This window comes from Shewanella atlantica, assembly GCF_003966265.1.
GTDB classification, from domain to species: Bacteria; Pseudomonadota; Gammaproteobacteria; order Enterobacterales; family Shewanellaceae; genus Shewanella; species Shewanella atlantica.
The window spans coordinates 57672-115342 of record NZ_RXNV01000011.1 but is presented as its reverse complement, the minus strand read 5'-3'; the positions used below and the strand labels follow the sequence as shown (position 1 = coordinate 115342).

Here is a 57671-nt window from a genome sequence, read left to right as displayed (position 1 = left end):
GTACGGCATTGGCCGCGACGGTATTGTCTCCCAGACCTGCGCCTTGAAATGTCATGAAGGCAAAGGCGATTTGCAGGCATAAACTTCGGATGAAAATATCGGCATTAAGGCTGAGCAGCTGATGGTAGCTGGTGAGGCTAAGCTCTTTTCTGAGCCTGACAAGGTCGAATCCCCCAGTTTTTTGAACTTGTTTATAGACCATCATTAAGGCGACTGAAAAGCCTGAAATATCAGCAAATACCGAGGCTAGGGCTGCACCTTTTACTCCCCAATCTAAGCCGAGAACAAAGAGCAGATCCAAGATGATATTGGCGGTGTTTGCTACGATCAGTTGCCACATCGCGGCTTTAGGTTGTTGCCGTCCAAGCAGCCAGCCTAATAGCACCAGGTTGAGTAAGGCGAAGGGCGTTGACCAGATCCGTATTTGAAAATACTCACGACAATATCGTTCGACTTCTGCCGTTGCGTCCGTGAGCATTAAGGCCCCATTTAAGATGGGGAGTTGCAGTACTATGGCACTTAACCCTAAAATGAGCGCTAGACTACCCGCTTGAAGTAAGAGTTTGTATTGTGCTTGTGTATCGCCGGCACCATAAGATTGAGCGACTAAGCCTGTTGTCGCCATTCGAAGAAAACCGAGCATCCAAAGGATGAGGGTGATGATTGTAGAACCAACAGCCACTCCTCCTAAATAATAGGCGTTACTTAAATGACCCACCACAGCAGTATCTACCAACCCCAGTAAGGGGACAGTGATATTTGACAATATCATAGGTAGAGCAAGTGCTAATAACTGTCTGTTTTTCTGACTGTTACGGAGTAATTCGACTGGCGTCATATAATCTCAGAGGTTCAAATTTTATGTTTAAAGGCGCTGTAATAAGGCTGCTAATGCTACTTGGCTGCTCAGTGTTTGGCTTTTCGGCTCATTCTGCTGTGATTTTGCAGTATCACCATGTATCTGAAGATACGCCTGCGATCACCAGTGTGACCCCCGCTCAATTTAGCGAGCAGATGCAATACCTGGCCGATAATGACTTTGTTGTGACACCGCTATCTCAAGTAGTCGATGCCATTAAAACTGATCAGGCATTACCCGCCAAAACGGTGGTGATAACTTTCGATGATGGTTATCAAAGTATTGCTAAAATGGCTCATCCTATTTTAAAGGAATATGGATTCCCCTACACGGTATTTGTCTCGGTTGAACCGATTAAAGCAAAGTATCGTCAAATGATGAGCTGGGATGATCTTATCCAGCTCTCTCGTGAGGGGGCTGAGATTGCTAACCATAGTTGGGGGCACGAGCATCTGATACGTAAGCTGGAAGATGAGTCAGATGTTCAGTGGTTGGCGCGTATTGAAGAGAATATTCTTAAAACAGAAGATGAGATAAACAGGGCTACGGGTCAAAGCCATAAGATGTTGGCATATCCCTATGGAGAGTATAATCAAGCGATAGAGTCTATGTTGAGTGAACATGGGTTTATCGGATTAGGACAGCAGTCAGGAGCCGCTGGCTCCCACTCCCCTTTAACGGCCCTGCCGAGATTTCCGGTTGCGGGTGTCTATGCCGAGCTGTCGAGTTTAAAGGTTAAGTTGCATAGCTTGAATATGCCTGTGTTATCGCAAACCAATAGTGATCCAGAGTTGAAGAAGGGTCAGTGGCGTCCCGAGTTGAGGGTCACTTTGGATATGTCAGATATCTATCCGCATCAAATGATGTGCTTCATACAGGGTCAGGGGGCTAAAAAGCCACTATGGTTGAGTGCGAATGAGTTCAGTATCCGAGCCGAATTTGATCTGCCCGCAGGAAGATCCAGGTATAACTGCACCGCGCCGAGTAAGAGTGCATCGGGTTACTACTGGTTCTCACAACCTTGGGTGAGAGCCAAGGATGATGGAACATGGATTAAGGAGTAATCGGTGAAAGCCTGAGCATGTATAGCACTAAGCTTGCGAGGCATTTTTCATGACTGACAGGAGCTTTGCCGGGATCCTGTCTATATGTAACTCCTCACAATTGGCATCCAGTTCTACGGCTGCCCCCGGCATTCCCCAAACTACCGAGCTGGCCTCATCTTGTGCCAGAGTGTAAGCGCCGCTCTGTTTCATATTCAGCAACCCTTTGGCCCCATCTTTCCCCATACCGGTAAGGATCACGCCTAATGCCGATTTCCCGGCAGTTTCGGCGACACTATCGAATAGCACATCGACAGAGGGTTTATGCCTGTTAACCGGATCCGTATCTAAGAGTCTGGTATAACACAGTCCTCCTCTTCTCTCTATGATGAGATGAGCATTTCCCGGTGCGATATAAGCCGTTCCAGGTTTTAATAGCTCTCCGCCCTGAGCCTCTATAACTCTCATGCTGGCATGGCTGTCCAGTCGTTTGGCAAATGAAGCACTAAACGCGGCCGGGATATGCTGTGCTATGACGATGGGAGGCACATCAGAGGGAAGTTGACAGATTAAACGCTGAATAGCTTCGGTGCCACCGGTAGAGGCACCAATCGCAATAAGCTGACTCTGTGAACACCTTGTGGGTGATGTGCTTAACCTGGTAGCCGGCATAGGTGAGGTTGGACGGACTTTACTCTTGGCTGCGAAGCGTACCTTTTCAATCAGCTCATCTCGATATTCCATCAGTTTATTAGTCAGATCTGACTTAGGTTTAGAGATGAAGTCAACGGCACCTATGGACAGTGCTTCGAGTGTTACAGCCGCTCCTTTTTCTGTGAGAGTAGAGATCATGACAACTGGCATGGGTCTGAGTTTCATGAGATTGCGCAGGAATGCTATTCCATCCATCTTAGGCATCTCAATATCCAGGGTCAGCACATCAGGGTTAAACTTCTTTATCAGCTCTCTGGCTTCATAGGGATCTTCGGCGGCGCCAACGACGCTGATGTCGGAGGTGTCACTAAGCAAGTGAGTCAGTAGTTGCCTAACCAGTGGAGAGTCATCAACGATCAAAACTTTTATCATAACCTCTATCCTTGTCGCTGCACTTGGTCAATCTTTGACCTGAGGTGAAATCTATTCTAATGAGTAAAGGTGTAGCGCCGCAACAATAGCTGCTAGTTTATTCCTAGAGGTTAGCAACGGATCGCTTCGTCTGTTGCAACTTATTGTCGCCATGTCCTATCGGCCTATAAATCGTTTGTCCGATAAGATCAAAATCTTCAGAAATATGGGTCAATGTTTCCGAATGTCCGATAAATAGGTAACCTTGGGGGCTAAGCAGCTTTCTGAACCTGGCGATGATCTTTTTCTTAGTCTCATTATCAAAATAGATGAGGACATTTCTGCAAAAAATCACGTCAAATGGCCCCTTCATTGGCCACTCTCCCAATAGATTTAGTTGCTTAAAGTGGATCATCTTCTGAATGCTGGATCGCATCTGAATTTTTTGGCCATTGTCAGTTTGACATGCATATCTGTCAGCATATCGCCCGGGTAAGTTTGTCACCGAGTCACTGGCATAACTGCCAATAGAGGCCTTGCTGAGCACATTGGTGTCGAGATCCGTCGCCAACACTTTAAGATCCCACTCTATCCCGGAAAAGTGCTGTTCCAAAATCATGGCAATACTGTAAGGCTCCTCGCCGGTAGAGCAGGCCGATGACCAAACCCTGAGGCGCCTGTTCTTATTCTTTTTCCATTCGGGGATCACCTTGCTCTCCAGGTATTGGAAATGGTGCTCCTCTCTGAAAAATGCAGTCAAATTGGTTGTGAGTGCATTAACAAAGTTAATCATCTCATCCGGAGTATTTTGAATATGGGAGCAGTATTGGGAAAAATTACCAAAATTCAGATGGCGTAATCGTCGACTGAGTCTCGAGTACACCATGTGTTTCTTTCTTTCCGGTAGTACTATTCCCGTTTTTTCATAGGCAAGACTTTGAATAAAATCAAAGTCTGCCTGTGTCATAGAAAACTCCTTTTCATCTATGATTTCCAATTCCTCGTCTCCTAAAATTCGTTCCACTCTTCACTGCTGATATTTAAGTTTCCGTGAGTGTCTCCCGAAACGAGGGCTAATGGCGCCGATGCAATTCCTGAACTGGTTTGCTCCTTAGCCTGGAAGAAACTCAGCTGACTCTTCATGTTGCGGGCCTGTTCGGCCATGGCATCTCCTGCCGCAGATACCTCTTCTACCAAGGCCGCATTTTGCTGAGTCATCTCGTCCATTTGGGAAATAGCCTTATTCACCTCCTGAATGCCTGAAGATTGCTGTTCTGACGCTATGCTTATCTGGCTAATCATGTCGGCTACTTTAGTCACGGCCTGAACAATATCCTGAAGTGTGTCACCCGATTGGTTAACCAGTTGAGTGCCATCGGTGACCTTACCTACGCTGTCACGTATCAGCTCCTTAATTTCTTTGGCCGCACCGGCGCTGCGTTGAGCCAGGTTCCTGACTTCACCGGCGACGACGGCAAAACCACGCCCCTGTTCACCGGCTCGCGCCGCTTCGACGGCCGCATTGAGTGCCAGCAGGTTGGTCTGGAAGGCTATCTCATCGATAACACCTATGATGTCTGATATACGCTTGCTGGAATCATTGATTGCTTCCATTGCGGTGACGGCTTGCTCAACCACCTTACCGCCATGATCGGCTTTTGAGTTGGCTTCCTGAGCTAACTCATTAGCTATCGTTGCATTTTGAGCGCTTTGGGTGACGGTTGCCGTCATCTGTTCCATGCTTGAAGCTGTCTCCTCGAGTGAGGCGGCTTGCTCTTCGGTTCGCTGACTAAGATCTGCGTTGCCCTGTGCAATCTCTTCGGCCCCGGAGGTCACAGTGTTGGCTGACTCATTGATACCACCAATCACCTCGGTCAGACGTGTGGCTGTCGCGTTTGCATCCTGTTGTAGCTTCTCAAATTGACCCTCATATTCACCATCTATCTGGCGGGTTAGATCACCTTTGGCTAGTCCATCGAATACATTGACCACATCTGAAATTACATTATCTGCAATCCCGACTAATCGGTTGAGGCCATTGGATAGGTTAAGGAAGAAACCATCTTTTCCTTCCGTCGACACTCTATGACTCAAGTCTCCTGCAGCAGCCGATGAGATGATGGTGTCTATCTCCTGTTCTATAGCAACCTCTGCGGTGCGGTCTGTCCACTCGACAACCGTACCTATGCTCTCTCCGTTATCATCTTTGATGGGGTTAGCCACAACTTTGAATGTGCGTCCGCCGACCTTGAGTTGGCTGGAATATGTTGTCGATAAGCTGCCTAATAAATTTCGCTGGTGGCTGGGGTTTTTATGGAAACCGTCGATATTTACGCCGATAAGATTATTGGCATCGAAGTTAGGTAGGTCTTTGACTATGTCGGATTGTGCCGCTTTGAACATGTTTCCTACGGCATTATTCATATAGATGATGTTGAGATCGGTATCTGCCACCATGGTATTTGCCGATACATTATCGAGTGCTTGTTTGATACGGGCATTTTCTGAAGCGAGTCTTAGATCTTCAGCCTCTTTAGCTAATTTAGCGGTAACATCTTGCCATTCAACTACGGTTCCTGTTCGCTCTCCGTTATTGAAAACCGGGGTTGCTATCAAGGTGAAATCGAGGCCTGCGACCTTTATGCTGGTTTCATAGCTTCCGGTTAAATTATCCAGAACTTTTCTTTGGTGCGACGGGGTCTTATGGAAGATGTCTATGTTATTGCCGATAAGTTCTTTGACATTGAAGTTCGGCAGACTCTGTTGAAGTGTCTTTTCATTATCACCCAACATCTCGTTGACCGAGTCATTGAGATAGATGATGTTGTAGTCGACATCGGCCATCATGACGTTGGCTTTACAGACATCTAAAGCTTGCTTAATGCGACCCGTTTCGGAGGCCTGCCTTTGCTCTTCTGCCTCTTTAGCTAATTTTGCCGTGACATCTTGCCATTCGACGACGGTGCCGGTTCGTACTCCATTTAAGAATATAGGGCTGGCGATTAAATTGAAATTAAGGCCTGCGACTTCAATGCTAACCTCGTAGCTTGAGTTTAAGCCGTCGAGCATTCTTCTCTGATGAGAAGGGTTTTTATGAAAAATATCGATGTTTTTACCGATAAGATTTTTGGCGTCGAAGTTAGGTAAACCCGTTTTAAGAGTCTTCTCATTTTCCAAGAGCATTTCGTTGACCGAGTTATTCATATAGGTGATGTTGTAATCGGCATCGGCCATCATGACGTTGGTCTTACAAACGTCTAATGCCTTGGTAATCGTTTCGTTTTGCAGTTGTTTCTCATGCAAATTATCGATTTTATTGGTGAGCAATTCCCAATTTGGAATATCAATATCTGAAAACTTTGTCTGTTCACTGCTTCCCAAAGCTTGGCCCACCTCATAGAGTGCCTGTTCACTCAATTTTTGAGTCTGGTTATGTTTCACAAGCCCTGAGGCAATGAGCATGAGTGCAATGATTTGAGTTGCGGCAACCCAGCTCGTCGCCTGACCTGAAAATAATAATCCTAATGAAATAAGGATTAGAACCAAACCAGCAATGGGTAAGCTGTTTGCATTCGATAGGTTGGATTTTTGTGCTTCCATTCGTTTATCCTCGTTATACCTGTTTATGCATTAACAGCTTGTGGCTGCTGAGCATCAATATTGTTAATTAAGTTAGAAAGTTGAGATGCTTCAGGCAAAATTTCGCTGCCGAGCAGCATATTAATATCCAGCAAGATAACCATCTTATCTGCAGCATTGGTGAGCCCTTTTATAAAGCCCAGGTTAGTGTCGTCACCAAAATCGGGGGCATCACGCACATCGGCATCATTCACACTAAATACATCGGAAACAGCGTCGACGACAATGCCTATGACTTTGTGCTCATCAGACATGGCAACCTTAACGACTATGACTACGGTTGTGGCTCCATACTCGAGCGTTTCAATGCCAAACCTCTGTCTCAGATCTATGATAGGAACAATCGTCCCCCTGAGGTTAATAACGCCCTTTACATGACTGGGGGAGTTTGGAATGACAGTCGTCGCTTCCCAGCCTCTAATCTCTTGTACAGAAAGAATATCGACACCATATTCTTCGCTAGCCATGATGAAAGTTAAATATTGCTGACTGGCATCATCCATACTGGCCTGCTCTTGTTGGCTTAGCTCTGTCATATTTTCAAGCTCCGTCTTCCTTGTTTACCGAGAGGTTTATCTCTTCAGTGTTTAAGCTGCATGCTCATTGGTATTAGTGATGCCGGCAAGGCTAACTAATCCTGAAATATCAATAATTAAAGCAACGGTTCCATCACCCAGGATTGTGGCTCCTGATACTCCGGGGACCTTGTTATAGTTATCTTCCAGACTTTTGATAACCACCTGCTGTTGTGATAACAACTCATCCACGAGCAAACCAATTTTTTCATTATTGGAATCAACGACCATGACCAGACCATCTTTGATCTCAACGGCATCGGCTTCATGACCGAACTCTTGAAATACTTTGATCACAGGAAGGTACTCATCTCTCAGCCTGACCAGCTCGTGATTCTCACTGATACGGTTGATGCGCTGTGGTTCTACCTGTAAAGACTCATGAATAGAGACGAGTGGTACTACATAGGTGTGATGACCTATTCTTACCAGCTGCCCGTCCAGAATGGCCAGAGTAAGGGGAAGTCGTATGGTGAAGCGGCTACCTTTATCTTGAGTCGACTTAAGTTCAATTGTGCCGTTGAGTTCATTAATATTTCGGCGAACCACATCCATGCCAACGCCTCTGCCGGATAGATCCGAGACGGCATCTGCGGTAGAGAATCCAGCCTTGAAAATAAGTTGATGAATCGCTTCGGTACTAAGCTCTTCATCATCCGCGACCAAGCCTTTATCTCTGGCTTTTTGAAGTATCCTATCTGTATCCAATCCCGCCCCATCATCGATTATTTCGATAATGATATTGCCACCTTGATGGAAAGCGTTGAGCGTAATACTGCCTGTTTCAGGTTTGCCTTTACTGGCCCGTATTTCTGGAGTTTCCAGACCATGATCCAGTGAGTTTCTAACCAGATGCACCATAGGGTCGACAATTTTTTCCATTACCGTTTTATCCAGCTCGGTATCTTCTCCCTTAAGGATTAAATCGACTTTTTTGCCTAACTGCTGGCCAATGTCTCTTACCAGTCTGGGAAAACGATTGAAGGCAAAACTGATAGGTAACATTCTGATCTGCATTACGCTTTCTTGAAGATCCCGGGTGTGTGAGGCTAGTTGCTCTAATCCCTGCTTCATGGAGAGTAATGATTCCTCGTCGATCTCATCTTGCTGTCCTATCTGACCTAACATCGCCTGAGTAATGACCAGCTCTCCGACCATATTTATGAGTAGATCAATTTTCTCTATGCTGACTCGAATGGAGCCACCCTCGGGAGATTTTGCTTGTGAAACGATTTTGGGCTTAACCACCTCAGCGGGTAGGCTATCTGATGTCGAAGTTGATGCCTGAGTTGATTCAGGCTCTGGAGAAGTCTGAGCCGACTCGGAATCGCCTTGAAGCTCTCTTGTCTCCCCGGTATCTATGGCCGATGAACTGTAGTGAATGGTGCACTCATCTTCGACCCATTCAAATACCTCTTTCAGACGTTCAATTTTCTGTTCCGTGATGAGTTCAAGGTGCCAACTGAGGTAACAGGCTTCGGGATCTATATCGACAAAATCCGGGTAACTAGCCTCGTCTAACTTAACGGTGAGTTCACCCAGCTGTCTTAGTTCTGTGAACATGAGCAGGGGGTCGTTTCCGCATCGCAGAATATCTATTCCGGCCTGAAAATCTATATGCCAGAGTTGCTCGTCAGGTGTCTGCTTGGTATCGGCTTGTGTTGCATCATCCCCTGAAACGTCTTTTGAGTCTCCCTCCAGCTCCGCAGTAAATCGTTTTTCAAGTTGAGATAATAGCGGATCGTCGAAGTCTGTTTTACGCATCAAGGCATCGATCATGTTTCGCAGAAGATCCACCGAGAGAAGAAGCATGTCTTGGTGTTCACCGGTCATCTGGCGACGACCATCTCTTATCTCATCGAGCAGAGTTTCGAGCAGATGTGTGTAGTTCGCGACTTGGGTGAAACCGAATGTGGCGCTGCCACCCTTTATAGAGTGTGCAGCCCGGAAAATCGTGTTGATAGATTCATCTTCAGGTTCATTGACATCAAGCTTGAGTAACTCTGACTCCATGCTTTCTAAGCCTTCCAGGCTTTCTTCGAAAAAAACCTGGCTAAACTGACTGAGATCGATTTCCATATTTAATTGCCACCCGTTATATCCATTTGACGAATTTTATTCTGACTAACCCAGTACTTTCCGGACAGTTGCTAAAAGTTGATCCGGATTGAAGGGTTTTACAATCCAGCCAGTGGCACCGGCTGAACGACCTTCCTGTTTCTTGTCTGTTCCTGACTCTGTGGTCAGCATTAATAACGGAGTAAATTTATAGGCAGGTAGTGTACGTAGGTTCCGAATGAGGGTGAGTCCATCCATGACGGGCATGTTTACATCTGAGATGACCAGATCGTACTCTCCCTTCTGAGCGACTTTTAATGCTTCGTCGCCGTTACTCGCCTCAGTGACATCAAATCCTGCGGTTTTAAGTGTAAAGCCCACCATTTGGCGCATCGATGCTGAGTCGTCGACTGCTAATATTCTCTTCATAGCATCATCTCCTGTGTATCAGTTTGAAGTTCCGGGATGACGATACCTAAGCTTTTTAAGTTAGTTCTTAGCTCCGGCTGACCCCCTTGCCATTCAACCTTCAGGGAGCGTGCATTGCATGTTTGGGAAAATAGATAAAGGAGTTGAGCACCAGCTGTATCGACACGGGATAGTTGACTGACGTCTATATGGAGTAATTTATCGTGTGTTAATAGCTCAGAAAGTCGTGCAAATATGGGCTGAATATTTCTAATGGTTAATTCTGAATCTAATTTAATGGTTTGATCCGTCATCTGATTTTCCTTTGAATAACATTGCTCGTCCCTGCAATATCAAAAGATAGTCGTCAAATAAGGGGATTTCCTCTTTTGGTTAATGTTTTTTTATAACATTGGTGTTAGGAAATATTTCTCGTTAGTCGCAGATGAAGTTAAAGTCAAATATATGGTATCTCCATGTATTTATTATGTTTCACCCATTTTTTATTTGTATGATTTGGTGAATGTCTGAGATGAGGGCTTGTGACGTTATTTGAGGAAGTGTACCGGGAGTTAAAGACTTCGGCTTAATGATGGCAATATTCTCTCCTTCGGGGGAGATAAGTGCCATCGATGCACTATGATCGATTTGATAGTTTTCTCCATCTCCAACCATGGCATATACAAATCCTAAACCACGGGTAAGGGGGAAGAGTTGTGTGTGGTCTCCCGTTAATGCGATGAATTTGGGATTAAAAAAATCCATATAGCTTAATAACTTCTCCTGTGTGTCTCTTTGTGGATCGACGGAGAGAAAGATCACCTGTAAATCGGCGGACTCCAACAGTTCGGGGTAAGCCGCTGTGAGTTTAGCCATAGTGGTCGGGCAAACATCGGGACAAGAGGTATAGCCTATGAAAAACAGGCTCCACTTGCCCTTCAGATCGGCATTGGTGAAGGGGGTGCCATGTTGTTCCATCAGCTTAAATTGCGGCAGTCTTTTGGGGGTAGGGTAGATAAAGCTATTGGATAACTCTATCTGGTTATCCTCTGCAATCATCGATTGAAATTGAAGCGCGGTGAAGCTTCCCAGCCCCACTATGACAACAGCCAGAAGCACTGCAACAACCCGAGTTAAACGTTTATTCATCGTCTACAATTTTCCAATGCTTTAGCTTGATTAACAGGTGCTCTAACCTCTGAGTTATACCCATAGATAATGGTCAACTAAAAGAATGAGGAAGAGTAACATCAGGTGATAAATCGAGAAGCGAAAGACCTGCATTGCCAGACCCGGTTTATCATCATATTTTAGCTCCCACGCCTTATAGATAAAGCCACAACTTAGCAGGGTTGAACCGACTAAATAGACGGGGCCACACATGCCGACCAGTACGGGTAGGAGGCAGGCAATAGCCAGGAGCACTGTGTAGAGCAGGATACAGGTCTTGGTAAACTCAGTTCCGTGGGTGACCGGAAGCATAGGGATATCGACTTTCGCGTACTCAGCCTTTCTATGGATCGCCAGGGCCCAGAAATGAGGAGGTGTCCAGGCAAAAATTATAATGACCAGTAACATCGCATGGCCGTGAAATTCCCCTGTCACAGATGTCCAGCCCAGCAGCGGAGGCATTGCTCCTGCTAAACCACCCACAACAATGTTTTGCGGAGTCGCCCGCTTAAGATAGGCCGTATAAACGATGGCATATCCTATCAAACTCGCAAAGGTCAGCCAGGCGGTAAGCTCATTGACGAGCGTATAGAGTAAAACAAAGCCCAGAATAGCCAAGGTGATTGCAAAGGTGAGAGCCTTAGGGATGGATACCCGACCCTTGGGAAGCGGTCGGTTATAAGTGCGCGCCATTAATCCATCAATTTTGCGATCGATAAGATGATTAAATGCTGCGGCCGCTCCAGCCATCATTCCAATTCCCATCATGCCAATGACTAATGGTTGAAGAGGTACGCTGCCCGGGACGGCGAGACACATGCCCACTAAAACAGTAAGCAGCATAAGAGCCACGACCTTAGGTTTTGTCATTTCATAGTATGGCCGCCATGCAAGGGAGTGACTCTTGCTGCCAGATGTTGCAGATGGAATCGAAAGTTGTTTGGCCATGCTTACTCCTTGCTTAGGCTGTCAGCCTTAAATTGATTACTTTGATCATGCTCGAGTGCCTATCTGATTTGGGGTAATCAGGCTTTGCGCCATAAGCAATAGTTAATAAAAACGAGATTCATGAGCAAGAACACGGCACCTGCATTGTGGGAAACGGCGATCCCCAATGGCAGGTGCAATACAACATTACTTATCCCCAGTCCGACTTGCAGACAGACCAGTAGAAATAACAATTGGGCGGAGCGTTTTAACTGTGATGATTGAGACTGTGTATGTAATTTATAGGCTAACCACAGCAGTACCCCAGCAGTCACTACGGCGCCGAATCTATGAGTGACATGGATTGTCATTCGGGAGGCGTAATCCAGTACCCCAAATTCATAGCTGTCATGGGTTCCCTGGAAGGGAGTGAACGCCTGAATAAAACGTAATTTGTTATACCAGTCTCCCTCGCAGATAGGTAAGGAGGTGCAAGCCAGTGCGGCATAGTTAGATGAGGTCCAGCCACCGAGAATTATCTGCAGTGTCAGTACGCTTAATGCTGCAGCCGCAAGGGGAGCCAACTTTCTTGCACCATGATCTCCCCCCGGGATCCTTAAGGGTTTTGTTCTTAAATAGAGCAGGAGCAAGAGCGATATTAAGGTGAAGCCGCCGATAAGGTGAGACATGACAATCACGGGCATTAACTTCATCGTGACGGTCCACATCCCCAAAGCTGCCTGAAACAAGATAAGCAGGGCTATGAATGTTGGCAGTTTCTTGGGTGTTTCTCTGTTTTTAAGACAGATCACCAAGATCATGAGCACTAACAACCCGAGTGTGCCGGCGATATATCTGTGGATCATCTCGAGCCAAGCTTTTTCCTGTTCAACTTTATGCTCCGGAAATGAATCTAATGCCCGAGCCAACTCGTGATCCTGGCTCGGCACTTTTATCATGCCGTAACAGCCTGGCCAGTCCGGACAACCCAAACCCGCATCGGAAAGCCTTGTATAGGCTCCCATCAGAATAACGCAGAGGGTAAACACTATGGTGATCTTTAAAAAATAGGACAGATTTTTCATTACCCGACCCTCGATAACTTAAGCATTTTTCTTAAGTCAGAGACTAAGGATTTACCTTGCAGGATCTGTTTGGCTCGACCTGAGACCTTCGAGTAACGCATGACTAAACTTCCCAGAGGGTCAACAATGACCATTTGCTGGTCGTTGAGTATGTTTATCATTGCGGTGCTGGCTTTAACTGTTTCGAAAGAGTGAAGTTTTAGTGCCGAGATATCGCTGCTTTCGGTGAGTAAAATCATGGTGTGAACCCTGTTTTGTTCTCTGCCCAGTGCAACATGGCTCTGCTTGAGGATATAGAGACGATCCAGGCATAAGGCGTCGCAATCGCTGGGGAGCAGATAAAGAATCTGCCATTCACGGGGTCTGGGATTTTTCATTGCCAAGCTGGCATAACTGGTTTCGGGGGAGAGCAGCTCACCTTTATTGGTCGCACCACCATGATAGAGGTTCATGCTAAGTACAATTTTTGCGGCGACAACAGGAAGTAAAAATACTAACAATAAAATTATCAGTGGTTTGGCACCGCTCTTCTTGGGGGAGTTCATACTCTCTCCTCTGGTTAGACCCCATATCAAGCCCCCGTAATCGGGCCCATAATAAGGAATGCTAATTGTTTCCCGAGACGGCTAGGAAACGACATTGTTATTTTTATCGCTTAAATCCTAACCTACTTGTTCTCGTTTCCATTGGCAACCATCAATTGATTGATAATCATTCGAATTAAACGTGTTGTTTTTTGTCGCCATCTATTTGTTCTTTCTTCGTTTTCTGCTGTAAATAAAGAATAGGACTAATATTGCGAATGCGAAAGCCATCGAAAACCACTGTAGCGCATAGCCCCTGTGTTTTTGAGCCGACAGCGGGATCGGTTTCCAGGGATGAGGCAAGTCAATGCCCTTAATTTTTTCGGGCTGAAGTACAGCAACGGCTATGGGACGATTGACCAAATCACTCATTTCGCCGACATTAAGATTCTGAATGCGTTTTGGCCAACCCGGTTCGGCCATGAGTGCGCTGCTCATCGGGTTACTCTGTTTCTGATATAGCCGCCCGGTAAGGCTCTGACTCTTTGTTATTGGCTTTATTGCGGGTAAGCTTGCCCTGTTTGCGGTTGCGGGTATAAAACCTAACTCAACCAGCAACCAAGGTCGATCGGGAGTAACCTCCATAAGTTGCAGTGCTAAATAACCAACCTTGCCATTAAATACCTGATTATCGAGTAGAAAAACCTGCTCAGCGAGCGGCTGTGCCAATACTGTTAGTCGGTATCCCGTTAGTGACTCTGTTTCAGGTAGCGATAGTAGCTCTGCATAAGAGAGTGATTCGGCAGCTTGACGTGTCGTTAATTGGGTCTGCCATAACTCTTTTTCTTCGGCGCGGGACAGCTGCCAGAATCCTAACTTGACCAAAAAGAGAAACAGACTCAAAGTGATAATAATAAGCGAAGCTCTTGAACCCACCAGATACAGTTGAGGATAACGAGTGAATACATTATTTGTTTTCAAATTAGTCTTAGTTCTGTTACTGCTATTCATTGTTTTTAATTTAGCCAAGGCCCTATTTTTGTTAGTTAAGGGGGACTCTGAAACGCCGATGAGTCACTTTCTGGGGCGTAGGGTTATCTTCTCCCTGCTGGTGGTCGTATTAATACTCATAGCGCTGGGATCCGGGGTGATAACCCCTAACCCCAGACCCTATTAATTAATGCATTCATATCCGCTGACTGAGTGCAATGTCATGTGTCACTCATTACAGGACGTAGACGAAAATAAACAGGCACAACCAGACAACATCCACAAAGTGCCAGTACCAACTTCCGGCCTGAAATGCGAAGTGCTTCTCTGGGGTAAAGTGTCCCTTTAGCACTCTAAGAAATAGCACCATAAGAAACACTGTACCTAGGGTGACATGCATGCCATGAAAGCCGGTAAGCAAGAAAAACGTATTCCCATAGACGCCGGAAGACAGTGTCAGTCCCATCTCCTGATAAGCGTGGATATATTCTTCGGCTTGTAATACCAGAAAACCCATACCGAGCAATATTGTTATTCCCAGCCAGATAGCGATGGCAGAACGTTTTTCTTTCTCCAGACTGACGTGGGCAAAGTGGAGGGTAACCGACGAGGTGAGCAGGATAATGGTGTTGTATAGCGGCAGTCCGGTCCAGCCCATCGCTTCAGTTCGGGTTCCATCGGGTGTCATCACCAGGGGCCAAACCGCTTCAAAGCCAGGCCAGAGAACCTCATTGGTCATGGCGTTATTCGAATCACCGCCCAACCAGGGGACTGCAATCATTCGCGCATAGAGTAGTGCGCCAAAGAAGGCGGCGAAAAACATGACTTCAGAGAAGATAAACCAGCTCATTCCCTGCCTGAATGAGCGATCCATCTGCTTGGAGTAGAGGCCACTCATGGATTCGGCTATAACGGTTCTGAACCAGCCAAAAATCATAAATATGATGATGGCGATGCCCGCGAGCAAGATAAATCCACCGCTGCCGCCATCGGTTTTAAGTTGTTGTACGTAACTTCCTGCACCAAAGGCGATAAGGAATAACCCTAAGGCACCGATAATTGGCCATGCACTCTGTGCGGGAACATAATAGTGTTCGTGCTTACTTGTCATTTTGCTGCTCCTTGCTCTACAACGCTGACATATTCGCGGTCGGTGATGTTGTAGAGGGTATAAGAGAGAGTCAGTGTCGTTATGGAATCAGGAAGATCCGGATCCACGTAAAATATCAGTGGTAACTCTGCACTGGCTTTTGCGGTTAATCTCTGTTGATTAAAGCAGAAGCACTCTGTTTTATTGAAGTAGGCGGCTCCCTGTCCGGGGGATACAGAGGGGATTGCTTGTCCTACAAGCTCATTCATGGAGAGGTTTTTGGCATTAAAGTTAGTGCGAACTAACTCTCCGGGGTGAACTCGCAGGCGTTTCACCTCAGGTTTGAATTCCCAAGGCAGATCACTTTGTATCTGTGCCATAAATTCAACGGTTATGGTGCGGTTTTTATCAATAGTGACAGGCTCATAACTGCTGGCCGTGCTCTGGGTTTTGCCATTTATCCCCAGCTGTTCACAGAGAACGTCATACAAGGGAACCAGAGCGAAGCCAAAGCCGAACATGCCTACAGCTGCTGCAATGAGCCAGCTGATAAGCTTTCGATTAGCGTTCGCTTGATTCTTAGCCATGTTTACTTAATCTCCGGCGGTGTAGAGAAAGAGTGATAGGGGGCCGGGCTGGGGAGTGTCCACTCCAAACCTTCGGATCCATCCCAGGGTTTGGCCGACGCCTTTTCACCTCCGCGAATACACTTAATCACAACGGCGAGGAAGATCAGCTGTGAAAGGCCGAATGCGAATCCACCGATAGAAACTATCTGATTTACGTCCGCAAATTGAACGGCATAATCCGGAATTCGTCTGGGCATGCCCGCTAATCCTAAGAAATGCATGGGGAAGAACAACACATTAACCGAGATAACAGAACACCAGAAGTGGATCCTCCCTAGCTTCTCGTCGTACATATTCCCGGTCCACTTAGGTAACCAATAATAGGCGCCCGCCATAATAGAAAATATTGCCCCGGTGACGAGTACGTAGTGGAAGTGAGCGACCACAAAGTAAGTGTCATGGTATTGGAAATCCACCGGTGTTATGGCCAGCATTAAGCCGGAAAATCCTCCTATGGTGAACAGTATGATAAAGGCTACCGCGAATAACATAGGGGTTTCGAAGCTGATAGAACCGCGCCACATGGTAGCGACCCAATTGAATACCTTAACGCCTGTTGGAACGGCGATTAGCATGGTGCAATACATGAAAAACAGTTCGGCAAATACCGGCATGCCAGTGGTGAACATATGGTGCGCCCATACCAGGAAGGAGAGGATGGCGATACTCGCCGTGGCGTACACCATAGAGGAGTAACCGAAGAGCCGTTTACGGCTAAAAGCGGGAACGATGGCAGAGATGATACCGAATGAGGGTAAGATCATGATGTAGACTTCGGGGTGACCGAAGAACCAGAAGATATGCTGGAACATCACAGGATCCCCACCTCCGGCCGCATCAAAAAAGCTGGTGCCAAAGTATTTATCGGTGAGCACCATGGTCACGGTGCCGGCTAATACAGGCATTACTGCAATCAATAAGAATGCAGTGATTAGCCAGGTCCAGACAAATAGAGGCAGCTTCATCCATGTCATGCCGGGAGCGCGCATATTAACGATAGTCACCACCACATTAATCGCGCCCATGATGGAGCTCATTCCCATGATATGGACCGAGAAAACGAACAGGGCCGTACTATCCGGGCTGTAGGTTGTCGATAGTGGAGCGTAGAATGTCCAGCCGAAGTTAGGACCGCCTCCTTCCATAAACAGGGAGCTGAGTAGGATGGCGAAGGCAAAGGGTAAAATCCAGAAACTCCAGTTATTCATTCTTGGTAGCGCCATATCCGGAGCCCCAATCATCATAGGGATTAACCAGTTTGCCAGCCCAGTGAAGGCAGGCATCACAGCTCCGAATACCATTACAAGTCCGTGGACTGTGGTCATCTGATTAAAAAAGTTGGGCTCAACTAATTGCAATCCAGGCTGAAATAGTTCGGCGCGGATCACCATCGCCATGGCCCCCCCCGTCAGGAACATAATAAAGCTGAACCAGAGGTAGAGTGTGCCTATATCTTTATGATTGGTGGTTAAGAGCCAGCGCATGATGCCTTTTGGCGCCCCATGATGATGGTCATCATGGTGATCGTCCTGAGCTGCTGGTGAATCTTGTGTAATTGTGCTCATTTTAATCCCTTACTTTCAGTGACCAACAACGTCAGAAGCTTGAACGGTATCACCGGAGTTATTACCCCATGCATTGCGCTCATAAGTCACCACAGCAGCTAGCTCTTGTGGCGTGAGTAGTGAGCTAAATGACTGCATGGCAGTCCCCGATTTACCATTGATGACAACATCGAGGTGACCGCTTATTGGGCCTGTGATCACCGGGCTGCCGACTAATGAAGGGAAAGCGCCTGGTAATCCGGTACCTGCAGCCTGATGACAGGCAACACAATGAGTCATGTAGACCTTCTCACCCACGACCATAAGTTCGTCCATCGTTAAGTCATCTAAAACCACCGCTTCAACTTCCTCAACAACTTCGTTTACCGTTTCAGCCACAGCCGTTTTAACTTGCTCAGTCTCGGGCAGGTTCGCTGGTAAAGTGGCAGGGGTTGCGGTGCCTGAATCGTTGGAGGCTGCAGAACTCGAACCACCTGAGCCGACATCAGCTGCTTGAACAGTATCCCCTGAGTCATTGCCCCAAGCATTACGCTCAAAAGTCACTACCGCAGCAATTTCTGTAGCATTAAGTTGCTTAGCAAAAGCTTGCATAGCCGTTCCTGGTTTACCATTGACGACGATATCTACATGATCTGCGACAGGGCCTATGGTTATGGGGCTACCAATAAGAGAAGGGAATACACCGGGTAGACCAGCGCCATTAGGTTGATGGCAAGCGGCACATTGAGCCATATAGATTTGCTCGCCTTGAGCCATGAGTTCTTCCATGCTCAGAGTTTTCGAAAGTGCGGCTTTCGCTTCAGCTTCTGCATTGTTCGCTTGCTGCTTTTGAGCAATCAGCCACTTCTCAAAGTCTACTTCTGAAAGAGCTTCGACAACGATTGGCATAAAGCCATGGTCTTTGCCGCAAAGTTCAGCACATTGACCGCGGTAAACACCGGGCTTATCAATCCGTGTCCAGGCTTCATTAATGAAACCTGGGTTGGCATCTTTTTTCACTGCAAACGCTGGCACCCACCAGGAGTGGATAACATCGTCTGAAGTCATTAAAAATCTGACTTTCTTGTTTACCGGGAGGACTAAAGGTTTGTCGACTTCGAGGAGGTAGTTCTCACCTTTTGCTTCAGTTCCGTCTATCTGTTCTCTTGGGGTTGAGAGCAAGCTGTAAAATTCGAGATCGTGATCGAAATAGCTGTAATGCCACTTCCACTGAGAACCGGTGATTTTGATTGTCAGATCGGCATCTGAAGGGTCTTCCATTGCGATTAAGGTCTTGGTCGCAGGAATAGCCATAAGAATAAGAATGATGAAAGGAACGAGAGTCCAGGCGAGCTCGACTTTAGTACTTTCGTGGAAGTTGGCTGCTACCGCACCTCTGGATTTTCGGTGGTTGATCATCGAGTAGATCATCACGCCAAATACCAGAATACCGATAGCGCAACAGATGTACAGAATGATCATGTGCAGGTTGTACACCCGCCCACTAATCTCTGTTACCCCTTGAGTCATGTTCAGGGGCATATCCGCAGCTAAGATAGAAGGCGAAAATAATAACGCCGGCAAACCATACAACTTTTGCTTCACTAGACTTCTCCTCTGTCATAGAAAGACAAAGAAGAGTCACACAGTAAGTCTCTGCTCTATGCAAACTCTTCAGTTCCCAAAAAAGCAACGATGACTTCAAAGTGCGTTGGCGGCTTTTACTCTTTACCTGCAAAGTAAGCAGTCTTATTTCTGGCTGCTAGGTTGAACCACATCTGCACTTACGGCTGAATATATCCCCGATTTCGACCCGGTAGATCAATGCACTCTTGTGTAAGAGAGTTGATGTACTTTATAGGTGAGTAAATCGTTCGGATATAACAAATTATCGTTGTTACTGACTTAAACTTACTTGCTGGACAAATATTGATCAAGATCAATAATTAAACATTTTTTATGTTCAGGCACAAAAAAGCCCCTAACGAGGGGGCCGTAATATAAAGCAATGAATAATTTAGGCTAATGTAATGAACCAAATAAACTGGGTTGATTAAATGCCTCGACGCCGTTCATATGGGCTTTTCCATGTAAGTGGCTATTCGCATCTTCAATCACAATACCGACGGCGCGAGCACTTTTTGCGACGATCTGTAGGCGACGATTATCTCTTGCATCTAGGGATTGGGTCCAACTGATAACCGCACTGGATGTACCACTTGTGAGTGCTTTTTCCATCGCCCACAGGGTTTCAACTTCATCTTTGGCGTGAACGAGCAGGACTCTATCCATTCTCACTCCGGCATCGGTTAACATCTGTTTGTAACCTATGTTTGGAGGACTAATCAGCACAATCCACTGACCTTGATGACTCAATGAAGCCAGTTGGCCACTCAGCATCTGTAATTCATCACGCCCTTGGGTATGAGTCGTTACTGAAGAGACTGTACAGCCTTGCAGTTCATTCGATAATGGATCTTCAAGATTTACCCATAAACCAGGGTGACGTGGACTATTGCCAATTAATGAGTTCATTGCCAGTCTCCGTTTCTGATGACTCCGACAGCTAAGCCTTCGATGCTTAAACTCTCACTGGTAAGATCGACGACAATTGGAGAGTAGTCTTCATTTTCGGCATGTAGGTAGACGATGCTACCTTTTTTTTCAAAACGTTTTACCGTGACATCATCTTCTACACGGGCGACAACAACCTGACCATTGCGAGCCTGTTCGGCTTTATGAACGGCAAGAAGGTCCCCCTCCAGAATACCAATATTCTTCATGCTGTCCCCACGTACTCTCAGTAGAAAGTCGGCACTTGGGCGAAACATTGTAGGGTCTACCTGATAATGTTGTTCGACATGTTCTTGAGCCAGTATTGGTTCACCTGCGGCAACCTGACCTATCAAAGGCAAGCCAAGTTCCTCTTCGGTTTCATTGGCTTGAGTCAGTCTAATACCACGAGAAGTACCTGGCATAATCTCAATACAGCCTTTTTTAGCTAATGCCTTAAGGTGTTCTTCTGCAGCATTGGCACTTTTGAATCCCAAACGTTTCGCAATCTCTGCACGGGTAGGCGGCATGCCTGTATCTGCAATATTACGTTTAATCAGCTCAAGGATCTCGGCTTGTCTTGGTGTTAATGGTCTCATGGTGAATCCTGTCTTTCTATACAGTAACTGTTAGTATATACAGTATTTCTTTCAGCGCAAGTATTAACCAAGTTTTAAGGTTTTGGGTATCCCAGTTCATTTTCTGGTATTCTATGCAGTTATTAACATGGCTCACATTGCATAAGAAAAATGTCCAAACAAGACTCTCTTTGGTTTAAATCATTACGCTGGTTACAGAACAAGTTGGTACACACTATTGTTGTGCCCCATGAACCCTTTAAAGATCTTAATTTAGATCCGGATAAACCTCTCGCTTATGTGATGAAAACTGAGTCTCTCAGTGATATTGCAGCCTTAAGTGAAATCACCGCAGATCTAGGTCTTCCAAGTCCTTATGAGCCTCTCGAAGTCGGTGGCGAATCGACGCCGAGAGTGGTTTGTCTTGAAGGCGCTAAACCCTTGATGGGTAAGAGAGAGAGCAATCATTTCTTTCTGAATAGCTTTATGGGTCTGCTGAAGATCCATAAAGAGCGTCCTGAGCTCGATATTCAGCTTGTGCCTGTCAGTCTCTACTGGGGAAGAACTCCGGGAAAAGAAGACGACACCATGAAGGCTGCGGTACTCGAGCGTGAAAACCCCACCTGGCTCAGAAAGTGTCTGATGATCCTCTTCTTGGGACGACATAACTTTGTGCAGTTTTCGAATGCCGTTTCATTGCGCTATATGGCCGATGAGCATGGCACCGATAAGCGTATTGCGCAGAAGCTGGCTCGAGTGGCCAGAGTTCATTTTAGTCGACAGCGTAAGGTGATGACGGGACCGGTTCTGCCTAAGAGGCAGGCACTGTTCCATGCGCTCATTAATTCCGAGACCCTGAAGAAGGCGATTCAGGAAGAAGCGACGAGTAAGAAGATCACCGAAGTTGAAGCCAGAGCGAAAGCGATGGAGTATCTGGATGAGATCGCCGCAGACTATTCCGATAGCCTGGTTCGAATTGCCGAGCGCTTTCTGACCTGGTTGTGGAATAAACTCTATAAAGGCATCAACATTAAAGGTGCGGAAGAGGTTCGACAGCTGCATCATGATGGCCACGAGATCATCTATGTGCCATGTCATCGTAGTCATATGGACTATCTGCTGCTCTCCTATATTCTCTATTATCAGGGAATGGTTCCTCCTCATATCGCAGCAGGAATTAACCTGAACTTCTGGCCTGCAGGCCCCATGTTCCGTAGAGGTGGCGCCTTCTTTATTCGCCGCAGCTTCAGAGGGAACAAACTTTATACCGCCGTTTTCCGCGAATATTTAGATCAGCTTTTCACCAAAGGCTATTCGGTCGAGTACTTCACCGAAGGGGGACGTTCGCGCACCGGAAGATTACTCGCGCCTAAGACAGGTATGCTGGCTATGACGCTTAATAGCGTTCTTCGAGGCATGAAGCGCCCTGTGACTCTTGTTCCTGTCTATCTCGGTTATGATCATGTGATGGAGGTGGCGACATACCATAAGGAGCTCAGTGGCAAGAAGAAAAAGAAAGAGTCTGTCTGGCAGGTCTTTGGAGCCCTGCGTAAGTTAGGCAACTTTGGCCAAGGCTATGTGAATTTCGGTAAGCCAATCACGCTGCATACTTTTCTAAATGAACAGAAGCCCGATTGGAAAGAAGAGATTGCCAACGAGCCTGAGCAGAAGCCTAAGTGGTTGACGCCCATGGTGAATACCTTGGCAAATCAGGTTATGACCAATATTAATGATGCTGCAGCGGTCAGCTCCGTGACCTTGACCAGTCTGGTATTACTGGCTTCGGAACAAAATGCACTCGAAAGAGCACAGTTGGAGAAACAGCTGGATCTCTATCTGAAGCTGCTTAAGGATCTGCCTTACACCTCCTATACCTCTGTGGTCGAAGGTGATGGTAAGTCATTGGTTCAACAGGGATTAGAGCTTAAGAAGATCAAGCTTGATAGTGATCCTCTAGGAGATATTATCTCGATCGACGATAGTATTGCCGTTGCTATGACCTACTATCGTAATAACATTATCCACCTGATGGTGATCCCTTCTCTGGTTGCCAGCTGTCTGACTCAGCATGAGCATATCTCAAGAGCCGAGATTATCGATATCATCAACGACTTCTACCCTCTGCTTCAGGCAGAGTTATTTATGGGAGTAGAAGATACAGGTGAGCTTGTCGGTCAGATCCTGGATCTGTTTATCGCTCAAGGGCTGATTACTGAGGACGATGGTTTCAGTATCGTCGAGACCGAAGTGAATCAACTCTTACTGCTCGCCGGTACCGTCGGTGAAACGTTGCAGCGTTACGCAATTATCTTCAACCTGTTGGCGGTTTGCCCCAAGATGGAGCGTTCCGAACTTGAGCGTGACAGCCATAAGCTAGCACAGAGACTAGGCGCGCTACATGGTATTACAGCACCTGAGTTTTATGATAAGAAACTTTATGGTGCCCTTAGCGTCAAGCTTAAGGAGCTGGGTTACCTGTCTGATAACGGCAATCAAGGCGATGTCCAAAGAATACGGGAGCGAGCGAATGGCTTGCTGCGTTCTTCTGTCAGGCAGACGATTGTCGATAGTGTGACTGCGGAGCATAAAGATTAATGGCTAACCATATGAACGCTGTTAAGGATGGAGCAGCGAGTAAATCTTTGCTTGGTGGAGCTATGATCATCGCAGGAACCGCCGTGGGAGCAGGAATGTTCTCATTGCCTGTTGTGGGCGCCGGAATGTGGTTTTCCTATTCACTTGTGATGATGTTAGGTGTCTGGTTTTGCATGTTGGTGTCGGGGCTGTTGTTACTCGAAACCAACCTACACTTCGAACCCGGTGATAGCTTCGATACTTTAACACGGGAAACCTTAGGTAACTTCTGGCGGATCGTGAATGGATTATCTATCGCATTCGTACTCTATATCCTGGCTTATGCTTATATTAGTGGTGGCGGCTCTATCGTTAATCACAGTTTAGAGGCTGCGGGGATCGAACTGCCACAAAGCATTGCCGGTTTGGTATTTGCGCTGGGTTTAGCCTTTATCGTCTTTATCAGCACTAAGGCCGTGGATAGGATCACAACCATTATGCTTGGCGGTATGATTATCACTTTCTTTCTCGCCGTTGGTAATTTACTGATAGAGATTGATACGGTGAAGCTGTTCACACCGGATGGTGAGAGCCGTTACCTGCCCTATATGTTGGCGGCTATTCCCTTTGGATTAGTGAGCTTCGGTTATCATGGTAATGTGCCTAGCCTGGTTAAATATTATGGCAAAGACGCCAGTACCATTATTAAGGCGATTGTTACCGGGACCCTGATAGCCTTCGTTATCTATGTTTGCTGGTTAGTGGCGACCATGGGGAACATCCCACGCAGTAATTTTGTCGATATTATTGCCCAGGGCGGCAATATGGGGGTACTGGTTGGTGCCCTATCGGATGTGATGAGCAGTGGCTGGTTAACGACCATGCTAACGGTGTTTGCTAATCTGGCAGTGGCTTCCTCTTTCTTAGGCGTGACCTTAGGATTATTCGATTACCTGGCCGATCTATTTGGTTTCGACGAGTCTCGTAGCGGTCGTTTAAAAACGGCAGCGGTAACCTTCCTGCCTCCGACAGTGCTTGGTCTGTTATTCCCTGATGGCTTCCTGATTGCAATAGGTTTTGCGGCACTGGCAGCGACTATCTGGGCGGCCATTGTGCCTGCTATGATGGCCTATAAAGCCAGAAAGCTTTATCCAAACAGCGAGACTTTTAAAGTGCCGGGCGGGACATTTGTTATCGCCATCGTCATTTTATTTGGTGTCCTCACCGGGGCGTGTCATCTGCTTGCAATGGCAGAGTTACTGCCCGTATATGGCTAAGCTGATACACTAAATAGCGAAAAAAAAGCCCTCGACGAGGGCTTTTTTTTGCCTCTGATTTAGTTGAAGAGCCGGACTAATCAGGCTCGTTTCGGTTGAGACGGTCTAGATACTGCTGGGGGGTACATTTTCTGAGTCGTTTAAAGGCTCGACTGAAGCTTTGCTGGTTCGCATATCCCAGCAGCGGACTAATCTCCGCGACACTCTTACCATCGAGCATATATTTGATGGCTTGATTGCTGTAAATGTAACTACACAAGGCAGAAAAGGTAAAGCCTTGTTGCTGCAATCGTCTCTGCAGCTGTTGCTTAGAGATATTGAAGAGTTGGGCAATATCTTCGATCTTGGGCAGACCATAGAATCTTGCATAATTCACCATTTCGAAAAGTACCTTCGGGGTGTCATGAGGTTGCGGCATATTGAGGTACTTTTCAAATAGTGAACGTGTCATGGTTACCGGGCTGTTTGCTAACTGCGGCTCTATCAAAGGCTGCAGCATATCATCAAGCTCCAGCCAAATTTCCGTTTGGGCAGCGTTCCAGATCACCGGGCAGTTAAACAGGTTTTCAGTCTCTTGTTGTGCGACGGCCGAACCACTGACACGTACCTGAATCGGATGATACTTGTCACCTAGAAAGTGGCGTAGTGCATTGAGCAGCATGATGGCGACCCTGAGTGAATCGTAGCTTTTCTCCTGCTTAAAGGCGTAGGGATTTTTATAGCACCACTTCATTATCTTACCGGACATGCTGACATAGTAACTGGCACCGGATTGTAGGCTGACGATGCCATAGTTGATACGGCGTATGCTCATGGCCAGATCCGGGGTCGATAACAGGTCTATACCGCTGATATCGAGCCTGGCGAAGTTTAGCTGTTGATGCAGTTTAACTATGTAAGCGGGGTCTTGGGTAAGAAGAGCTAATTTAGATAGCCACTTACCAACCTCAGTAAATGGGATCAAGGCCATAGGCTCATTCATCAGGGTATCTGGAATAGAAAGGGCCCGGTGATTAAAGCCGTAAACTTGCTCGACGCCCTCGAAAATGGGTTTCACATAACAGACGCGAATAAAGGAGGTATTAAATTTCATAGCAGCAACAGCTTAGTTATTGAAGGCTAATTTAATCATTAATGATTCAAAAATGATACAAATAGACCTTACGTCTTGTTCGTTATCGGATAAACGTCAAACTAACCCTCTTGTTTAAATTTAAGAGACCATTTTCATGAGTTTACTCGGTATGCCATTTGTCGATACTGGCGCAGATACGGCGCTGCATGTTGTGGCCTTGGTTGTCATGGTTGGCACTGTTACAGCGTTGGCCATAGGTTTTTGGAAAATCCATGAATTGCCTATCAATAAAGCTCATAAAGAGGATCATCATCAGATAGGGCTGATTACGGCGCTCACCTGGATCGGCTTTGTCTGGCATTGGGTATGGGTATTAGCTGTGTTTGTGGCCTTTATCGATGGTGAGAAAGCATTGCGACGTCTTCGGGATATCTGGCATGAGCCAAGTGAAAATAGGCAAAGCAGCGTAGAGGAGAGAAATAATGCTTGAAGGTTTAGCCGTATGGGCGCTTTTCATCTACCTGCTCCGCATGGTCGGTATGCCGTGGAACAAATATAGTAAGAGTTTTGCTTATGTGGGCGGCGGTGGGTGGTTACTGTTTGTGTGGGTTGGTCTGTTGAATTTCACTCCTATGGATCTATCCGGGGGCTCCTTGGTGCAGTCACCACATATTCAACTCAGACCGGCTTCGAGTCAAATCAAAGGTCAGGTGAAACAGATCTATGTTGAGCCTAATCAGAAGATTGAGGCAGGGCAGTTAATCTATGAACTCGATGATGAGACCTATCAGATAGCGCTCAATAAGGCTCTGGTTGCTAAAGAGTCTGCCAATGTGTCCCTGTCGGTGGCTAAAGAGGATGTGAAGCTGGCTAATAAAGAGTATCAGACCGCGATAACCGATATCGAGATAGTCAAAAACCAGTTAGCGGCAGCAACCAAAGATCTACTTTGGAAACAGAAAATGTTGGAACGGTATATCGAGCAGAATCGAGTCGTTCCAAATACCATTACGGCGAGCCAAATGGATGAGCAGACGAATGGAATAGATCTGGCCAAGGCCAATGTACATACATATAGCTCTCAAATTGATAAGGCAAGTTTGGCCGAGCATAAGGCAAAGCTGAATATTGAAAAAGCTGAGTTAGCAGTTAAGAGTAGCGAGTCAGATTATATGAGTGAGGTTGAGAGCGTTGCTCAGGCTCAATGGAACTTAGATAACACTAAGGTCTATGCTCCGGCAGATGGTTATCTGACGAACTATATTATGCGAGAGGGACAGTTTGTTGGCATGGTGCCGCGCATACAGATGTATACCAATGAAAAGTATGTGCTGATGCGGGTTAACCATCAGGCTATTCGTAACGTAAAAGTCGGTCAGAATGCCGAGTTTGCATCGGCAGTCTATCCGGGAAAGGTGTTTAATGCAGAGGTCGAGGGGATCATCGAAGCGACAGGAGAGTCCCAGGGAAGTCTGTTTGCCCGTGATGATAATGTCCGTCAGACGACCGGACAGAACCTGAATAATAAACATCATTTTGTGCGACTGAAATTAAATGAAACTGAGGATTATGATATTCCGGTTGGCTCGGTCGGACTGGCGTGGATCTCGGGTGAGAAACCTATCTCTTTTCTCGCATTTCTTGATGTGATTAGAGGGATCATCATCAGGATGAAGTCGCAAATCTATTACTTCTATTCTATTTGATGTCATTGGTATTCGTCCCGACAAGATAGGTATCTTGTCGGGACTTTCATTTGTAGATGTGCGAATCAACTCAGGTACAGATCTGGTTGCGCCCTTTCTTCTTGGCTCTATAGAGGGCCTTATCCGCTTCCTTCATCGTTTGTTCGAACGTCTCACCACCTTGCCTTTCGGCAACCCCTATGGAGATAGTTACGCTGACGGTTTTCTTGTTTGACTTGCTGGCAGCATTACGCTTTGCTTTCGTATTTTGCTTGCGTTTATCGTCCCGTAATACTATTCGATACTCCTCGATGGACTCTCTGACATCTTCGAGGTGATCGATAACCGAGTCCGTGTCTTTGCGGGGAAAGACGATGGTGAACTCTTCACCCCCGTATCTGAATACCTTGCCGCCTCCGGATACGCGAGCCATTTTTGCGGCAACGAGTTTTAACACCTGATCGCCAACATCGTGGCCATAAGTGTCATTAAACTTTTTAAAATGATCGATATCGAGCATAGCTACACTGTATTTTCGGCCAAGGGAGAGCACTAAGTTATAGAGTGCCCGTCTCGATGCGAGCCCTGTGAGTTCATCGCGGTAAGCGAGGAAGTAGGAGTCGATTAAGATAGTAAACAGATATATGACCGCGAGTGCCGAAAAAAGCACGGAAAGTGGAAGCTGCCCGGGGGTTAAATTATTAAGCACCCATATGACGAAGGTGATGAGTATCGATGTATTGACCAGATTCGTTTGCCATAGAGTACGAATTAACAGGAGAAGACCGCATAGGTATAAGGGGAGAGCCGCTTGCAGTTGAAAGGAGAGACTCAAAGGTGACTTAGCAGTGATCTCTGCTTGAAAATGTTCAATTCCCCATAGCCAACCGTAGGCCATGACAAAGCTGATGCAAATTGCGAAAAGCCTAACCAGAGTGTGGGGAGAGAGTAGCCCCCTATCTTTGAAGAAGGAGAAACAGGTGATAATTAATGCCCCGCCTAGAAAGAGTGCTTCAGTGTACGAACTAAGAGACGAGGGAACGAGTTGGTGCTGTGTTTCTGCATAAAACAGCAACAGCAGCATAGCGAGATAGGCTAAACGGCTACGATTAAATTGCAGTGCAAGGGCGGTTGTAGTGACGAGAAGCCAAAAAGGAAGCTGGTCGATACTTCCCTGCCAAATTTGCCAATCGGCTTGAGTAAACTGAAGCAAGCCGATTGAAAAAGCAGTGGCAAGCAGAGGAAGAAAGAAATAGCGACATCTATGATAAAAAGCAGACAAAACAAACCTCAATGATGACTTTAGCTTACACAATCATTCACAATCATTCACAATCATTCACAATCATTCACAATCAGGCTCGACTCGAGTTGAATTTTCAAAGCGAGTTAAGCCGTTGAACTCTCGGATAGTTATATCGGACAGAAATATAAGACGACATAATTCCCCTATACATAAAGCAGTATATGGAGTTTATTTTGTTTTTAATAGCGGTTTACTTATCAGGCTGCGATCTCTGGCTTCATCGTGTCGGCAACCAGATGAATAACCGTGATCCACGCCTGTCTTACCTCCTCTGTGTAGGCTTCTCCCAACCCGGTTTTCAGGGTGTAGAGTAAAGCGTTTCCCACCGGAGTGAAGTGGCTTTTTTTCGTACCGTAGCCATTGTGCCTTTCGGCTAACTGCTTCAGGACTGGCACTAAGGCATCGAGATCGTTTAGGCCATCTACGGCAGCCTTTAACATTGTCATCAACTTGCGTCCCTGCACCTTTATATCGCTTCGAAAGAGAGGTTTTAGTGAGGGGTCTATTTTAAAAAGTGCACCGTAAAAAATGTCGGCGGCCTGATCTGCTATGGGCTCGACCTGAGAGAATGAATGTTGCACTAAAAGGATCTGTTTTTGAGTCAATGACATTGGCTTTCCTTAATATCGTTTTCATCCTGAGACTTAAAATTCGTTACATTTCCTAATCTTAAAAATAGTATCTATATCGGCTTAAATTGCTATACATACTCTATATTTACCAAAGCGAGTAACTATATTTCATTTAGCATAGACAGAAATCACAAAACAAGCTTAACTAAATTCAGTTAGATACGATTATTTATTGTTTCTATTTGTCAGCCAAAGGTGCTGTTTATGAAAGTCGAACGATATATCCAGGGGCAACCATGTTGGGTTGAGCTCGCCAGTCACGATGCGAGTGCGGGAAAGCATTTTTATAGTGCTTTGTTAGGCTGGAGTTTGCAGGATATGCCTATTCCTGACGGCGTATATACCATGTTTAACCTGGTCATTGGTGACGAAACCGATGAGATAGGTGCAGCTTATCAGATGCATGCAGAGATGAGCTCTCAGGGAGAGCCGACTAACTGGACCGTCTACTTTGCCGTCGATAGTGTCGATGACACCATAGAGCTAGCGAGGTCCTGTGGCGGGGAGTTGTTGCTTGGACCCCACGATGTCGGTACGGCAGGCAGAATGGCCTTGCTCAGTGATCCCGAAGGGGCAAAGTTTGCGATATGGCAAGCGGGTGAGCATATAGGTGCGGGGAAAAGAGGAGAGGTTGGGACGCTTTGCTGGGTAGAGTTAGCCTGCCGAAATACTGAGCTTGCAAAACAGTTTTACCCTAAAATTTTAGGCTGGAAGGTGCAGCCCGGTGATATGCCGGATTTTGAATACACAGAGTGGCTGGTTGATGGGCAATCTTTTGGCGGCATGATGGAGATGACGGAGGAGTGGGGAGATATCGCACCCCATTGGATGCTCTATTTTACCGTGGAAGATTGCGATGAAACAGTGGTTAAAGCGGCCAAACTTGGTGGCAAAATTTGTGTACCTCCCACCAATATTCCGAAAGTGGGGCGCTTTGCCGTTATCAATGATCCCCAGGGTGGTTTTTTCTCAGTGATTGCGCTTAATAGCTAAAGAGAGCATTTGGACTCTTCATTTATGAGAGGTGAAAAATTGCGCTAAACTTAAATACTATTAAATAACCTGAATTCGGGTTAAGTCGTGCCGCTTAGGTTTTGACTTCAGTGCGTTAAATATAGGTTTGTCTATGATGAATTTACAGTTTAGCATTCGACAAAAAATCACCTTAGGCTTTAGCGCTATTGGTGTGCTGCTCATTGCTGGCAGCAGCTTTTTCTATTACTCCCTTAGTCAGATAAATCTTGCCAATCAAAATGTTGAAACGCTGGCTGTGCCGGTGTTAAAGCAGAGCCATGCGCTGCAGTTGACACTCCTGAAGATGGTAAAGTTATTAGCCGTCGCTAACACTCACAAAGAGCGCTCCGAACTGGACAGCAGTCAGAATCAATTTATTCAGTTACAAAACCGCTATGATAAGGAGTTATCCAGGCTTAAGGGCAAAGTCTTGGATCAGAGTAAAATGCTCAATTCACTTAAGCTGGCCGAAGTGGAGTTTCGACAATTTCTTGCAGAGAGTAATAAATTGTTTGAGGCAAAGATGACCATTATAGAAACTGAACGCAGGTTTCAAGAGCGCTACAAAGAGTTTGAAAAAGACCGTTTCGATGCGAGTAACATGATGCTCGATCTGGAGCTGATTTCGGCTCCACAAGAGGCTCGTTTGTTAGAAGAGGTCATTGGCACGGGCACCAGAATCGATGACATGTTATTTACCATGGGAAATACCATGTCCGGACTGACTCGAGTCGATATCGCTTCAGGAGTGACGGCTCATCAGGAAGATATTGGCTTTTTAATGAGTAACCTGACAACTAATTTCGATTTTTTAAGAAGGCAGGCCGAACCCTTAAGCATTCAAGCCACCATGGGAGAGTTTTCCCAAAAAGTAGATCTGTTGAAGCAATATTTACTTCAACCTGGAGAGCTGTACCTGTTGCAGCATCGCATCATAGACCAAGGGGAGCTAGCACAGGGGGCTTACACTAAGGCAGAGCAGAGCTTCGCAGCCAGTTATGAGCAACTCGATCTACTGGCCAACTTAGCCGACCAACGCCTGGTTCAATTGCAAGCAACGGCAAAAGATAAGATCTCCGCCGGTGAGACTTTGGCCATTATACTCGCATTGGTGTTGATGGCGAGCTTTATCTCAATCGTTACCACCAGAGCCATGTTGGGACCCCTTCAATCTGTTAATCGTGCTCTGGCACGTATTGCCGACGGGGATCTGTCTCAGCGTATCACTAAGCGAACTGATGATGAGTTCGGCACCTTGACCGACAATATTAATAAGTTGTCTCAGGATCTGACTCAGTTGCTCAATGAGATTAGTGAAAATGCACACTCTCTTGATGATTCAGCGTTAGCCTCCAGTCAGCAGAGTCAGCGTATTGCATCTGTCGCCGCGGAGCAGATTGAACGGGTGGAAAACGTCAGATTAAGAGCCGAGCAGCTGTTTGCTAGCTCGACTGTGGTTAAGAATGAAGCCGATACGACTGCCGACAACGTGACTCAGGCATCAAAAAGCAGTCGTGAAATTAAAGGCATAGCAGGTACTAACAGCGAAACGATTCAAAACTTGTCAAATGGGCTCAGTGAGTCGGTAGAGGTGATGTCTCGCTTGAGTCATCACAGTAAAAATATCGGTGGGATCTTAGATACGATTGTCGGAATAGCCGAACAGACCAATCTACTGGCGCTGAATGCGGCGATTGAGTCGGCCAGAGCGGGCGAGCATGGCAGGGGGTTTGCGGTGGTTGCCGATGAGGTGCGAACCTTAGCGATGCGAACCCAAGAGTCTACCGCCGAGATCCAGACGACAATTACGGCGCTGCAGCAGGAAACCGAGTCGGTAGCCGACTCCATCTCTCTCGGGCAGTCTAAAGCGGAACAGTGCGTCATTCAGAGTCGGGAACTGGGACTGGCGATTGAACATATGGATGCCTCCTTGAGTACGATTGAGCAGATGAGTAAACATATTGCTCAGGTCGCAGATGAACAGTTAGCCGATAGTCAGAATATTGAGGTCAGCATGGGGGAAACCCTGAGTACTGCTAATCAAAATGCCCAAGAGGCGAGTGGGGTGGCCGACCGCAGTGCAGAGGTGAATGAACTTGCGCGTTCGCTTACCCGTTCCGTGAAGCGATTTCGTTTATAAGCTTGTCCAGAGTGTTGTTTTAGATACTAAAGAGCACAGCCCATCAATGGGCTGTGCTCTTTATTAATGACGACAGATACCAATTGGTATTACTGTGTCGAGTTTAGCTTTCTGCCGTAAATTATCAGGTAAAGTGCCGGTAACACGAAAAGTGATAGTAAAGGGGCCGTGACCATGCCGCCTATCATAGGTGCGGCGATCTTCTGCATCACATCATTACCCGACCCCGCGCCCCACATGATGGGCAAGAGCCCGAAGAAGATGGTCGCAACTGTCATGGCCTTTGGGCGAATGCGCATGACTGCACCTTCGATTAAGGCTTCCTTCAGATCTGTGACAGATTCATAGCCACCCGTCTCTTTTCTGTGCTTGATGGCGTTATTCAGATAGACCAACATCACCACCCCGAATTCGGCCGCTACCCCGGCTAGTGCAATCATACCAACCGCGACAGCAACCGACATGTTGTATTCCAGCGCATAGAGTAACCAGGTGCTGCCAACCAAGGCAAATGGCAGGCTGAGCATGATAATTCCGGCCTGCAGTGTCGAACCGAAAGTCATCATAAGCAGAATAAAGATAACCCCGAGTGCCATAGGTATCACTTTTTTCAGTTTGGCATCGACTCGTTGCATATACTCATACTGGCCAGCGAAACCATAGCTATACCTGGGAGGTATAGTGAGTTCGTTATCCAGCGCCAGTTTAGCCTCATCGATATACTCGCCAATTGAGGTGCCCTCAATATCGACAAATACCCAGGATATCAGGCGACCATTTTCACTCTTGAGCATAGGTGCCCCATCGGTGATCTCTATATCGGCCAGGTTGCGCAGCGGTAGGTAATGCCCCGTCTTGGTGATCACGGGAAGCTCCCTGAGTTTCTCGATATTATCCCTGAGCTCTCTGGGGTAACGCAGGTTGATCGGATATCGCTCCGCGCCCTGTACCGACTCGCCTATCTCCATGCCGCCGATGGCATAACGGACCACATCCTGTATGTCGGTGAGCGTCATGTCATAGCGGGAGGCCACATCGAGTTTAGGCGTGATATCTATATATCGGCCACCGCCAACCCGCTCGGCATAGGCTGACTTGGTATTGGGCAGTTTACTGAGTATGGCTTCGATATTGGTACCAATTTTCTGCAGTTCATCGACATCGGCGCCCGTTATCTTGATGCCTACCGGAGTCTTGATACCGGTAGAGAGCATATCGATGCGGGTTTTGATGGGTTGAACCCAGGCGTTAGTCAGGCCGGGAACTTTTACCGTCTGTTGCAACTGGTCGATAATATCTTGTAGCTCGACGCCCTCTCTCCACTCATCTCTCGGATTCAACATGATGGTGGTTTCAAGCATCGTCAGCGGCGCAGGATCGGTTGCCGTTTCGGCCCTGCCGACTTTACCAAATACCCGCTTGACCTCAGGTACCGTTTTTATCAGGCGGTCGGTTTGCTGCAGTATCTCAGCCGCCTTACTGGCACTGATCCCAGGTAGTGCGGTAGGCATATAGAGCAGGTCGCCCTCTTCAAGCTCAGGCATAAATTCACTGCCTAAGTTATTCAGAGGATACCAGGCGCTGAGTAGGGTTATGACGGCGACAACGAGTGTGATCTTTGGAAACCTTAACACCAGAGTCAGCGCGGGCTTATAGATTGCTATCAACACCCGGCTGATTGGATTACTGGTCTCTTTAGGGATCTTTCCTCGAATGAAGAAGCCCATAAGAATTGGCACTAAGGTTATTGACAGCAGGGCCGCTGCGGCCATCGCAAAGGTCTTCGTATAGGCAAGGGGGCTGAATAACCGTCCCTCCTGAGCCTCTAATGCAAAGACCGGCACGAAACTTAACGTAATGATCAGCAGTGAGAAGAACAGTGCGGGACCGACCTCTATGGACGCCTCTGTGACGATCTTCCAGTGCTCTTGGTTGTTTGGCGGGCGTTGATATTCCTCTTTAAAATGCTCGAGATGCTTATGCATATTCTCGATCATGACGATGGCGCCATCGACCACTGCCCCGATAGCGATTGCAATGCCACCCAGACTCATAATATTGGCATTGACCCCCATCTTGTTCATCACGATAAAGGCAATGAGAATAGCCAAAGGCAAGGTGATCACGGCAACGAGTGTCGATCGAGCATGCAGTAAGAAAAGCAGACACACCAGGCCGACAACAAACATCTCCTCTACAACCTTGTGGAGCAGGTTTTCCACCGAGCTTTCGATCAGCTGAGATCTGTCGTAGGTCGGGATGATCTCAACCCCTTCCGGGAGACCCGCTTTAAGCTGTTCCAGCTTGTTCTTTACCGCTTCGATAGTCGCTAATGCATTCTCGCCATATCGCATGACTATGATGCCGCCAACCACTTCACCTTCACCATCGAGCTCGGCAATACCGCGGCGGGAAGCTGGCCCTTTTCGAATGGTAGCTACATCTTTAAGTAACAGAGGTGTACCGGAGGGACTGGTTATCCCTAAGGGGATCTCTCTGAAATCATCCAATGTCTGTCGATAGCCTTTGGCCCGCACCATATATTCGGCTTCGGCCATCTCGATAACCGAGCCACCGGCTTCGGTATTCGACTTAGCAATCGCATTCTTAATCGAGGCTATATCCAGCTGATAGATGGCCAACTTGTCGGGTTCGATCACTATCTGGTAGGTCTGTTCCATGCCGCCAACGGTGGCAACTTCGGAGACTCCTGCAACACTTTGGAGTTCCAGTTTCAGATACCAGTCTTGCAGGCTCTTTAGTTGAGACAGGTCTAAATTACCGGATCTGTCCACTAAGGCATATTCGAATATCCAGCCAACTCCGGAAGCGTCCGGGCCCAAAGAGGGTTGTATACCTTGGGGTAAACGGCTGCTGACCTGGTTGAGGTATTCCAGAACCCGGGATCTTGCCCAGTAGATATCGGTACCATCTTCGAAAATGACATACACGTAGGAGTCACCGAAGAAAGAGTAGCCTCGAACGGTCTTGGCGCCGGGTACGGCAAGCATGGCCGTGGATAGCGGGTAAGTCACCTGCTCCTCGACAAGCTTGGGGGCCTGTCCGGGGAACGGGGTTTTAATGATCACCTGTACATCGGAAAGATCCGGAAGGGCATCTAACGGCGTATTTCTCAGCTCTTGAACACCCCATACAGTGATCATAATCGTGATGATCAATACCATGAGACGTTGCTTGATAGAGGCTTCGATAATTTTCTTAAGCATTACCTACTCCTCCTATTATCCAAAGTAGATAGTCTGGTTATCAGAGCTGCAACCTTATCGATCACCAGCATAGTGAGCCTTCGCTTCATAGAGGCTTCATCGTTAATCTTGTTATGCATGAACCCTCTCCTTTAATGCTGGTGGCCGCTGCTGAGGCGCATTAAACTGCCCTTGAGACTGGCTTCTGAGTCGAGAAGAAATTGACCCGAAGTCACTACGCGTTCGCCCTCTTTAAGGCCATTTTTGATCTCTGCCTTGCCTTGGCTGAGCATGCCTACGGTCACCTTGCGAGCGGTAAAGCTGTTGTTCTCCTGCTTCACTATGACTCGGTTCTCTTTGCCCGTCTGAATCAAGGCTTCCTGGGGGATGACTAAGGTATCTCTGTTGGGGCCACCAAATATGTCGATCTTAGCCAGCGTATTAGGTCTCAGTTCGACACCCTTGTTCTTCACTACGATTCTGACTCTTAAGCTACGGGTAACGGCATCGAGCTCCGGATAGATATAGTCAATTTGCCCCTCTATTCCCTTGATACCCATAGCCGGTACGGAGACTTCGGCTTTCTGGCCTATCTCAAGCCAGCTCTGCTCATTTTCAAATACATCGGCGATGACCCAAACCTTGGATAGATCGACCACAGACATGACTTCGGTCGATGGCTGGATATACATACCGTCTCTGACAGATAGAGCCTTAACTATGCCGTCACTCTTAGCGTAGAATGGGACTCGATATTGAGTCTGCTTAGATTTGGCCAGAGCCTTAATCTGACTCTTGTTAAAGCCGAGTAACTCCAACCTCAGGCCGGCTTTTCTCACTAAGTCTTTATAGTTTGCATCGTTTCCTGAGCGCTTTAAGGTATCTTGCGCGAGCAGAAAATCATCCTGGGCATTGATGAGATCGGGAGAGTAGATCTCATATAGCAGCTGCCCTTTGGTAATTTTGTCACCGACTGACTCGATGGTGAGCTTCTCTATCCAGCCATTCACACGTGCATGGATATGATTTATCCGGCTTTCGTCATAATCTATCTGGCCCACGGTTTGGACAAACTTCCAAAGTGTATCCTTCTCGACTCTGGCAACCTTAAGGGCTAATGCCTGTTGCATGCCGCCCGAAACATCAATTTGGATCTCCTTGCTGTTTCCGCCTAGCTCAACTTTTTCCAGGTTCATGCCACAGATTGGGCATGTCCCCGGCACATCGCTGATGATATGGGCATGCATAGGGCAGACATACTTGATATTTGCTTCATCATTGAGAAGGTCTGGCTTGGCGCTATTGAAGACGGTATCTGCCGGTGTCTTTGTCTCTTGAGCTTCATGTGCATGACCCGAGTGTTTGTCCCCAGTTTTGGTTCCAGTGGCACTACTCATATCATGAGATGAGTGATCGACGCTCCCTTCCTCCTCTTCCTCCTCTTCGACGAGGAACATATTACATATCGGACAGCGACTTCCCGCCTCATGACTGGTCTCGTCCGGATGCATAGGGCAGACATAGGTCTTTTGCTCGTTGGTAGTTAGGTTAGTCTTTACTCCGCCTTCTTCTTCCTCAACTCCTTCATTGACGAGGAACATGTTACATATCGGACAGCGGCTTCCCGCCTCATGACTGGTCTCGTCCGGATGCATAGGGCAGACATAGGTTTTCTGCTCGTTGGTAGCAAGGTTAGCGTGAGAACTGCTCTCCTCTTCCTCAACTTCTTCATTGACGAGGAACATATTACAGATAGAGCAGCGACTTCCCGCCTCATGACTGGTCTCATCCGGATGCATAGGGCAGACATAGGTTTTCTGCTCGTTGGTAGTTAGGTTAGTCTTTACTCCGCCTTCTCCCTCAGATTCTTCATTGAGAGTGAGGAACATGTTGCACTTAGAGCAGCGACTTCCCGCCTCATGACTCGTTTCTTCTGGGTGCATGGGGCAGACATAGGTCTTTTGCTCGCTTGCACTTAAGTTAGTCTTGGCTCCGCCTTCTTCCTCAGATTCTTCATTGAGAGTAAGGAACATGTTGCACTTAGAGCAGCGGCTTCCCTCCTCATGACTGGTCTCCTCCGGATGCATAGGGCAAGAGTAAGTTGCCGCTTTTGTATCCCTGTGACTGTGCGCCGTATGCTCGGCTGTATTCGCCTGAGCTAAAAGTTGTTGTGAATGGGCTAACTGCGGGGTGATAACCATAAACAGGCTCAGCAGATAGGCTAATTTGTTGCGCTTATTGTTCGATTCAAAATGACTCATAATGCCTTGTCTCCGCTCTTATCTGCTACTGTTTGTGGTGAGCAGCGTGTTTTCCTGCTTCCTTAGTCGCCGTCTTAATCGGCTCTAAGTTCATCCCACATTTAGGGCAGGTATCACCCTTTTTTCCTGTGATCTTTGGGTTCATAGGACAGGCATGGGTGTCTGCATGCATATCCTTATGCGATTTTGCTCCGTGATTAGGGCAAGAGTCGCATTTTTTCCCATGATGCTTAGAAGAAGCAGCTTTAGAGGCGGTTAAGTTCATACCGCAATCAGGGCAAGTATCGCCCTTTTTTCCGGTAACACTTGGGTGCATAGGACAGGCATGGGTATCTGCATGCATATCCTTATGTGCTTTTGCTTTATGGTTAGGGCAAGAGTCACACTTTTTCCCTTTATGTTTAGAGGTAGTAGCCTTATCTGTTTTTGCCTCTAAATTCATACCGCATTTAGGGCAGCTATCACCCTTTTGTCCGGTAACTTCCGGATGCATAGGGCAGCTATAATCGGCACTGACATGTTGGCCATGCTCGTGCTGATGTGCAGAAGCTGCCGGCACCACAGAAACTAAAATAAAGGCAGATAAAACTAGGCTTAACAAGGTTTTCATAAATTCACTCCATCGTATAGATGGCCGGAGTTATATCGCCTATCTGTGCAGTATTTCAGGCATTTGAAATACTTGCAGGCGAATAACAATTAACGGCTAATATATGCAATCGCAATAAATTACAGTGATCAGCTTATGCTGTGATGAAGCCTACAAAGAGATGTAGATAGCTTCGAAACAACCGTCTGAAGTCATTGATATAAATTGGACCGATAAATAATTGTTTTTAGATATAGCGTATCAATCAATAAAACTGATGATTTTCGTTGGCAAGAGCCAGTAAAATCAAGCTATAGGAGGTCTGAGATCTGTCGTTAACGAGATAGAGTGGAAATAAGGCATTTGAGTGGCCATAGCAAGCTGAGAAGGACTAAATCCAGGCCAGGATTTAGCATAAAATAGAGTACCAGTCACAGAGATAACAAGACAGTGGCTACAATTACCCTGGCAAAATCCGTCGCCGTCACAGCAGTTCTGAGCAGTGCCGGGAAGCACTTCGTTCTGCTCAGTATCACAGCAATGGGCAGTGTTACTTGTCTGTTCTGAGTGGCAGCTAGCTCCATCTCCCATGCTCATCATCATGTCTGAGTCGTGTGATTCAGACGTCATCGCTTCATGTGCCTCAGCATTTCTCACCATCGACAAGCCATTAGTCATCAAGCCCTGGCTCAACATAGCGAGCAAGGCCAAAAAGACTAAAGCATGACGGCGTACTGATTTAAACATGATGCATCCGAATAATGAGTTGTGATAAGTCTATCATGAGAAAGCAATAGCGCATTGACGTAATTCACATTTATCAGAGTTATACATGATAAATTTCTAATCAATGCACTATTGAGTTCAAGCTTAAGGCTAGTTTTTTCTCGTCAATAACACTTTGGCCATCAGCTGTTGGTGGGTGAGTAGAGCTACGCTCTTATTCATACCCTGAGCATCTTTAAGTGTGATCACCGGATTATCGATGAAGTCATAGGCTTCACCTTCACTATCTATATTTGGCGTGATTGCCTGATATTCCTGTTGTTCGTCAAAGTCAGCTAAAAGGTACAGAGGTTCAGATTTTACCCAAGCACCCGAATCATCGGCATTGACCTCAAAAATGTCATGGTATCTTAGTTCAATTAAGTTCTTCCCCTTTGAAAGCTGAGGTTGATGAGTATCAAATCTCTTCTCTCCATTTATACCGGTAACAACCAGAGAATCCGGAAAGGAGACACTTGCAGCGATAGAGGAAAAACTTGCGAGGGTAAGTGCCACAGCGGTAATTAATGTTTTCATAATAAACTCCAATTTGAGCATGTGCCCCGACAGAAATGCAGTCAAGTTACGGCTGTTCTCATCGCGATTAGATCATTGAATTATTAGGTCAATCTTTAATACGATTTTTGTCAGCGTCTTGCATCTGTCCATGTTGAGGCAGAAATATAATATTGAGTGCGCAGCGAATGCGCCAAGCTAATAACGGTAAAGGTTAAGCTTGCTCAAATTTGGGAGGGGGATTGGATGAAGACAGCTCAACAGTCTGAGTTGACCATGAGCCGGATTGTACTCTATCGCTTGATACCTGCGATATCAGGTCAATCTGAGGTTGAGTTAATATCCCTGTTGCCGAGGCGCAGTGAGAGACGCAGTCACCAGGGCCCATCATTTCACATAACGCATCACAATCGATAGTAGGCCCATCATGATTGCTCAAGCCTGACATCGCCATATCACAGTCTTTTTGGCCATGTGTCATGGTTTGTTCAGGGGCTGTATCTATGTTAGTGGAAGAGTGAAGGTTGTCATTCGGTAGCGTTTGATCTGCAACAACAGGTATGGTCTCTGCGGACATTAGCTCGGAATTAGAAAGCTCGGAGTCAGAGTGCTCGGATCCAGAAATTAGCGACATCTGAGTGTGAGAGAAAGCATGTAACAAACTCGGCATAGCCATCGCTGGTGTAAGCAAAAATTGCCCTACCAGAGAGATGATTAATACCAAATGTGCTAATTGCTTCGACATACTTATTGTTATTCGCAAATTGAATATGGGTTATGGATAAGTAGACCCAGAGGTTCTGGAAAAAGTTTCACTCATCAATAAATTTATTTCGAAATTCCTGGTAAATATTATTCATTTAAGAAGTTAATAAACATAAAAACCATGTTAACAAACATGAAAGTCACAGATAATCAAATGATTAGGTCTATTCTGTTGCTAAGGTGAGCGCTTTGAGTTAACTTTAGGAATGCCGAATATAATTTGAGCAAAGGTCAATTTTCTATATTTCGCAATATAGAGTTAGAGCTAGGTCTCATTTTGTACTATTTCAGCCAGATCAATCAGTATGATCTAGTTTATAATCCGGGCTTAAAGAGATGAAGTAACATAAGTTTCGATATAATAATCAAAAAATTTGGAGAAGAGTAATGAACTTGCGTGCACTATTTAGACCAAGCGCGAAATACTCAATATTTGCCCTACTAGTGGTTGGTATTGTAGTCGGTGTTGTTGGCTACTTTGCTACACAACAAACTTTACACGCGACAAGTACAGATGAGTTTTGTATGACTTGTCACAGTAACCATTCTCTGAAGGATGAAGTACTGGCGTCTGCACACGGTGGCGGTAAGTCAGGTATCGTTGTTGAATGTCAACAGTGTCACCTTCCGCAAGAGCCTTTCCAGTATCTTGTTAAGAAGATCATCGTATCTAAAGATATTATCGGTTTCTTAACTATCGATGGCTTCAACACTCAAGAGTGGTTAGAAGCAAACCGTAAAGAACAGGCCGATCACGCACGTGACTTCCTGCGTTCTATCGATTCTTCTACTTGTCAGAACTGTCACAAGCGCATCTACGAAGATCAGCCTGAGACTATGAAGAAGATGGCTAAGAGAATGCATAGCAATAACTTCAAGAAAGCTGAAGATAAGAGAAAGACTTGTATCGATTGTCACAAAGGCGTTGCTCACCCATACCCTAAGGGATAATGCTACTTAGCATTGAGTAACCAGCAGTATCGATTCGTCGATATTGAGTGACTAAGAAGCCTCGTTGTTATCAACGGGGCTTTTTTGTATATGGACTTATCGTTTTTAAGTACTTATCTGCGAACGGCATGGTCTTAAGCGTTCCTGACGCTTCAAAGACATTTCCCATATCCCTATGGGTCAGATGGCGGGAGTGCCAACTGGTGTCAGGAACTCTATTAGCTATATCCACACCTACACTGGTTGTTCTCTCTTCGATTTTATGGTGCTTAATTTTTCATCTTTATAATAAATAGCTAAGGTTTCCGCACTTAGGGATTGATTTAGACAACTTAAGTGAACTAGCTTGGTTTCAAGAGTTACTGGCTGAAATTAGTGGCTTACGCGAGAAGAGGGGGGGGGACTGCTTGATAACCCATAACCTGGCTGCGGCTGTAGAGTTTATTTGGAAGGTGATACTTTACGAATGAGAGAGCTTATTGCCCATCAGCTCGCTGAGAGATAAGGTCAAGCTTGCCTGATCTTATCCCTTCTCTCGAACCTAGGCACTCTTACCTTGTCTCCGCACTCCCTAAGTTCTGCATTACCGTGCTTCTATATTGCAGCAGACTAAATGCTCCGAATACGAATACGTTCAGGTAGTCACTTCTTTTCAGAGGCAGTAGTGATTTAAATATGGTGTGAAATATCACGACCTGAAAACAGTGCATAAATGCGGTGACTGCCAGCAGTATATATAGAATTATGCCGATGTTGCCTTCAAATGGCATGATCAGATTGTATGCCATTAAAAGCCAGGCAAATAGGGTGACCGCCTTACCTGTAGTAATTACAAATTTCATAATGTTCTCGAAAAATATAGTTCTCGTAAAATGTTTATAAACTCTTAAATGATGCCGCTAGTCTGCTTATCGTACCTAGTACCTAGTACCTAGTACCTAGTACCTAGTACCTAGTACCTAGTACCTTAAGCCTAAGGCTGATATTGATATAAGCGGTAGATCACTTGTCCGGCTTTTTTCTCTTTTAGCTGAACCCAATCTGCTGGCACGGCCAGATGTGCCGTTTCACTTTCGGTTTCGACATAAATCTGTGCGTTTTCATTGAGCCAACCATTATCAGCGACAAGCTCGATGGTCTTCTCTGCTAACCCTTTTCGAAATGGCGGATCGATATAGATAATATTGAAACCTTCGTCTGGCTTGACCGCCAATAATTGCAGGGTGTCACCTTTAATGACTTCGGCAGTAGATGAGTCGCACTTCAGTGTTTTCAGGTTCTCTTTTAGTTGCTGTGCAGCGCTAGCTTGTAGCTCGAATACCTTGGCGTAGCTCGCATAACGAGATAGTGACTCCAGGCATAAAGCCCCACTACCACCGAAGCAGTCGAGTATGCGAGCCCCGGTAAGATCTCCGGCCAGCCAGTTGAACAAGGTTTCTCTGACGCGATCCGTTGTAGGCCTCAAGCCTTCGAGATCCTGAATGGGTAAACGACGAGAACGCCATTGGCCGGCAATGATACGTACTTGACCACTGGAAGGTCTATTTTTAGCCATCTGAAATCCTGTTAGCCGAATTATTGGTTGTAAATAGTACGGCGATTTTGCCTGAAGTGAGAAAGTGGTAGACTGTCCCGCTTGATTGAAGGCGTTATTTTAACTCAAAGCAGAACTAAATGGTGAAAAGCTAATAGTTAATGACGGAAATGCTTTGTTTCTCTACATATTTGTTCCTATCTTCTGGTCATAAATAGCCTGCTGGTTATAATGTGCACCATAAAGTGAGTTCAGGTTATGGGAACTCTTTTCCGGGGACTATAGCGGTTGAGTTCGAGAAAAATACCACGGCAGAATTGAGCCGTCAGATAAACATCAAAAATACAAAATGCATGACAGGATGGTTTTCAACGCTTACTTAAAAGTTCGTTTAGTAAGGGGTTGTTAGCCTTCCGGTTTATAAAGTTAAGTCAGTTAGTTGAGTACTGGTATTACACATGGCAAAGAAAGGTTTTTTTTCCTGGTTTCGCAAAGATAAGTCGAAAGATGAAGTTAGTGCACCAGAAACAGAAGTTGTAACGGAATCACAAGATGCTGTAGAAGCGACGGCACTTGCCGAAGATCAGGCTAAGCAAGCCGAGCAGGTCCGCATCGAGGCTGAAGCTGCGGCACTTGCCGAAGAGCAGGCTAAACAAGCCGAGCTGGCTCATATCGAGGCTGAAGCTGCGGCCCTTGCCGAAGAGCAGGCTAAACAAGCCGAGCTGGCTCGTATCGAGGCAGAAGCTGCGGCCCTTGCCGAAGTGCAGGCTAAGCAAGCCGAGCAGGCCCGTATCGAGGCAGAAGCTGCGGCCCTTGCCGAAGCGCAGGCTAAGCAAGCCGAGCTGGCCCGTATCGAGGCAGAAGCTGCGGCCCTTGCCGAAGCGCAGGCTAAGCAAGCCGAGCTGGCCCGTATCGAGGCAGAAGCTGCGGCCCTTGCCGAAGCGCAGGCTAAACAAGCCGAGCAGGCCCGTATCGAGGCAGAAGCTGCGGCCCTTGCCGAAGCGCAGGCTAAACAAGCCGAGCAGGCCCGTATCGAGGCAGAAGCTGCGGCCCTTGCCGAAGCACAGGCTAAGCAAGCCGAGCAGGCTCGTATCGAGGCAGAAGCTTTGGCACTTGCCGAAGAGCAGGCTAAGCAAGCCGAACTGGACGCTGAACAAGCAGCGGCAGAGCAGGAGACCGAAAAACAACCTGAACCCCAGGAAAAACCGACGAAAGAGGGCTTTTTTGCCCGCCTTAAACGAGGCCTTAAGCGCACCAGTGAGAATATCGGCAGCGGGTTCGTTGGCCTGTTTAGCGGTAAGAAGATCGATGATGATCTTTTCGAGGAGCTTGAAGAGCAGCTGCTTATTGCCGATGTCGGTGTTGAAACAACAACTCGTTTAATCGATAGTCTGACCGACCAAGCTAGCCGTAAACAGCTAAAAGATGGTGAAGCCCTATATGAAATTTTGCGCGATGAGATGCAAAAGACATTAGAGCCGGTTTCTATTCCACTGGTCCCGGAAAACGCAGAGGGACCCTTTGTTATCTTGATGGTCGGCGTGAATGGAGTCGGTAAAACGACGACAATTGGTAAACTGGCTAAGCAATATCAGGCGCAAGGTAAGTCCGTGATGCTGGCTGCCGGTGATACTTTCCGTGCGGCAGCGGTTGAGCAGTTACAGGTGTGGGGACAGAGAAATGACATTCCTGTCGTGGCGCAACATACTGGGGCCGACAGTGCGTCGGTGTTGTTTGATGCACTTCAGGCAGCTCGTGCTCGCAATATTGATATTCTGATCGCCGATACAGCGGGCCGACTTCAGAATAAAGCTCATCTGATGGATGAGTTGAAGAAAGTTATCCGGGTGATGAAAAAGCAAGATGAGTCTGCACCTCATGAGGTTATGTTGACCTTAGATGCAAGTACTGGTCAAAATGCAATTAGTCAGGCAGAGTTATTTAAGCAAGCCGTCGGCGTTACCGGTATCACAATCAGTAAGCTTGATGGTACCGCTAAAGGTGGGGTGATTTTTGCGATTGCCGATAAGTTCGGTATTCCTATCCGTCATATCGGTGTCGGTGAGCAGATCGATGATCTACGTACTTTCGATGCCAAAGATTTTGTCGATGCGCTTTTTACTCAAGAGAGTGATGAGAAGAAGTAGTAGGGCTCTTTTCAAAAAAGAATGAGAAATAGATGATTCGATTTGAGCAGGTAAGTAAGGTTTATCCTGGTGGGCAGAAGGCCTTGTCAGATGTTAACTTTCACCTTAAGCGTGGAGAGATGGCCTTTTTAACGGGTCACTCAGGCGCCGGTAAGAGTACGCTGCTCAAATTAATCACAGTGATCGAACGTGCCAATGCCGGCCGGGTGTTAATAAACGGGCATGATATTGCAAATCTATCACGCTCGGATGTTCCATTTTTAAGACGTGACATTGGGATGATTTTCCAGAGTCACCATCTGTTGATGGAAAAAAGTGTTTTCGACAATGTCGCCCTGCCTTTGGTGATCGAAGGTTTTTCTCATGGTGAGATAAAAAAAAGGGTCTTAGCTGCATTGGATATGGTAGGCCTATATGGCAAAGAGCGCCATAACCCGATCATGTTGTCCGGTGGTGAACAGCAGCGCGTGGGTATTGCACGGGCTATCGTTAATAAGCCGCCATTATTGCTGGCCGATGAACCTACGGGTAACTTAGACCCTAAGTTGTCGATGGATATTCTACGGTTATTTGAAACCTTTAATGACTCTGGCACCACAGTGCTGATTGCGACCCATGATCTGGGGCTTATCGCCCGAATGAAATATCGCACACTGACGCTTAAACACGGGCATGTACTGGGTGGCGAAGAGCTGACGTCCTCGGCTGATGGGGTAAAGGGATAACGATGAGCAATAAACCTCAGTTAACCAGAAGCAAGTTGCCTATCTCGGGTCGTATTGTGATGTTCTTTATTCGCCATATCCAGCATGCCATGGGTAGCATGGGCGAGTTGTGGCGTAACCCTGTCTCCTCGCTTATGACTATGGCCGTACTAGGGGTCAGCTTGAGCTTACCTGCGGCGCTACAAGTACTGGTTAAGAATGCTGAGACCATCACCCAATCATGGAATAGCGCAGCTGAAATTTCACTGTTTATTGATGAAGGACGAAGTGAAAGAACGATTCAGAGCTTGATCACTCGCATTAAAGTGTACCCTGAAGTGAGCGACGTTAATTATATTAACCGCGATCAGGCACTCGATGAATTTCAACGCTTATCCGGGTTTGGCGAAGCGCTTTCCTATTTAGATACCAATCCGCTCCCTGCGGTCGTCACCGTGACCCCAAGCCTTAAATATTCCAGTCCGGTCGGGGCGCGTGAGTTGCTTAAGAAGTTAGAAATGGAACCGGAAGTCAGTTTTGGTCGACTCGATATTGAGTGGTTGGAGCGACTTCAGGCGGTTGTGAGGCTATTAGAGCGAACCGTTCTCGCCATTGCGGCGCTCTTAGTGTTAGCCGTGGTACTGGTGATAGGCAATACGATTCGCTTAGCTATCATGAATCGCCGCACCGAGATCGAGGTGATGAAGCTTGTCGGTGCGACCGAAGCCTTTATTCAGAGACCGTTTCTCTATACCGGGATCTGGTATGGCATTATAGGTGGCGTGCTCGCATGGATAATCATTAACCTGCTCGTCTGGTATCTCGATAGTGCACTGGCAGAATTGTTAGGCTTGTATGGGAGTCAGTTGGAGATGCAGTCTTTGACTCTGGTCGAACTTGGTCAGTTAGTTGGCTTGGCCTCATTTCTCGGTTGGCTGGGATCGTATCTCTCGGTGCGCCAGCACCTCAGGGCGATAGAGCCTTCATAACGGCCACGATGAACAGTGAGTCATCGGCGATGGAACGAAAACCCTTTTTGTCTCATCGCTCATGACATTCGAGTATTACAACCACAGTCATCTCTCAGGTTTGCTTGCCCACCTTTATTAACTAACTTTCATTTGCTTTGTTAACCATGATAGGGCAAAAATAACTCGCCGATACCGGTCCAAGGTTGACATAAGTTGTCAGATCGCCGATAGTTCATCAGCTTGACCTTAATCGATTCTGAGGCGGCAAACGAGATTATATTAATCTTGTTGTAAGTTTTTTACTATAAACAGTGTCTTGTTGTAAGACCGGGTAAAAAAACAGCTAAAGAACTTATCGTTAGCGGCTAAATTTTTAAAGTATTTGTAAGAGTAGGAGCGTGAATGACTAATCAAACGCAATCAATGGCACTGACTGTTCCCCACGGAAGCGGTAGCCTGGAGGCTTATGTTCACTCGGCCCACAACATCTCGATGTTGGAGCCAGAGCAAGAGTATGAGTTAGCCAAGCGTTTGCAAGAAACGGGAGATCTACAGGCTGCGAAACAGCTGATTATGTCTCACCTGCGTTTTGTCGTGCACGTTGCTAAAGGATATTCCGGTTACGGCTTACCACAAGCGGATCTAATCCAGGAAGGTAACATTGGTTTGATGAAGGCCGTAAAACGCTTCGATCCCAATGTCGGTGTTCGCCTTGTCTCTTTTGCTGTTCACTGGATTAAAGCAGAAATTCATGAATATGTGCTTAAAAACTGGCGCATAGTCAAAGTCGCTACCACTAAAGCGCAACGTAAACTCTTTTTTAACCTGCGTAAATCTAAAAAACGTCTGGGTTGGTTCAGCGATGAAGAGGTCGGTATGGTTGCCGATAATCTTGGGGTTTCTAAAGCCGATGTGACCGAGATGGAGTCACGCATGGCCGCTCAGGATCCCGCTTTCGATCTCGCCAGCGATAACGATGACGATCACGATTTTGCACCTATGCACTATCTGGAAGATCATTCGTCAGATCTAGCCTCTCAAGTTGAAAATGATAACTTGGAAGCGAGTAACCAGGCCCGCCTTCTGTCAGCGATCAAGACGTTGGATGAGCGTAGTCAGCATATTTTGCAGGCGCGTTGGTTAAATGAAGATAAGACGACACTGCAAGAACTTGCTGCAACTTATCAGGTATCAGCCGAGCGCATCAGGCAGCTGGAAAAGAATGCCATGAATAAGCTGAAAGGCCGAATGGAAGCCTAATTAGATTCCAGTACCGAATAACTGAAACCTGCTCCGGCAGGTTTTTTTGTGTCCGGAACATTTATGCTGATAACCCATGGATGGATAGTTATCAGCTTTGTATATGGATGTACTTATCCCCGATCGCAGGGTGCCAGATGTTCCCTTCATCTGTTGCACATTTCCACAGTCCCTTGCGGTCAGAGCGATGGAGGGGGTTTGTGCTTAAGGTTAAGATGATGCTTCGCTGGTAGGCTGGGCCAATTAGGTGAGAAGGGCTTCGGGGCTAAAGCCCCTCCTACATAGGGCGAAGCCCGTCAAATAGGCGTAGCCGTCCGCGAAGCGAAAGGCCGCAGGCCGTCATCTTAGCCGTTAGAATCATCTTAGCTTTCCTGGACCATCGTCTTCTTTAAAACTTCCTCAATAACCCGCTTTCTCGATACCTTTAAGCTGGTCGATTCAATTTCTGGCCAGGGGTAATAGATTCTGGGCCGTTTAAATCTGGCTATCTTGTCGGCGAGGAATTGAGTTAACTCATCAGACGATGACAGCGCGCTTTCGGAGTCGCTGACTTTTATTATGGCTGCCGGAAGGTTGCCAAACTCTTCATCGGGTTGGGCAAATACGATAGCATCTTCGATAGCCGGATGTTGTTTGAGTGCGGCCTCTACCTCTTCGGGTTGCAGGTTTTCTCCGCCGCAGATAAACATATTATCGATACGCCCCAGAATATGAAGCTTGCCCTCATCATCCCAATATCCTCTGTCCTTGGTAAAGAACCAACCTTCGTCATCCGTCGGGCGTACTAGTTTACAGTCCTGATTATGGCCGTTCGATTGTGAATCGAGATAGCCGAGGAAGAGAGTCTCTCCTTTCACATAGATCTTTTCATCGATGATTTTCAGCTCTCTTGCCGGCAATAGCCGACCACTGCTGCCATCGCTGTTCGCAGGCCCTGTGGTGACTTGAGAAGCCATCTCGGTCATACCATAACTGGTAAAACAGTTAATCGAGAGGTCGTGCAATTGGCTGAGAAGCGTCGATGATATAGCTCCGCCGCCGAGAAGAAGAGACTTTACCCCTTTGAGGCAGTCAATATCTTCCTTTAGTAAGCGTACCAGTTGAGTGGAGACCAGTGACAGGTGAGTGATCTTATCCTGTGATATCAGTACAGAGAGGCCTATATCCCGGTCTTGCAGCGCCACTGTGGCCCCAACGAAGGCGCAGCGATTGATGATGGCGAGTCCGCCGATATGAAAAAGCGGCAGTGACAATAGCCAGACATCACCGGGCTCGAGTGCTATCAAGCTCCTTGACCCCTCGGCGCTGACCCTATGGTTATTCAGGCTGTGAACGGCGGCCTTAGGTTGGCCACTACTTCCCGAGGTTAAAATGATATTGGCGGGAGCATAATGATCGATAGGAGTCGGGGTTTTATCTGCAATTAACGAGAAATTCAGTGTCAGAGCCCTTGGGATGACAGTATTTGCGCCGGATGTCTCGCCCGATACTGAAATCTCAGATAGTAATTGGCTGAAGCCTTTCCCCGTCCATAAAAAGTTTAGCTGGTGTAACTCAATGAGCGCCAAAACCTGATTTGCCGGAAAGCGGGGTGAGAGAGGGCAAAATAGGAGCTGATGATTGATACAGGCCCAGTAAAGCATGACTAACTCGACGGAGTTGTTATCGATACAGGCAAGGCGGTCGCCTTTTTTGAGCCCCTTTGCGATTAACTGCTCACCGAGCGCAATGACTCTCTGACTCAATGTCGAGTAGTCGATTTGTTGATTAACCCCATCCTGATAATAGGTCAGTGCTATTCGCTTGGGGTGTTGCCTGGCGCTCTGATGAAGCGGAGATAGTAACGCGTTCAAGGCCTGCTCCTAACAGCTTTTGATTAAGGTGAGATCATTCCAGGATTGACAACGAGACTTTCCGGAGCAGACGAGAAGATCGGAACTAAAGGCTGTGAGGGTATCGAGTCCCGGGATCTCATCGGGAGTCATTATCTGGCTTAAACGTGCGAGAGCCTCTATGCCCAGACTGGCTTCCAGGCTGGAGCTTAAGATAAACCTGACACCCGAATGCTCAGCTTCGGCTTGAAGTTTTTGTAACTTCTCCAGACTGCCTACTAGCATAGGCTTTACAACCAGGGCTGTGAGTCCAGGCTGCATGGTAAATTGAAATCCAGGGTCATTAAGGCTCTCATCTAACGCCCAGGGCATGCCTATAGCCTGATAGAAAGCGGCGTTGTCAGCCGGTCTTTGGCATGGCTCCTCGATGTATTCTATAGAGGCAAGGGGTAAGCAAGCTGCAAAGTCTATGGCTTGCTCCAGGGTGAAGCCTCGGTTTGCGTCTAACCTGAGTTTTAGATCTGGCCTGATAGCCAGTATCTGATGAATGAGTTGAACCTCCTCTTCCAGTGAGGTTTGAGCTACTTTGACCTTAGCGGCATGCATCTGCTCAGGTATGTCACTGACGCGTTGATGTAATACGTTTATCGACTCATCACAGTTCCGATAGAGCAGAGGGATAGTCCTCCGGTCTGAATTAAGCGATAGCGCGTGTCCGTCCAGTCGCCCCGATAGCTTGGCGTGTATAAGACTCAGACCGAAGGCCAGGGAGGGGAGGGCTTCAATGTCAGCGATATCCAATAAGCTATCTATTGGTTTTTGAACTAACTGCTCTAACAGGCTTTCAAGTTCATCGCTTACCTGAGCCAGACTCTCCTTGCTGAAACCGTGCACCGGGTAGCCATCGATATCCAGCCCGGACAGTGGTGCTATCTCAGCTTGCTCGGTGAGCGCCGCTCCTGTCTCATCTATGGCTTCAACTTTTAATACTAAGCCTCTGCGGACATCGATGCGTTGACTACCGACAGGCAGTAGCTTGTCTAAAGGGATCTGATATTGATAAAGGTGAAGCGCTGAGATGATCATTGAACATCCTCGATTAAGTGTTTAATAAGCTGCCGACAAAAGAGTGCAGGAGATGCCAGATGTGCATTATGACCTGCTCCGGCAATCGTATGGACCCGGATATTTGTCAGACTCGCCCACCGTGATGCTAATGCCGAAAATTTACTGTCATCCTTACCAACGAAATAATGGCAGGGCAGTTGCAGTTGGCTAGGTAGCAGCCATAGATCTTCCTGCTTAGAGAGCGATGTAGGCTCAAAAACAGTGAGCAGGGCTTCTGAGTTGTTGTTGCTGCGTTTTAGGATCAAGGCCTGTCGCTTAGATTCCGTCAGTTCGGCAAATACCCCCTGCAGGTACCACTGTGATAGAAAAGACTCGATAGATAAAGAGGAGAGTTTCTCACTCCAGGCGTGATCGCTGTGGGCCCTGTTCTCCCTCTCCGCTGCAGACTGCAGACCAGGGTGAGATGACTCCAGGCTAAGGCTGAGCAGATTATCAGGGTAAGCCTGTGCCAGATGAAGCGCGATACGTCCGCCTAACGAGTAGCCTAACAGGTGGTATCTCTCTATGGATAAGCTGCTGAGCGTAGTCTGAATCGCACTTGCTACCCGTTCAAATCCGGACAGCCCCGGTGCCAGTGCAGGGCTCTGCCCATGGCCGGGTAGATCGATACAGATACAGTAGAAATGCGGCAGTAGATCGGGGATAAGTGTGTCCCAATCATTCTTACTCCCAAGAAAACCGTGCAGCATCACTAAGACGGGTTTACGGCTATCTCCATGACAAGAGTGGGCTAACATCAGCCTTGTTTTACCCAGGTGGCGATGCGAGCTATCTGCTCACTCGCTTGATCTTGAGCGACCGATACTTCAATCACCGAAGGGCCCTGGTAGTCTATGGCCTCTCGGTAGGCTTCATTGAAACTCTCGAAGTCATCGACCCGATTGTAGGCCAGGCCGAACATAGCCGCGCCATAGCCAAATTCCAACCCATGGGCCAGACGGTAATAATCACTCCTGAGTTTCTCATCGGGGACTGGAAGCAAGTTAAAGATATTGCCGCCATCATTATTTAAAATGACGATGACAAAAGGGCTTTCAATCGTCCGCGCTATGGCCAGTGAATTCAGATCGTGTAACTGGGATATATCACCAATGAGTAAGGTGGTGGCTTTCCCTTTATGCTGAGCGACACCACAAGCGGTGGCGAGCAGGCCGTCGATACCCGATGCGCCGCGATTGGTATAAGTGCGGGGGGAGTCGGGGGTGATCGGAGCAAACATGTCATATAAACGTACCGGTAGGCTATTACCGATAAAGAGTTGGCTTTGGCGGTTTTGAGCCTTAGCTATTGCACGAACGACCATAGCCTCACCAAACTCGGCGTTGTCGATCTGCTGTTGAAACAGCGTTTCAAGCCCGTCATTAAACTGGACGAGTTGCAGCGCCCAGTTGGCATCCGATGAGCGAGGCCAGGCTTGTGAAGCGAAGGCCGCCACACTGGAATGCCATACCTGCTTGGCACTATGGCTTGGATCTAATCTCATCTGCTGGGGTAATACCTGCCAATAACGCTTCCATTTCTGCTCACTTAAGAAACTGATGAGGCGTTTTGAGAGCAAGCGTCCGCCAAATACCAGAACAGATTCAGCCTGTGCCAACAGGGCCCTGGCTTTGGGTTGGTGCAGGAGTTGATCCACGTTACCAATGACACCGGAATGCTGCCTGAGCTGAGACTGAGCATCGGTGAGGAGTGGCCAGCCTAATTTCTGTGACAGTTCGACAAGGGATTCCGGCGACTCTTCGGGTGAAAGCGTGCCGGCAATGATGACACCTTTTCCATGAACGAAGCGGGCCAGTGCATCTTGGGTTGGCAGGCTATGCTGTGACGTTTTACCGTATTGATTAAAAGGGTACGCCGTATGTTGCCAATTACCCAGCGTACTCAGGTACTGAGTAAAGTCGGCACTCATGGTCGATGGATATAGTGGCTCCCGATACATACAATTAATATGAACAGGTTGGCTTTGATTGCTGATTGCTTCATCTAACGTGGTAAGCAGAGCCTCTGGCCGGATAGAGATATCCGGTGTCGGCAGATTAACCTGCTTGGCATATTGGGCAAAGATAGCCGGCTGTATGATGGCTTGATTGGCACCGCAGTCGATCAATTCCGGGGGTCTGTCTCCGGATAGGACTATCAAAGGAACTTGTGTTAACCAGGCTTCGATTATTGCCGGGTAGAGGTTTGCGACTGCGGTCCCGGAGGTCGTGATAATGGCTACCGGAGCCTGGCTCGCTTTTGCCAGACCGAGTGCCATAAACCCAAGTCCGCGTTCATCGAAATGCAGATGTTGTTTAAGCTTTGATTGCTTTGCGGCGGCGAGTGTTAAGGGAGTCGAGCGCGAGCCCGGTGCCATACACACATGTTGAATCCCAAGGCGTGCGAGCTCCTCGAGTATTAGAGTGCCCCATAATAGATTTAGCTCTGCTGTCTTGTCGATTTGCATGGATAAGTACCCGTTGACTGATACAGATAGTGTACCTCGATTCACTTTAAAGGAGTATTTTTTAACGGGATAAGCTTGATAAGCGTCTACGGAGCGAAATTATATGATTCTGTTTTTATATCTAGTTATTAAAAATACGGTTTTAACCCACATTTAAAATGCGCCTTTATTTGTTCTAATGAGGGCTAAGATTGAGGTGGTTAATATAAGTGTCGTAAAGAATAAATAAGTTTTTATTACACTTCGCTCTTGCTAAATAAATTTCTTAAGTAGTTTTTTATTATGCAGCATGAGTTATAGATCACGTTGTATATATCGCTTGGAGGGGAGGGGCACATAATTAAATTTTCTACGACTCTGATTTAGGCTCCCTGCTTGATGCTATTTTTTAAGCGTTACAACAACATCTCATTATTTTGAACTCAATCATATTCGGCGTATTTCAGGCTCAAACCTACGATTAACAAGCCCCGGTGCAGGCTTTAACATACGGTAACCATTGTAACGTATTGAATTTATACATTCTGTGATTTTTCAGTGGCTTAGTCTTATTTATGTTGTCAGCGGTAATGATATTCATTATCGTTGGTGGCGGTGCTATATCACAGGTTTATTATATTTATTAATTGCATCTCAGTTTTGTTTAATTGTTTTTAACAAATGAAATTTTATATTTAATTACCTTAAAATATTTATATCTGAGCTGAATGTTATTAATTGTTCTATTCCGGTTAATAACTTGGTTTGTTATTTATGTAAGGTCGAGTTAATGATTTTTCGCGTTTTCTACAAATTATTTTGTGGGTTAGTCACAGTCTTGTGTTTATCCCTAAGTGCACATGCCACTCCCTGGCAAAATCTCACCGGTGAACAACTTGAACAAAAATTAGCTGAAAAGTTCTCGGCTGGTGAATATTCTTCGAAAGGCGCCGATTCTTGCTTGATGTGTCACCGAAAAAATGAAGCCGTAATGGCGATTTTCGATGGTACTCACGGCATGATGAACAATAAGCAGTCGCCAATGGCTGGACTACAATGTGAAGCCTGTCATGGTCCTCAAGGAAAGCATAACAGGGGCGGAAAGGAGCCGATGATCGCCTTCGGTAAAGACAGCAAACTGTCGGCCTCCGCGCAAAACAGTGTTTGTCAGGGCTGTCATAACGATGCAAAACAGATGGCGTGGCACAGCAGTACCCATAACCTTGAAGAGGTGGCCTGCTCCGACTGTCATACGCTGCACAGCGCCAAAGACCCCGCTCTGGATAAGCTCAGTGTCAATGACACCTGTAGCTCGTGTCATACCAAAGAGAAAGCCGATATGAATAAACGCTCATCTCACCCTCTGAAATGGGATCAGATGACCTGTATCGACTGCCACTCTCCTCATGGCTCTATGAGTGAAAGTGCCCTGAATAAGCCGACGATTAATGATACCTGCTATTCATGTCACAGTGAAAAACGTGGCCCGGTTTTGTGGGAACACGCACCGGTGACTGAGAACTGTGTCACCTGTCATAACCCTCACGGCAGCGTCAATGAAGGCATGTTGAAGAGCCGAGCGCCTCAACTCTGTCAGCAGTGTCATGCCCCCGATGGTCATGCCAGCCGAGTGGTGCAGGAACCGGGAATGGATGCTTTCGGCGGCGGTAAGAGTTGCTTGAACTGTCACAGCAAGATCCATGGTTCTAACCATCCGTCAGGCAGCTTGCTGCAGCGCTAATAGGGAGCAATATTATGAGATTTAAACTCAATATCATCACAGTATCGCTCCTGGCCGTCTCAGGCTCGGCGATGGCGACAAACTTCGGTGTTGGTAACGCCAATACTGATTCGATCAATATGGATAAGTACCAGTGTAAACGCTGTGTCTCAACCAATGGCTATCGCGGTGAGGTCTCGGTCTCTGCGGGTTACAACTCGGTGGATGATATCCATGCCGGTAATGCGCTGGGAACCGCTGAAGATGGTGCAATCGCTGCCGTAAGTGGTGATATCAACTATCAGAATGAGACCGGGTATCAGGCTCAAATTCAAGCTCATCAGTTAGGTATGGACAACGGCTTTGCCAATATCAAGGTAGGTAAATCTGGCTTATATGAATTGGAGTTGGATTATCAATCGCTTAAGAGTTATCAAGCGGGCGATGTGCAGAGTCAGCTTTGGCATAACGATGGGATGTTAACACCTAGCCCTTATACCAATGAGTTTGATCTGGCGCTAAAGCGAGAGAAGTCGGCGATAGGCTTCAATTATGGCGAGGGGGGTTATAACACCTTCATCCGCTATAGCCAGGAAGATAAAACGGGTCATCAATCGAGCAGTCTGGTAGCCCCGAGTCCAACTAACTTTGGCTTGCCCGTCGATGCCACCACTAAGCAGCTCGATGCCGGAGCATCTTTAGCCGGTGATAACTGGTTAACTGAGTTGAGCTATTTCGGTAGTTATTACAGCAATAACATCAAAGATTTGAGCCTGCCTCACATGAATGATGTCTATTCTGCAACGCCGGATAATGAGGCTCATCAGGTGTCACTCTCGGGTCAGTACCAACTTAATCGCACAGTGATGAGCGGGCGTTTGGTGACGGGACGAATGATTCAGGATGATGCGCTTATCCAGATGAGTGGTAATCCGCTCCAAAGCTGGGATGGGCAGATAGATACCTTAGATGGGCGTTTTGCGGTGACCTCCATGTTGAGCAATCGCCTGCGTTTAGGTGGTAGCGTCGATTACAGCAAACGCGATAACAAGAGCTCTGTGTGGGAGTTTACCCAGTACAGTTACAACGGCTTAAGCGGCTTATTCAAGCAAAATGTGCCTCAGGATATCGAGCGTAACACCTATAAGGTCAATGCCAGCTATCGCATTGCCAGTGGTTACCGTCTGCAAGCCGGGTATGACAGAAAAGAGGTTGAACGCAGCTATAGCGAGCGCGAGCAGACCAATGAAGATAGCCTGTGGGCCAAGCTTAATGTGAGCGCCTTCGATAAGTTCAATGTCAACCTGAAAGCCAGCCATGGCAATCGCGGTGGCTCAGATTATGAAGTTAACGAGCTCACCTCTTCACAAGAGAATGCCTTGATGCGCAAGTACTATCTTGCGGATCGTAAACGTAATGCCGTTGAGCTTAAGGTGAATCACACGCCCCTGTCCTGGATGAGCATCGATGTTACCGGACGTTATGCCAAAGATGATTATGATGCCACCGAGATAGGTCTGACTGAATCGGAAGACTTTGGCTATGACGTCAATCTGAGTCTGCAGCTGAGTAAGCACTTGTCGGCTTACGGCTTTGCCGGTCAGCAGTGGATCAACTCGGCACAAGCTGGTAGCCAGAGTTTTTCGAGCCCGGACTGGAATGCGGATATTGAAGATGAGTTTATCAATATCGGTGCCGGTTTTAGCTACGGCGGCTTGATGCAGGACAAACTCACCTTAGGTGGTGATTACCTGTTCAGTAATTCAATCAGTGACACCTCGGTCGGGGGCACACTGATCACGGCCGATTCCAGCCAGCCATACGGTGATTACTTCTCCTATAACCACAGCGTGCGTATGTATGCCGATTATGCCTTGAGCAAACAGATGGCATTGAAGCTGAGTTATCAATATGAACGATATTACGACACAGATGCGGCTCAAGTCGCGACGAATGCTGTGCCGGGGCTAACCACGTTAGGTGAGCTTAACCATGACTATAACGCGCACCAAGTGATGCTGTCGTTTAGCTATTTGTTGCGCTAAGGCGCAGTGCGGAAAATCGCAAGAGGAAATATTAATGGAACGTAGAAGTTTCTTAAAAATGAGTGCAGCCATGGGTTGTGCAGCAAGCGTAACAGGTTGTAAAACCAGTTCAGATGATGCCAATGTTGTGCCGCCAAAGCCGCCTGTAGGTGAAGAGCAGATCACCTGGTCATCCTGCCTGGTTAACTGTGGCTCTAACTGCCCGGTCAAAGTATTTAGCCGTGATGGTGTCATTACTCGCGTTGAAACCGATCATGACGTTGCCGATGGTGATGATGTTTATCAGGTGCGAGCCTGTGCCCGTGGCCGCTCACTGCGTCAACGAACCTATGCCGTTGACCGTTTAAAAACACCGATGAAACGTGTTGGTAAGCGTGGTGAAGGTAAGTTTGTCCCTATCAGCTGGGACGAA

General features: G+C 47.0%; 50 protein-coding genes (2 of these 50 cut by a window edge). 16 read left to right on the top strand and 34 right to left on the bottom strand.

All coding sequences use genetic code 11. From position 1 onward, the window contains the following. A protein-coding gene (locus tag EKG39_RS18315) for an MATE family efflux transporter (RefSeq protein WP_126507425.1) crosses the window boundary here: on the bottom strand, positions 1 to 838 show its 5' portion. 500 nt of this gene lie to the left of the window's left edge; only the first 838 of its 1338 coding nucleotides appear in the window; its start codon is at positions 836 to 838; its stop codon lies off the left edge, out of view. A 23-nt stretch (positions 839 to 861) separates the two neighbouring features. Here EKG39_RS18315 and EKG39_RS18310 point away from each other — a divergent pair, with 23 nt between their 5' ends. Further along, positions 862 to 1923 (top strand): polysaccharide deacetylase family protein, encoded by a 1062-nt coding sequence (locus EKG39_RS18310; RefSeq protein WP_126507424.1) that lies wholly within the window; start codon positions 862 to 864, stop codon positions 1921 to 1923. Positions 1924 to 1950: 27 nt separating this feature from the next. Here EKG39_RS18310 and EKG39_RS18305 read toward each other — a convergent pair whose 3' ends face one another. The 12 genes from EKG39_RS18305 to EKG39_RS18250 form a co-directional block, all read right to left on the bottom strand. Then, complete coding sequence (locus tag EKG39_RS18305; RefSeq protein WP_126507423.1) at positions 1951 to 2988, bottom strand: protein-glutamate methylesterase/protein-glutamine glutaminase; 1038 nt, start codon at positions 2986 to 2988, stop codon at positions 1951 to 1953. 103 nt (positions 2989 to 3091) lie between these two features. Further along, positions 3092 to 3934 carry a CheR family methyltransferase gene (locus EKG39_RS18300; protein ID WP_126507422.1) on the bottom strand — a complete coding sequence of 281 codons (843 nt, stop codon included), beginning with the start codon at positions 3932 to 3934 and terminating at the stop codon, positions 3092 to 3094. Positions 3935 to 3975: 41 nt separating this feature from the next. Beyond that, entirely contained in the window at positions 3976 to 6567 is a 2592-nt protein-coding gene (locus EKG39_RS18295) for a methyl-accepting chemotaxis protein (protein WP_126507421.1), read from the bottom strand. Positions 6568 to 6590: 23 nt separating this feature from the next. Beyond that, the gene (locus EKG39_RS18290; RefSeq protein ID WP_126507420.1) at positions 6591 to 7142 is read right to left on the bottom strand and encodes a chemotaxis protein CheW; all 552 of its coding nucleotides are present in this window, start codon (positions 7140 to 7142) and stop codon (positions 6591 to 6593) included. Between the two features lie 51 nt (positions 7143 to 7193). Further along, the gene (locus tag EKG39_RS18285) at positions 7194 to 9260 is read right to left on the bottom strand and encodes a chemotaxis protein CheA (protein ID WP_126507419.1); all 2067 of its coding nucleotides are present in this window, start codon (positions 9258 to 9260) and stop codon (positions 7194 to 7196) included. A 45-nt stretch (positions 9261 to 9305) separates the two neighbouring features. Further along, positions 9306 to 9668, bottom strand: a complete 363-nt coding sequence (locus EKG39_RS18280) for a response regulator (protein WP_012004326.1) — start codon at positions 9666 to 9668, stop codon at positions 9306 to 9308. Further along, positions 9665 to 9961 carry an STAS domain-containing protein gene (locus tag EKG39_RS18275; protein WP_126507418.1) on the bottom strand — a complete coding sequence of 99 codons (297 nt, stop codon included), beginning with the start codon at positions 9959 to 9961 and terminating at the stop codon, positions 9665 to 9667. Before EKG39_RS18275 ends, EKG39_RS18280 begins: the two co-directional genes overlap by 4 nt. Before the next feature lie 178 nt (positions 9962 to 10139). Then, the gene (locus EKG39_RS18270) at positions 10140 to 10796 is read right to left on the bottom strand and encodes an SCO family protein (RefSeq protein WP_126507417.1); all 657 of its coding nucleotides are present in this window, start codon (positions 10794 to 10796) and stop codon (positions 10140 to 10142) included. Between the two features lie 54 nt (positions 10797 to 10850). Further along, on the bottom strand, positions 10851 to 11765 hold the full coding sequence (gene cyoE, locus EKG39_RS18265; protein ID WP_126507416.1) for a heme o synthase: 915 nt from the start codon (positions 11763 to 11765) through the stop codon (positions 10851 to 10853). Between the two features lie 77 nt (positions 11766 to 11842). Continuing rightward, positions 11843 to 12829, bottom strand: a complete 987-nt coding sequence (locus EKG39_RS18260) for a COX15/CtaA family protein (protein ID WP_126507415.1) — start codon at positions 12827 to 12829, stop codon at positions 11843 to 11845. After that, positions 12829 to 13374: a hypothetical protein gene (locus tag EKG39_RS18255; RefSeq protein ID WP_126507414.1), complete on the bottom strand. Its 546-nt coding sequence runs from the start codon at positions 13372 to 13374 to the stop codon at positions 12829 to 12831. The genes EKG39_RS18260 and EKG39_RS18255 overlap by 1 nt, the downstream gene beginning before the upstream one ends. 201 nt (positions 13375 to 13575) lie before the next feature. Further along, positions 13576 to 14334, bottom strand: coding sequence for an SURF1 family protein (locus EKG39_RS18250; RefSeq protein WP_126507413.1), 759 nt, complete (start codon positions 14332 to 14334; stop codon positions 13576 to 13578). Here EKG39_RS18250 and EKG39_RS18245 point away from each other — a divergent pair. Then, positions 14312 to 14530, top strand: coding sequence for a DUF2909 domain-containing protein (locus EKG39_RS18245; protein WP_126507412.1), 219 nt, complete (start codon positions 14312 to 14314; stop codon positions 14528 to 14530). The two genes, EKG39_RS18250 and EKG39_RS18245, sit on opposite strands and share 23 nt — an antisense overlap. A gap of 48 nt (positions 14531 to 14578) precedes the next feature. On the opposite strand, the gene EKG39_RS18240 is transcribed toward EKG39_RS18245, so the two are convergent. The 6 genes from EKG39_RS18240 to lexA form a co-directional block, all read right to left on the bottom strand. Beyond that, on the bottom strand, positions 14579 to 15454 hold the full coding sequence (locus EKG39_RS18240; protein ID WP_126507411.1) for a cytochrome c oxidase subunit 3: 876 nt from the start codon (positions 15452 to 15454) through the stop codon (positions 14579 to 14581). Beyond that, positions 15451 to 16020: a cytochrome c oxidase assembly protein gene (locus EKG39_RS18235; protein ID WP_126507410.1), complete on the bottom strand. Its 570-nt coding sequence runs from the start codon at positions 16018 to 16020 to the stop codon at positions 15451 to 15453. Before EKG39_RS18235 ends, EKG39_RS18240 begins: the two co-directional genes overlap by 4 nt. Positions 16021 to 16022: 2 nt before the next feature. Further along, positions 16023 to 17627, bottom strand: coding sequence for a cytochrome c oxidase subunit I (gene ctaD / locus EKG39_RS18230; RefSeq protein WP_126507409.1), 1605 nt, complete (start codon positions 17625 to 17627; stop codon positions 16023 to 16025). Positions 17628 to 17642: 15 nt separating this feature from the next. Beyond that, complete coding sequence (gene coxB / locus EKG39_RS18225) at positions 17643 to 19211, bottom strand: cytochrome c oxidase subunit II (RefSeq protein WP_126507408.1); 1569 nt, start codon at positions 19209 to 19211, stop codon at positions 17643 to 17645. 417 nt (positions 19212 to 19628) lie between these two features. Beyond that, positions 19629 to 20141: a cell division inhibitor SulA gene (locus tag EKG39_RS18220; RefSeq protein WP_126507407.1), complete on the bottom strand. Its 513-nt coding sequence runs from the start codon at positions 20139 to 20141 to the stop codon at positions 19629 to 19631. Next, positions 20138 to 20758, bottom strand: a complete 621-nt coding sequence (gene lexA / locus EKG39_RS18215; protein ID WP_126507406.1) for a transcriptional repressor LexA — start codon at positions 20756 to 20758, stop codon at positions 20138 to 20140. The genes EKG39_RS18220 and lexA overlap by 4 nt, the downstream gene beginning before the upstream one ends. Before the next feature lie 150 nt (positions 20759 to 20908). Between lexA and plsB the strand changes: the two genes are divergently transcribed. Both plsB and mtr read left to right on the top strand, forming a co-directional pair. Then, complete coding sequence (gene plsB, locus EKG39_RS18210) at positions 20909 to 23332, top strand: glycerol-3-phosphate 1-O-acyltransferase PlsB (RefSeq protein ID WP_126507405.1); 2424 nt, start codon at positions 20909 to 20911, stop codon at positions 23330 to 23332. Next, a complete protein-coding gene (gene mtr, locus EKG39_RS18205) occupies positions 23332 to 24588 on the top strand; it encodes a tryptophan permease (RefSeq protein ID WP_126507404.1) in 1257 nt (418 codons plus the stop codon). Before plsB ends, mtr begins: the two co-directional genes overlap by 1 nt. A gap of 76 nt (positions 24589 to 24664) precedes the next feature. Here the strand turns inward: mtr and EKG39_RS18200 are convergent, their stop codons facing one another. Next, on the bottom strand, positions 24665 to 25681 hold the full coding sequence (locus tag EKG39_RS18200; RefSeq protein WP_126507403.1) for an AraC family transcriptional regulator: 1017 nt from the start codon (positions 25679 to 25681) through the stop codon (positions 24665 to 24667). A 136-nt stretch (positions 25682 to 25817) separates the two neighbouring features. Between EKG39_RS18200 and EKG39_RS18195 the strand changes: the two genes are divergently transcribed. Both EKG39_RS18195 and EKG39_RS18190 read left to right on the top strand, forming a co-directional pair. After that, positions 25818 to 26153: an MFS transporter gene (locus EKG39_RS18195; RefSeq protein WP_126507402.1), complete on the top strand. Its 336-nt coding sequence runs from the start codon at positions 25818 to 25820 to the stop codon at positions 26151 to 26153. Further along, positions 26146 to 27369 (top strand): HlyD family secretion protein, encoded by a 1224-nt coding sequence (locus tag EKG39_RS18190; protein ID WP_126507401.1) that lies wholly within the window; start codon positions 26146 to 26148, stop codon positions 27367 to 27369. Before EKG39_RS18195 ends, EKG39_RS18190 begins: the two co-directional genes overlap by 8 nt. Before the next feature lie 70 nt (positions 27370 to 27439). Here EKG39_RS18190 and EKG39_RS18185 read toward each other — a convergent pair whose 3' ends face one another. Then, a complete protein-coding gene (locus EKG39_RS18185; RefSeq protein WP_126507400.1) occupies positions 27440 to 28630 on the bottom strand; it encodes a GGDEF domain-containing protein in 1191 nt (396 codons plus the stop codon). A 221-nt stretch (positions 28631 to 28851) separates the two neighbouring features. After that, positions 28852 to 29265: a globin family protein gene (locus EKG39_RS18180; RefSeq protein ID WP_126507399.1), complete on the bottom strand. Its 414-nt coding sequence runs from the start codon at positions 29263 to 29265 to the stop codon at positions 28852 to 28854. Between the two features lie 225 nt (positions 29266 to 29490). On the opposite strand from EKG39_RS18180, the gene EKG39_RS18175 reads away from it, so the two are divergent. Then, positions 29491 to 30279: a VOC family protein gene (locus tag EKG39_RS18175; protein WP_126507398.1), complete on the top strand. Its 789-nt coding sequence runs from the start codon at positions 29491 to 29493 to the stop codon at positions 30277 to 30279. A 133-nt stretch (positions 30280 to 30412) separates the two neighbouring features. Continuing rightward, positions 30413 to 32440, top strand: a complete 2028-nt coding sequence (locus EKG39_RS18170) for a methyl-accepting chemotaxis protein (RefSeq protein WP_126507397.1) — start codon at positions 30413 to 30415, stop codon at positions 32438 to 32440. A gap of 89 nt (positions 32441 to 32529) precedes the next feature. On the opposite strand, the gene EKG39_RS18165 is transcribed toward EKG39_RS18170, so the two are convergent. The 6 genes from EKG39_RS18165 to EKG39_RS18140 all read right to left on the bottom strand — a co-directional run bounded on the left by EKG39_RS18165 (position 32530) and on the right by EKG39_RS18140 (position 40522). Beyond that, positions 32530 to 35667 carry an efflux RND transporter permease subunit gene (locus EKG39_RS18165; RefSeq protein WP_126507396.1) on the bottom strand — a complete coding sequence of 1046 codons (3138 nt, stop codon included), beginning with the start codon at positions 35665 to 35667 and terminating at the stop codon, positions 32530 to 32532. Positions 35668 to 35798: 131 nt separating this feature from the next. Continuing rightward, positions 35799 to 37907, bottom strand: coding sequence for an efflux RND transporter periplasmic adaptor subunit (locus tag EKG39_RS18160; RefSeq protein WP_425470190.1), 2109 nt, complete (start codon positions 37905 to 37907; stop codon positions 35799 to 35801). Positions 37908 to 37932: 25 nt separating this feature from the next. Further along, on the bottom strand, positions 37933 to 38517 hold the full coding sequence (locus EKG39_RS18155) for a heavy metal-binding domain-containing protein (RefSeq protein WP_126507395.1): 585 nt from the start codon (positions 38515 to 38517) through the stop codon (positions 37933 to 37935). Positions 38518 to 38802: 285 nt separating this feature from the next. Continuing rightward, positions 38803 to 39243, bottom strand: coding sequence for a hypothetical protein (locus EKG39_RS18150; protein ID WP_185817650.1), 441 nt, complete (start codon positions 39241 to 39243; stop codon positions 38803 to 38805). Between the two features lie 129 nt (positions 39244 to 39372). Further along, complete coding sequence (locus tag EKG39_RS18145; protein ID WP_126507394.1) at positions 39373 to 39798, bottom strand: DUF2057 family protein; 426 nt, start codon at positions 39796 to 39798, stop codon at positions 39373 to 39375. Between the two features lie 193 nt (positions 39799 to 39991). Next, entirely contained in the window at positions 39992 to 40522 is a 531-nt protein-coding gene (locus EKG39_RS18140) for a hypothetical protein (protein ID WP_126507393.1), read from the bottom strand. 407 nt (positions 40523 to 40929) lie between these two features. Between EKG39_RS18140 and EKG39_RS18135 the strand changes: the two genes are divergently transcribed. Next, positions 40930 to 41493, top strand: a complete 564-nt coding sequence (locus EKG39_RS18135) for a NapC/NirT family cytochrome c (RefSeq protein ID WP_126507392.1) — start codon at positions 40930 to 40932, stop codon at positions 41491 to 41493. Positions 41494 to 42044: 551 nt separating this feature from the next. On the opposite strand, the gene EKG39_RS18130 is transcribed toward EKG39_RS18135, so the two are convergent. Together EKG39_RS18130 and rsmD are read right to left on the bottom strand one after the other, a co-directional pair. Beyond that, entirely contained in the window at positions 42045 to 42335 is a 291-nt protein-coding gene (locus EKG39_RS18130; protein WP_126507391.1) for a DUF1145 domain-containing protein, read from the bottom strand. 131 nt (positions 42336 to 42466) lie between these two features. Beyond that, positions 42467 to 43048 (bottom strand): 16S rRNA (guanine(966)-N(2))-methyltransferase RsmD, encoded by a 582-nt coding sequence (gene rsmD / locus EKG39_RS18125; protein WP_126507390.1) that lies wholly within the window; start codon positions 43046 to 43048, stop codon positions 42467 to 42469. Positions 43049 to 43485: 437 nt separating this feature from the next. On the opposite strand from rsmD, the gene ftsY reads away from it, so the two are divergent. The 4 genes from ftsY to rpoH all read left to right on the top strand — a co-directional run bounded on the left by ftsY (position 43486) and on the right by rpoH (position 48109). Continuing rightward, positions 43486 to 45174, top strand: a complete 1689-nt coding sequence (gene ftsY / locus EKG39_RS18120; RefSeq protein ID WP_126507389.1) for a signal recognition particle-docking protein FtsY — start codon at positions 43486 to 43488, stop codon at positions 45172 to 45174. A gap of 32 nt (positions 45175 to 45206) precedes the next feature. Then, positions 45207 to 45899 (top strand): cell division ATP-binding protein FtsE, encoded by a 693-nt coding sequence (gene ftsE / locus EKG39_RS18115; RefSeq protein ID WP_126507388.1) that lies wholly within the window; start codon positions 45207 to 45209, stop codon positions 45897 to 45899. A gap of 2 nt (positions 45900 to 45901) precedes the next feature. Next, positions 45902 to 46867, top strand: a complete 966-nt coding sequence (gene ftsX, locus EKG39_RS18110) for a permease-like cell division protein FtsX (protein ID WP_126507387.1) — start codon at positions 45902 to 45904, stop codon at positions 46865 to 46867. A gap of 384 nt (positions 46868 to 47251) precedes the next feature. Continuing rightward, positions 47252 to 48109, top strand: a complete 858-nt coding sequence (rpoH, locus tag EKG39_RS18105; protein WP_126507386.1) for an RNA polymerase sigma factor RpoH — start codon at positions 47252 to 47254, stop codon at positions 48107 to 48109. Between the two features lie 362 nt (positions 48110 to 48471). Here the strand turns inward: rpoH and menE are convergent, their stop codons facing one another. From menE to menD, 4 genes are read right to left on the bottom strand one after another with little or no spacing between them, the layout of a single operon-like run. Continuing rightward, the gene (gene menE / locus EKG39_RS18100; protein WP_126507385.1) at positions 48472 to 49962 is read right to left on the bottom strand and encodes an o-succinylbenzoate--CoA ligase; all 1491 of its coding nucleotides are present in this window, start codon (positions 49960 to 49962) and stop codon (positions 48472 to 48474) included. Between the two features lie 9 nt (positions 49963 to 49971). Next, the gene (menC, locus tag EKG39_RS18095; protein WP_126507384.1) at positions 49972 to 51027 is read right to left on the bottom strand and encodes an o-succinylbenzoate synthase; all 1056 of its coding nucleotides are present in this window, start codon (positions 51025 to 51027) and stop codon (positions 49972 to 49974) included. Continuing rightward, a complete protein-coding gene (gene menH, locus EKG39_RS18090; RefSeq protein WP_126507383.1) occupies positions 51024 to 51806 on the bottom strand; it encodes a 2-succinyl-6-hydroxy-2,4-cyclohexadiene-1-carboxylate synthase in 783 nt (260 codons plus the stop codon). Before menH ends, menC begins: the two co-directional genes overlap by 4 nt. Beyond that, positions 51806 to 53515, bottom strand: a complete 1710-nt coding sequence (gene menD, locus EKG39_RS18085) for a 2-succinyl-5-enolpyruvyl-6-hydroxy-3-cyclohexene-1-carboxylic-acid synthase (RefSeq protein WP_126507382.1) — start codon at positions 53513 to 53515, stop codon at positions 51806 to 51808. The genes menH and menD overlap by 1 nt, the downstream gene beginning before the upstream one ends. 769 nt (positions 53516 to 54284) lie before the next feature. On the opposite strand from menD, the gene EKG39_RS18080 reads away from it, so the two are divergent. The 3 genes in view from EKG39_RS18080 to EKG39_RS18070 are tightly spaced (at most 34 nt apart) and all read left to right on the top strand, a layout consistent with a single transcriptional unit that may run on beyond the window. Next, positions 54285 to 55235, top strand: coding sequence for a DmsE family decaheme c-type cytochrome (locus tag EKG39_RS18080; protein ID WP_126507381.1), 951 nt, complete (start codon positions 54285 to 54287; stop codon positions 55233 to 55235). A gap of 14 nt (positions 55236 to 55249) precedes the next feature. Then, positions 55250 to 57259, top strand: coding sequence for an MtrB/PioB family decaheme-associated outer membrane protein (locus EKG39_RS18075; protein WP_126507380.1), 2010 nt, complete (start codon positions 55250 to 55252; stop codon positions 57257 to 57259). 34 nt (positions 57260 to 57293) lie between these two features. Beyond that, positions 57294 to 57671, top strand: the 5' end (the start) of a protein-coding gene (locus EKG39_RS18070; RefSeq protein WP_126507379.1) for a DMSO/selenate family reductase complex A subunit. It continues 2151 nt past the right edge of the window; 378 of the gene's 2529 nt are visible here — the first part of the coding sequence; the start codon lies at positions 57294 to 57296; its stop codon lies beyond the right edge, outside the window.

Coding starts and splice junctions, on each gene's coding strand:
- EKG39_RS18310 (WP_126507424.1), top strand. CDS start 862: ATGTTTAAAGGCGCTGTAATAAGGCTGCTAATGCTACTTGGCTGCTCA.
- EKG39_RS18305 (WP_126507423.1), bottom strand. CDS start 2,988: ATGATAAAAGTTTTGATCGTTGATGACTCTCCACTGGTTAGGCAACTA.
- EKG39_RS18300 (WP_126507422.1), bottom strand. CDS start 3,934: ATGACACAGGCAGACTTTGATTTTATTCAAAGTCTTGCCTATGAAAAA.
- EKG39_RS18295 (WP_126507421.1), bottom strand. CDS start 6,567: ATGGAAGCACAAAAATCCAACCTATCGAATGCAAACAGCTTACCCATT.
- EKG39_RS18290 (WP_126507420.1), bottom strand. CDS start 7,142: ATGACAGAGCTAAGCCAACAAGAGCAGGCCAGTATGGATGATGCCAGT.
- EKG39_RS18285 (WP_126507419.1), bottom strand. CDS start 9,260: ATGGAAATCGATCTCAGTCAGTTTAGCCAGGTTTTTTTCGAAGAAAGC.
- EKG39_RS18280 (WP_012004326.1), bottom strand. CDS start 9,668: ATGAAGAGAATATTAGCAGTCGACGACTCAGCATCGATGCGCCAAATG.
- EKG39_RS18275 (WP_126507418.1), bottom strand. CDS start 9,961: ATGACGGATCAAACCATTAAATTAGATTCAGAATTAACCATTAGAAAT.
- EKG39_RS18270 (WP_126507417.1), bottom strand. CDS start 10,796: ATGAATAAACGTTTAACTCGGGTTGTTGCAGTGCTTCTGGCTGTTGTC.
- cyoE (WP_126507416.1), bottom strand. CDS start 11,765: ATGGCCAAACAACTTTCGATTCCATCTGCAACATCTGGCAGCAAGAGT.
- EKG39_RS18260 (WP_126507415.1), bottom strand. CDS start 12,829: ATGAAAAATCTGTCCTATTTTTTAAAGATCACCATAGTGTTTACCCTC.
- EKG39_RS18255 (WP_126507414.1), bottom strand. CDS start 13,374: ATGAACTCCCCCAAGAAGAGCGGTGCCAAACCACTGATAATTTTATTG.
- EKG39_RS18240 (WP_126507411.1), bottom strand. CDS start 15,454: ATGACAAGTAAGCACGAACACTATTATGTTCCCGCACAGAGTGCATGG.
- EKG39_RS18235 (WP_126507410.1), bottom strand. CDS start 16,020: ATGGCTAAGAATCAAGCGAACGCTAATCGAAAGCTTATCAGCTGGCTC.
- ctaD (WP_126507409.1), bottom strand. CDS start 17,627: ATGAGCACAATTACACAAGATTCACCAGCAGCTCAGGACGATCACCAT.
- EKG39_RS18220 (WP_126507407.1), bottom strand. CDS start 20,141: ATGAACTCATTAATTGGCAATAGTCCACGTCACCCTGGTTTATGGGTA.
- lexA (WP_126507406.1), bottom strand. CDS start 20,758: ATGAGACCATTAACACCAAGACAAGCCGAGATCCTTGAGCTGATTAAA.
- plsB (WP_126507405.1), top strand. CDS start 20,909: ATGTCCAAACAAGACTCTCTTTGGTTTAAATCATTACGCTGGTTACAG.
- mtr (WP_126507404.1), top strand. CDS start 23,332: ATGGCTAACCATATGAACGCTGTTAAGGATGGAGCAGCGAGTAAATCT.
- EKG39_RS18200 (WP_126507403.1), bottom strand. CDS start 25,681: ATGAAATTTAATACCTCCTTTATTCGCGTCTGTTATGTGAAACCCATT.
- EKG39_RS18195 (WP_126507402.1), top strand. CDS start 25,818: ATGAGTTTACTCGGTATGCCATTTGTCGATACTGGCGCAGATACGGCG.
- EKG39_RS18190 (WP_126507401.1), top strand. CDS start 26,146: ATGCTTGAAGGTTTAGCCGTATGGGCGCTTTTCATCTACCTGCTCCGC.
- EKG39_RS18180 (WP_126507399.1), bottom strand. CDS start 29,265: ATGTCATTGACTCAAAAACAGATCCTTTTAGTGCAACATTCATTCTCT.
- EKG39_RS18175 (WP_126507398.1), top strand. CDS start 29,491: ATGAAAGTCGAACGATATATCCAGGGGCAACCATGTTGGGTTGAGCTC.
- EKG39_RS18170 (WP_126507397.1), top strand. CDS start 30,413: ATGATGAATTTACAGTTTAGCATTCGACAAAAAATCACCTTAGGCTTT.
- EKG39_RS18165 (WP_126507396.1), bottom strand. CDS start 35,667: ATGCTTAAGAAAATTATCGAAGCCTCTATCAAGCAACGTCTCATGGTA.
- EKG39_RS18160 (WP_425470190.1), bottom strand. CDS start 37,907: ATGAGTCATTTTGAATCGAACAATAAGCGCAACAAATTAGCCTATCTG.
- EKG39_RS18155 (WP_126507395.1), bottom strand. CDS start 38,517: ATGAAAACCTTGTTAAGCCTAGTTTTATCTGCCTTTATTTTAGTTTCT.
- EKG39_RS18150 (WP_185817650.1), bottom strand. CDS start 39,243: ATGTTTAAATCAGTACGCCGTCATGCTTTAGTCTTTTTGGCCTTGCTC.
- EKG39_RS18145 (WP_126507394.1), bottom strand. CDS start 39,798: ATGAAAACATTAATTACCGCTGTGGCACTTACCCTCGCAAGTTTTTCC.
- EKG39_RS18140 (WP_126507393.1), bottom strand. CDS start 40,522: ATGTCGAAGCAATTAGCACATTTGGTATTAATCATCTCTCTGGTAGGG.
- EKG39_RS18135 (WP_126507392.1), top strand. CDS start 40,930: ATGAACTTGCGTGCACTATTTAGACCAAGCGCGAAATACTCAATATTT.
- EKG39_RS18130 (WP_126507391.1), bottom strand. CDS start 42,335: ATGAAATTTGTAATTACTACAGGTAAGGCGGTCACCCTATTTGCCTGG.
- rsmD (WP_126507390.1), bottom strand. CDS start 43,048: ATGGCTAAAAATAGACCTTCCAGTGGTCAAGTACGTATCATTGCCGGC.
- ftsY (WP_126507389.1), top strand. CDS start 43,486: ATGGCAAAGAAAGGTTTTTTTTCCTGGTTTCGCAAAGATAAGTCGAAA.
- ftsE (WP_126507388.1), top strand. CDS start 45,207: ATGATTCGATTTGAGCAGGTAAGTAAGGTTTATCCTGGTGGGCAGAAG.
- ftsX (WP_126507387.1), top strand. CDS start 45,902: ATGAGCAATAAACCTCAGTTAACCAGAAGCAAGTTGCCTATCTCGGGT.
- rpoH (WP_126507386.1), top strand. CDS start 47,252: ATGACTAATCAAACGCAATCAATGGCACTGACTGTTCCCCACGGAAGC.
- menC (WP_126507384.1), bottom strand. CDS start 51,027: ATGATCATCTCAGCGCTTCACCTTTATCAATATCAGATCCCTTTAGAC.
- menH (WP_126507383.1), bottom strand. CDS start 51,806: ATGTTAGCCCACTCTTGTCATGGAGATAGCCGTAAACCCGTCTTAGTG.
- menD (WP_126507382.1), bottom strand. CDS start 53,515: ATGCAAATCGACAAGACAGCAGAGCTAAATCTATTATGGGGCACTCTA.
- EKG39_RS18080 (WP_126507381.1), top strand. CDS start 54,285: ATGATTTTTCGCGTTTTCTACAAATTATTTTGTGGGTTAGTCACAGTC.
- EKG39_RS18075 (WP_126507380.1), top strand. CDS start 55,250: ATGAGATTTAAACTCAATATCATCACAGTATCGCTCCTGGCCGTCTCA.